The sequence below is a fragment of the Tepidamorphus sp. 3E244 genome, assembly GCF_046159835.1.
Lineage (GTDB): Bacteria > Pseudomonadota > Alphaproteobacteria > Rhizobiales > Tepidamorphaceae > JACKJK01.
Map to the genome: position 1 here is coordinate 507,663 of NZ_JBJXCY010000002.1, position 53,108 is coordinate 560,770.

General features: G+C 65.1%; 62 protein-coding genes (2 of these 62 cut by a window edge). 33 read left to right on the forward strand and 29 right to left on the reverse strand.

Annotated features, from left to right (window positions below; genetic code table 11):
- From ACKTEK_RS11205 to ACKTEK_RS11225, 5 genes are all read left to right on the forward strand, one after another.
- On the forward strand, positions 1-391 hold the 3' portion of the coding sequence (locus ACKTEK_RS11205) for an SDR family oxidoreductase (protein ID WP_409165380.1). It extends 368 nt beyond the left edge of the window; only the last 391 of its 759 coding nucleotides appear in the window; its start codon lies beyond the left edge, outside the window; its stop codon occupies positions 389-391.
- 74 nt (positions 392-465) lie between these two features.
- Positions 466-2,364 carry an excinuclease ABC subunit UvrC gene (gene uvrC / locus ACKTEK_RS11210; RefSeq protein ID WP_409165381.1) on the forward strand — a complete coding sequence of 633 codons (1,899 nt, stop codon included), beginning with the start codon at positions 466-468 and terminating at the stop codon, positions 2,362-2,364.
- Positions 2,365-2,440: 76 nt separating this feature from the next.
- Positions 2,441-3,076 carry a CDP-diacylglycerol--glycerol-3-phosphate 3-phosphatidyltransferase gene (gene pgsA, locus ACKTEK_RS11215; protein ID WP_409165382.1) on the forward strand — a complete coding sequence of 212 codons (636 nt, stop codon included), beginning with the start codon at positions 2,441-2,443 and terminating at the stop codon, positions 3,074-3,076.
- Positions 3,077-3,079: 3 nt separating this feature from the next.
- Positions 3,080-3,331 carry a molybdopterin converting factor subunit 1 gene (moaD, locus tag ACKTEK_RS11220; RefSeq protein WP_409165383.1) on the forward strand — a complete coding sequence of 84 codons (252 nt, stop codon included), beginning with the start codon at positions 3,080-3,082 and terminating at the stop codon, positions 3,329-3,331.
- 3 nt (positions 3,332-3,334) lie between these two features.
- Positions 3,335-3,790, forward strand: a complete 456-nt coding sequence (locus ACKTEK_RS11225; RefSeq protein ID WP_409165384.1) for a molybdenum cofactor biosynthesis protein MoaE — start codon at positions 3,335-3,337, stop codon at positions 3,788-3,790.
- Positions 3,791-3,877: 87 nt separating this feature from the next.
- Here the strand turns inward: ACKTEK_RS11225 and ACKTEK_RS11230 are convergent, their stop codons facing one another.
- Positions 3,878-4,786 carry a branched-chain amino acid aminotransferase gene (locus tag ACKTEK_RS11230; RefSeq protein ID WP_409165385.1) on the reverse strand — a complete coding sequence of 303 codons (909 nt, stop codon included), beginning with the start codon at positions 4,784-4,786 and terminating at the stop codon, positions 3,878-3,880.
- Between the two features lie 321 nt (positions 4,787-5,107).
- Between ACKTEK_RS11230 and ACKTEK_RS11235 the strand changes: the two genes are divergently transcribed.
- From ACKTEK_RS11235 to ACKTEK_RS11245, 3 genes are all read left to right on the forward strand, one after another.
- Positions 5,108-5,632, forward strand: coding sequence for a MarR family winged helix-turn-helix transcriptional regulator (locus ACKTEK_RS11235; RefSeq protein ID WP_409165386.1), 525 nt, complete (start codon positions 5,108-5,110; stop codon positions 5,630-5,632).
- A gap of 39 nt (positions 5,633-5,671) precedes the next feature.
- Positions 5,672-6,415, forward strand: a complete 744-nt coding sequence (locus ACKTEK_RS11240) for a response regulator (RefSeq protein ID WP_409165387.1) — start codon at positions 5,672-5,674, stop codon at positions 6,413-6,415.
- 172 nt (positions 6,416-6,587) lie between these two features.
- A complete protein-coding gene (locus ACKTEK_RS11245; RefSeq protein WP_409166149.1) occupies positions 6,588-7,895 on the forward strand; it encodes a sensor histidine kinase in 1,308 nt (435 codons plus the stop codon).
- Here ACKTEK_RS11245 and ACKTEK_RS11250 read toward each other — a convergent pair whose 3' ends face one another.
- The 6 genes from ACKTEK_RS11250 to ACKTEK_RS11275 form a co-directional block, all read right to left on the reverse strand.
- On the reverse strand, positions 7,896-8,255 hold the full coding sequence (locus ACKTEK_RS11250) for a tRNA-binding protein (protein WP_409165388.1): 360 nt from the start codon (positions 8,253-8,255) through the stop codon (positions 7,896-7,898).
- A gap of 63 nt (positions 8,256-8,318) precedes the next feature.
- A complete protein-coding gene (locus ACKTEK_RS11255) occupies positions 8,319-9,080 on the reverse strand; it encodes a TetR/AcrR family transcriptional regulator (RefSeq protein WP_409165389.1) in 762 nt (253 codons plus the stop codon).
- A 73-nt stretch (positions 9,081-9,153) separates the two neighbouring features.
- Positions 9,154-9,972: a pyrroline-5-carboxylate reductase gene (gene proC / locus ACKTEK_RS11260; RefSeq protein ID WP_409165390.1), complete on the reverse strand. Its 819-nt coding sequence runs from the start codon at positions 9,970-9,972 to the stop codon at positions 9,154-9,156.
- Positions 9,969-10,466, reverse strand: coding sequence for a YbjN domain-containing protein (locus ACKTEK_RS11265; RefSeq protein WP_409165391.1), 498 nt, complete (start codon positions 10,464-10,466; stop codon positions 9,969-9,971). The genes proC and ACKTEK_RS11265 overlap by 4 nt, the downstream gene beginning before the upstream one ends.
- Positions 10,467-10,782: 316 nt before the next feature.
- Complete coding sequence (locus ACKTEK_RS11270; RefSeq protein WP_409165392.1) at positions 10,783-11,064, reverse strand: accessory factor UbiK family protein; 282 nt, start codon at positions 11,062-11,064, stop codon at positions 10,783-10,785.
- A gap of 108 nt (positions 11,065-11,172) precedes the next feature.
- Positions 11,173-11,523, reverse strand: a complete 351-nt coding sequence (locus tag ACKTEK_RS11275) for a DUF3147 family protein (protein ID WP_409165393.1) — start codon at positions 11,521-11,523, stop codon at positions 11,173-11,175.
- A gap of 155 nt (positions 11,524-11,678) precedes the next feature.
- Here ACKTEK_RS11275 and lgt point away from each other — a divergent pair, with 155 nt between their 5' ends.
- The 7 genes from lgt (at position 11,679) to ACKTEK_RS11310 (ending at position 17,973) form a co-directional block, all read left to right on the forward strand.
- Positions 11,679-12,512 carry a prolipoprotein diacylglyceryl transferase gene (gene lgt / locus ACKTEK_RS11280; protein ID WP_409165394.1) on the forward strand — a complete coding sequence of 278 codons (834 nt, stop codon included), beginning with the start codon at positions 11,679-11,681 and terminating at the stop codon, positions 12,510-12,512.
- Positions 12,509-13,621 carry a class I SAM-dependent methyltransferase gene (locus ACKTEK_RS11285; RefSeq protein ID WP_409165395.1) on the forward strand — a complete coding sequence of 371 codons (1,113 nt, stop codon included), beginning with the start codon at positions 12,509-12,511 and terminating at the stop codon, positions 13,619-13,621. Before lgt ends, ACKTEK_RS11285 begins: the two co-directional genes overlap by 4 nt.
- A gap of 62 nt (positions 13,622-13,683) precedes the next feature.
- The gene (gene pgeF, locus ACKTEK_RS11290; RefSeq protein ID WP_409165396.1) at positions 13,684-14,463 is read left to right on the forward strand and encodes a peptidoglycan editing factor PgeF; all 780 of its coding nucleotides are present in this window, start codon (positions 13,684-13,686) and stop codon (positions 14,461-14,463) included.
- Between the two features lie 11 nt (positions 14,464-14,474).
- Positions 14,475-15,626, forward strand: a complete 1,152-nt coding sequence (locus ACKTEK_RS11295) for a M24 family metallopeptidase (RefSeq protein WP_409165397.1) — start codon at positions 14,475-14,477, stop codon at positions 15,624-15,626.
- Between the two features lie 50 nt (positions 15,627-15,676).
- Positions 15,677-16,174: a hypothetical protein gene (locus ACKTEK_RS11300; RefSeq protein ID WP_409165398.1), complete on the forward strand. Its 498-nt coding sequence runs from the start codon at positions 15,677-15,679 to the stop codon at positions 16,172-16,174.
- Between the two features lie 183 nt (positions 16,175-16,357).
- Positions 16,358-17,290 (forward strand): ribose-phosphate pyrophosphokinase, encoded by a 933-nt coding sequence (locus ACKTEK_RS11305; protein WP_409165399.1) that lies wholly within the window; start codon positions 16,358-16,360, stop codon positions 17,288-17,290.
- Between the two features lie 134 nt (positions 17,291-17,424).
- Entirely contained in the window at positions 17,425-17,973 is a 549-nt protein-coding gene (locus ACKTEK_RS11310; RefSeq protein ID WP_409165400.1) for an NADPH-dependent FMN reductase, read from the forward strand.
- A 100-nt stretch (positions 17,974-18,073) separates the two neighbouring features.
- Here ACKTEK_RS11310 and ACKTEK_RS11315 read toward each other — a convergent pair whose 3' ends face one another.
- A complete protein-coding gene (locus tag ACKTEK_RS11315) occupies positions 18,074-18,205 on the reverse strand; it encodes a hypothetical protein (RefSeq protein ID WP_409165401.1) in 132 nt (43 codons plus the stop codon).
- 411 nt (positions 18,206-18,616) lie between these two features.
- On the opposite strand from ACKTEK_RS11315, the gene ACKTEK_RS11320 reads away from it, so the two are divergent.
- From ACKTEK_RS11320 to ACKTEK_RS11340, 5 genes are all read left to right on the forward strand, one after another.
- Positions 18,617-19,315 carry a 50S ribosomal protein L25/general stress protein Ctc gene (locus ACKTEK_RS11320; RefSeq protein WP_409165402.1) on the forward strand — a complete coding sequence of 233 codons (699 nt, stop codon included), beginning with the start codon at positions 18,617-18,619 and terminating at the stop codon, positions 19,313-19,315.
- A gap of 74 nt (positions 19,316-19,389) precedes the next feature.
- Positions 19,390-19,980: an aminoacyl-tRNA hydrolase gene (pth, locus tag ACKTEK_RS11325; protein WP_409165403.1), complete on the forward strand. Its 591-nt coding sequence runs from the start codon at positions 19,390-19,392 to the stop codon at positions 19,978-19,980.
- A gap of 1 nt (position 19,981) precedes the next feature.
- Positions 19,982-21,079: a redox-regulated ATPase YchF gene (gene ychF / locus ACKTEK_RS11330; RefSeq protein WP_409165404.1), complete on the forward strand. Its 1,098-nt coding sequence runs from the start codon at positions 19,982-19,984 to the stop codon at positions 21,077-21,079.
- A 16-nt stretch (positions 21,080-21,095) separates the two neighbouring features.
- Entirely contained in the window at positions 21,096-21,536 is a 441-nt protein-coding gene (locus ACKTEK_RS11335) for a dehydratase (RefSeq protein WP_409165405.1), read from the forward strand.
- On the forward strand, positions 21,533-21,982 hold the full coding sequence (locus ACKTEK_RS11340) for a MaoC/PaaZ C-terminal domain-containing protein (protein WP_409165406.1): 450 nt from the start codon (positions 21,533-21,535) through the stop codon (positions 21,980-21,982). The genes ACKTEK_RS11335 and ACKTEK_RS11340 overlap by 4 nt, the downstream gene beginning before the upstream one ends.
- Here ACKTEK_RS11340 and ACKTEK_RS11345 read toward each other — a convergent pair.
- The 6 genes from ACKTEK_RS11345 to petA form a co-directional block, all read right to left on the reverse strand.
- Positions 21,943-22,950 carry a TIGR00341 family protein gene (locus tag ACKTEK_RS11345; RefSeq protein ID WP_409165407.1) on the reverse strand — a complete coding sequence of 336 codons (1,008 nt, stop codon included), beginning with the start codon at positions 22,948-22,950 and terminating at the stop codon, positions 21,943-21,945. The two genes, ACKTEK_RS11340 and ACKTEK_RS11345, sit on opposite strands and share 40 nt — an antisense overlap.
- Positions 22,951-22,975: 25 nt before the next feature.
- On the reverse strand, positions 22,976-23,503 hold the full coding sequence (locus tag ACKTEK_RS11350; protein WP_409165408.1) for an adenine phosphoribosyltransferase: 528 nt from the start codon (positions 23,501-23,503) through the stop codon (positions 22,976-22,978).
- Positions 23,504-23,612: 109 nt separating this feature from the next.
- A complete protein-coding gene (locus ACKTEK_RS11355) occupies positions 23,613-24,482 on the reverse strand; it encodes an S-methyl-5'-thioadenosine phosphorylase (RefSeq protein ID WP_409165409.1) in 870 nt (289 codons plus the stop codon).
- A gap of 91 nt (positions 24,483-24,573) precedes the next feature.
- Positions 24,574-25,377: a cytochrome c1 gene (locus tag ACKTEK_RS11360; RefSeq protein ID WP_409165410.1), complete on the reverse strand. Its 804-nt coding sequence runs from the start codon at positions 25,375-25,377 to the stop codon at positions 24,574-24,576.
- A 30-nt stretch (positions 25,378-25,407) separates the two neighbouring features.
- Positions 25,408-26,673, reverse strand: a complete 1,266-nt coding sequence (locus tag ACKTEK_RS11365; RefSeq protein WP_409165411.1) for a cytochrome b — start codon at positions 26,671-26,673, stop codon at positions 25,408-25,410.
- Between the two features lie 22 nt (positions 26,674-26,695).
- A complete protein-coding gene (petA, locus tag ACKTEK_RS11370; RefSeq protein WP_409165412.1) occupies positions 26,696-27,250 on the reverse strand; it encodes a ubiquinol-cytochrome c reductase iron-sulfur subunit in 555 nt (184 codons plus the stop codon).
- Between the two features lie 341 nt (positions 27,251-27,591).
- On the opposite strand from petA, the gene ACKTEK_RS11375 reads away from it, so the two are divergent.
- A complete protein-coding gene (locus tag ACKTEK_RS11375) occupies positions 27,592-28,053 on the forward strand; it encodes a tRNA (cytidine(34)-2'-O)-methyltransferase (protein WP_409165413.1) in 462 nt (153 codons plus the stop codon).
- A 3-nt stretch (positions 28,054-28,056) separates the two neighbouring features.
- Here ACKTEK_RS11375 and ACKTEK_RS11380 read toward each other — a convergent pair whose 3' ends face one another.
- Positions 28,057-28,557 carry a winged helix-turn-helix transcriptional regulator gene (locus ACKTEK_RS11380; RefSeq protein WP_409165414.1) on the reverse strand — a complete coding sequence of 167 codons (501 nt, stop codon included), beginning with the start codon at positions 28,555-28,557 and terminating at the stop codon, positions 28,057-28,059.
- A gap of 95 nt (positions 28,558-28,652) precedes the next feature.
- Between ACKTEK_RS11380 and ACKTEK_RS11385 the strand changes: the two genes are divergently transcribed.
- The 5 genes from ACKTEK_RS11385 (at position 28,653) to ACKTEK_RS11405 (ending at position 32,113) form a co-directional block, all read left to right on the forward strand.
- Positions 28,653-29,309: a glutathione S-transferase family protein gene (locus ACKTEK_RS11385; RefSeq protein WP_409165415.1), complete on the forward strand. Its 657-nt coding sequence runs from the start codon at positions 28,653-28,655 to the stop codon at positions 29,307-29,309.
- A gap of 52 nt (positions 29,310-29,361) precedes the next feature.
- Complete coding sequence (locus ACKTEK_RS11390; protein ID WP_409165416.1) at positions 29,362-30,009, forward strand: TetR/AcrR family transcriptional regulator; 648 nt, start codon at positions 29,362-29,364, stop codon at positions 30,007-30,009.
- 94 nt (positions 30,010-30,103) lie between these two features.
- Positions 30,104-30,469 (forward strand): DUF2852 domain-containing protein, encoded by a 366-nt coding sequence (locus ACKTEK_RS11395; protein WP_409165417.1) that lies wholly within the window; start codon positions 30,104-30,106, stop codon positions 30,467-30,469.
- 117 nt (positions 30,470-30,586) lie between these two features.
- Positions 30,587-31,468, forward strand: coding sequence for an oxygen-dependent coproporphyrinogen oxidase (gene hemF, locus ACKTEK_RS11400; protein ID WP_409166150.1), 882 nt, complete (start codon positions 30,587-30,589; stop codon positions 31,466-31,468).
- Positions 31,469-31,525: 57 nt separating this feature from the next.
- Positions 31,526-32,113 carry a hypothetical protein gene (locus tag ACKTEK_RS11405; protein WP_409165418.1) on the forward strand — a complete coding sequence of 196 codons (588 nt, stop codon included), beginning with the start codon at positions 31,526-31,528 and terminating at the stop codon, positions 32,111-32,113.
- Here ACKTEK_RS11405 and ACKTEK_RS11410 read toward each other — a convergent pair.
- Genes ACKTEK_RS11410 through ACKTEK_RS11425 form a run of 4 tightly spaced genes read right to left on the reverse strand, consistent with a single transcriptional unit; the run spans position 32,110 to position 34,896 of the window.
- Positions 32,110-33,360 carry a CCA tRNA nucleotidyltransferase gene (locus tag ACKTEK_RS11410; RefSeq protein WP_409165419.1) on the reverse strand — a complete coding sequence of 417 codons (1,251 nt, stop codon included), beginning with the start codon at positions 33,358-33,360 and terminating at the stop codon, positions 32,110-32,112. The genes ACKTEK_RS11405 and ACKTEK_RS11410 overlap by 4 nt on opposite strands.
- Positions 33,357-33,617 carry a DUF6111 family protein gene (locus tag ACKTEK_RS11415; protein ID WP_409165420.1) on the reverse strand — a complete coding sequence of 87 codons (261 nt, stop codon included), beginning with the start codon at positions 33,615-33,617 and terminating at the stop codon, positions 33,357-33,359. The genes ACKTEK_RS11410 and ACKTEK_RS11415 overlap by 4 nt, the downstream gene beginning before the upstream one ends.
- Positions 33,614-34,273, reverse strand: a complete 660-nt coding sequence (locus tag ACKTEK_RS11420; protein WP_409165421.1) for an NUDIX hydrolase — start codon at positions 34,271-34,273, stop codon at positions 33,614-33,616. Before ACKTEK_RS11420 ends, ACKTEK_RS11415 begins: the two co-directional genes overlap by 4 nt.
- Positions 34,274-34,284: 11 nt before the next feature.
- Entirely contained in the window at positions 34,285-34,896 is a 612-nt protein-coding gene (locus ACKTEK_RS11425; RefSeq protein ID WP_409165422.1) for a DUF1285 domain-containing protein, read from the reverse strand.
- A gap of 137 nt (positions 34,897-35,033) precedes the next feature.
- Between ACKTEK_RS11425 and ACKTEK_RS11430 the strand changes: the two genes are divergently transcribed.
- Genes ACKTEK_RS11430 through ACKTEK_RS11445 form a run of 4 tightly spaced genes read left to right on the forward strand, consistent with a single transcriptional unit; the run spans position 35,034 to position 41,887 of the window.
- Complete coding sequence (locus ACKTEK_RS11430; protein ID WP_409165423.1) at positions 35,034-36,041, forward strand: AAA family ATPase; 1,008 nt, start codon at positions 35,034-35,036, stop codon at positions 36,039-36,041.
- Positions 36,038-36,973, forward strand: a complete 936-nt coding sequence (locus ACKTEK_RS11435) for a DUF58 domain-containing protein (protein WP_409165424.1) — start codon at positions 36,038-36,040, stop codon at positions 36,971-36,973. Before ACKTEK_RS11430 ends, ACKTEK_RS11435 begins: the two co-directional genes overlap by 4 nt.
- A complete protein-coding gene (locus tag ACKTEK_RS11440; protein ID WP_409165425.1) occupies positions 36,970-39,801 on the forward strand; it encodes a DUF4159 domain-containing protein in 2,832 nt (943 codons plus the stop codon). The genes ACKTEK_RS11435 and ACKTEK_RS11440 overlap by 4 nt, the downstream gene beginning before the upstream one ends.
- 4 nt (positions 39,802-39,805) lie before the next feature.
- The gene (locus ACKTEK_RS11445) at positions 39,806-41,887 is read left to right on the forward strand and encodes a hypothetical protein (RefSeq protein WP_409165426.1); all 2,082 of its coding nucleotides are present in this window, start codon (positions 39,806-39,808) and stop codon (positions 41,885-41,887) included.
- An 8-nt stretch (positions 41,888-41,895) separates the two neighbouring features.
- On the opposite strand, the gene ACKTEK_RS11450 is transcribed toward ACKTEK_RS11445, so the two are convergent.
- The 3 genes from ACKTEK_RS11450 to ACKTEK_RS11460 all read right to left on the reverse strand — a co-directional run bounded on the left by ACKTEK_RS11450 (position 41,896) and on the right by ACKTEK_RS11460 (position 44,147).
- Entirely contained in the window at positions 41,896-42,447 is a 552-nt protein-coding gene (locus ACKTEK_RS11450; protein ID WP_409165427.1) for a GNAT family N-acetyltransferase, read from the reverse strand.
- A 239-nt stretch (positions 42,448-42,686) separates the two neighbouring features.
- A complete protein-coding gene (locus ACKTEK_RS11455) occupies positions 42,687-43,607 on the reverse strand; it encodes a LysR family transcriptional regulator (protein WP_409165428.1) in 921 nt (306 codons plus the stop codon).
- 78 nt (positions 43,608-43,685) lie between these two features.
- The gene (locus ACKTEK_RS11460; RefSeq protein ID WP_409165429.1) at positions 43,686-44,147 is read right to left on the reverse strand and encodes an NUDIX domain-containing protein; all 462 of its coding nucleotides are present in this window, start codon (positions 44,145-44,147) and stop codon (positions 43,686-43,688) included.
- 203 nt (positions 44,148-44,350) lie between these two features.
- On the opposite strand from ACKTEK_RS11460, the gene ACKTEK_RS11465 reads away from it, so the two are divergent.
- Both ACKTEK_RS11465 and ACKTEK_RS11470 read left to right on the forward strand, forming a co-directional pair.
- A complete protein-coding gene (locus tag ACKTEK_RS11465) occupies positions 44,351-44,527 on the forward strand; it encodes a hypothetical protein (RefSeq protein WP_409165430.1) in 177 nt (58 codons plus the stop codon).
- Positions 44,528-44,601: 74 nt separating this feature from the next.
- The gene (locus tag ACKTEK_RS11470; protein WP_409165431.1) at positions 44,602-45,600 is read left to right on the forward strand and encodes a metallophosphoesterase family protein; all 999 of its coding nucleotides are present in this window, start codon (positions 44,602-44,604) and stop codon (positions 45,598-45,600) included.
- On the opposite strand, the gene ACKTEK_RS11475 is transcribed toward ACKTEK_RS11470, so the two are convergent.
- Positions 45,585-46,409 carry a hypothetical protein gene (locus ACKTEK_RS11475; RefSeq protein ID WP_409165432.1) on the reverse strand — a complete coding sequence of 275 codons (825 nt, stop codon included), beginning with the start codon at positions 46,407-46,409 and terminating at the stop codon, positions 45,585-45,587. The genes ACKTEK_RS11470 and ACKTEK_RS11475 overlap by 16 nt on opposite strands.
- A gap of 88 nt (positions 46,410-46,497) precedes the next feature.
- Between ACKTEK_RS11475 and ACKTEK_RS11480 the strand changes: the two genes are divergently transcribed.
- On the forward strand, positions 46,498-46,995 hold the full coding sequence (locus ACKTEK_RS11480) for a YbaK/EbsC family protein (protein ID WP_409165433.1): 498 nt from the start codon (positions 46,498-46,500) through the stop codon (positions 46,993-46,995).
- Between the two features lie 12 nt (positions 46,996-47,007).
- Here ACKTEK_RS11480 and ACKTEK_RS11485 read toward each other — a convergent pair whose 3' ends face one another.
- The 6 genes in view from ACKTEK_RS11485 to ACKTEK_RS11510 are tightly spaced (at most 38 nt apart) and all read right to left on the reverse strand, a layout consistent with a single transcriptional unit that may run on beyond the window.
- Positions 47,008-47,403 (reverse strand): DUF202 domain-containing protein, encoded by a 396-nt coding sequence (locus ACKTEK_RS11485; protein WP_409165434.1) that lies wholly within the window; start codon positions 47,401-47,403, stop codon positions 47,008-47,010.
- Positions 47,403-48,602 carry an acyl-CoA dehydrogenase family protein gene (locus ACKTEK_RS11490; protein WP_409165435.1) on the reverse strand — a complete coding sequence of 400 codons (1,200 nt, stop codon included), beginning with the start codon at positions 48,600-48,602 and terminating at the stop codon, positions 47,403-47,405. Before ACKTEK_RS11490 ends, ACKTEK_RS11485 begins: the two co-directional genes overlap by 1 nt.
- 15 nt (positions 48,603-48,617) lie before the next feature.
- Positions 48,618-49,403, reverse strand: a complete 786-nt coding sequence (locus ACKTEK_RS11495; RefSeq protein ID WP_409165436.1) for an SDR family NAD(P)-dependent oxidoreductase — start codon at positions 49,401-49,403, stop codon at positions 48,618-48,620.
- A gap of 36 nt (positions 49,404-49,439) precedes the next feature.
- The gene (locus tag ACKTEK_RS11500; protein ID WP_409165437.1) at positions 49,440-51,008 is read right to left on the reverse strand and encodes a malonate--CoA ligase; all 1,569 of its coding nucleotides are present in this window, start codon (positions 51,006-51,008) and stop codon (positions 49,440-49,442) included.
- Between the two features lie 38 nt (positions 51,009-51,046).
- Positions 51,047-52,411, reverse strand: a complete 1,365-nt coding sequence (locus tag ACKTEK_RS11505) for a malonyl-CoA decarboxylase (RefSeq protein ID WP_409165438.1) — start codon at positions 52,409-52,411, stop codon at positions 51,047-51,049.
- Positions 52,408-53,108, reverse strand: partial view of a TRAP transporter large permease gene (locus ACKTEK_RS11510; RefSeq protein WP_409165439.1) — the 3' portion only. It continues 619 nt past the right edge of the window; the window shows 701 of its 1,320 coding nt (coding positions 620-1,320); its start codon lies beyond the right edge, outside the window — the gene reads right to left on this strand; the stop codon is at positions 52,408-52,410. Before ACKTEK_RS11510 ends, ACKTEK_RS11505 begins: the two co-directional genes overlap by 4 nt.

Consider the following 53,108-nt stretch of genomic DNA (forward strand, 5'->3'; position numbering starts at 1 on the left):
GGTCGCGGCCTTACCCGAGGGGCAGCACGGCAACGTCATCAACATGATCGACCAGCGCGTGTGGCGGCTGAACCCGAAGTTCTTCACCTACACGCTGTCGAAGTCGGCCCTGTGGACGGCGACGCGCACCATGGCGATGGCGTTTGCACCGAGCGTCCGCGTCAACGGCATCGGCCCCGGCCCGACCCTGCAGAACGAACGCCAGCAGGAAGCCGACTTCCGCGCGCAGGTGGAAGCCGTGCCGCTGGAGCATGGCCCGAGCCCGAGCGAGATTGCCGAGGCGGTGATGTTCATCGTCAACGCACCGTCCATGACGGGGCAGATGCTGGCGCTCGACGGCGGGCAGCATCTCGCCTGGCGCACGCCGGACGTGACCGACATTCCCGAATGACCTGACGTGCGCTTGCGCACGAAGTTGGTACGCGGACCGCGCCGCAGGGCGTGAATCGCGCTATCTGGTAGCCGATGACCGACAGTGAGAAGACAGCGACAAGGCCGCGAAAGTCCGGCCCGCAGGTGATCGCGGCGGCGCAGAAGCGCGCGCCAGCCGGTCCCGGCGTCTATCGCATGTTCGATTCTGATGGCGAGATTCTCTATGTCGGCAAGGCGCGCAGCATAAAGAAGCGCGTCGCCAGCTACACGCGCATCGGCGGCCAGTCCAACCGCATCGCCCGCATGATCGCGGAAACGGCGTCCATGGAATTCGTCTCGACCCAGACGGAGACCGAGGCGCTGCTGCTCGAAGCCAACATGATCAAGCGGCTGCGGCCGCGCTTCAACGTGTTGCTGCGCGACGACAAGTCGTTTCCCTACATCCTGATCTCGCGCGAGCACGAAGCCCCGCAGCTGACGAAGCATCGCGGCGCGCGCAACCGCAAGGGCGACTATTTCGGCCCCTTCGCCTCCGCCGGTGCGGTCAACCGCACGCTGAACGCGATGCAGCGCGCCTTCCTGCTGCGCACCTGCACCGATGCCGTCTACGAAAGCCGCACGCGGCCTTGCCTGCTCTACCAAATCAAGCGCTGCTCGGCGCCGTGCACCGGCGAAATCTCGCTTGAGGACTATGCAGGCCTGATGGACGAGGCCAAGCGCTTCCTCTCGGGCAAGAGCAGCGGCGTGCGCGCCGAGCTTGGCCGCGCCATGGAAGAAGCCTCCGAGGCGCTCGACTTCGAGCGTGCCGCCCTGCTGCGCGACCGCATTGCCGCCATGAGCCACGTCCAGTCGCACCAGGGCATCAACCCCGGCAACGTGGACGAGGCCGACGTCTTCGCCATCCACCAGGAAGGCGGACAGTTCTGCATCCAGGTGTTCTTCTTCCGCACCGGCCAGAACTGGGGCAACCGGGCCTACTTTCCCAAGGCCGACGGGTCGCTCGAAGTGGGCGACGTGCTGCAATCGTTCCTCGCCCAGTTCTATGACGACAAGCCCTGCCCGCGGCTGATCCTCGTCTCGCACGATCTGCCGGAAGAAGACCTGCTCGCCGAGGCCCTCGGCGCACGCGCCGAACGCAAGGTCGAGATTCTCAAGCCTCAGCGCGGCGAGAAGCGCGGACTCGTGGAGCATGCCACCACCAATGCGCGTGAGGCGCTGGGCCGCCGGCTTGCCGAAAGCGCCAGCCAGACGAAGCTGCTGAAGGGCATAGCGGAGGCCTTCGACCTGCCCGAGCCGCCCAAGCGCATCGAGACCTACGACAACAGCCACATCATGGGGTCGAACGCCGTCGGGGTGATGGTCGTCGCGGGGCCGGAAGGGTTCGAGAAGGGCCAGTACCGCAAGTTCAACATCAAGTCTGCCGACCTGACGCCGGGAGACGACTACGCAATGATGCGCGAAGTTCTGACGCGCCGCTTCGCCCGCCTGCTGAAGGACAATACCAACCCGGAGACCGGCGAGCGCGACGAGGCATGGCCGGACCTGGTGCTCGTTGACGGCGGCAAGGGACAGCTGAGCATCGCGGAATCCGTGCTGGAAGAACTCGGCATCGACGATGTCGCGCTGGTCGGCGTCGCCAAGGGCCCGGAGCGCGATGCGGGCCGCGAGCACTTCTTCATGCCCGGGCGCGAGCCGTTCCGGCTGGAAGCGCGCGACCCCGTCCTCTACTACCTACAGCGCCTGCGCGACGAGGCGCACCGGTTCGCCATCGGCACCCACCGCGCCAAGCGCAAGACGGCCCTGACGAAGAACCCGCTGGACGAGATCAGCGGCATCGGCCCGACGCGCAAGCGCGCGCTGCTGCTGCATTTCGGATCGGCCAAGGCGGTGTCGCGCGCAGGTCTCGCCGACCTCGAGGCGACACCCGGCATCAGCCGGCAGATGGCGCGGCTGGTCTACGATCATTTTCACGAGTCGGCGGGAAAGAGCTGATCTTTTCAGCTCTTGCATGACTGTCATCGTCGCATTGCACATTGACCTTTGCACGCCGGGCGAGCAGGTAATCCTCATGAGCACGAACAACGAAACCTTGACCAGCCAGCCGGTGCGCGGCCGCCGTCAGCTTTCGGCGCTGCCGAACCTGCTGACCTATGGCCGCATCGCTGCGGTGCCGCTGTTCGTGGCCTGCTTCTATATCGAGGGCCAGACAGCCCGCTGGCTGGCGTTGGCGATCTTCGTCGTCGCCTGCATCACCGACTATCTCGACGGTTACCTCGCCCGCGTCTTCGACCAGCAATCCTCGCTGGGGCGGATGCTGGACCCGATTGCCGACAAGCTGCTGGTCGCTGCCGCCCTTCTGGCACTGACCTATGTCGGCACCATCGGCGGCGTCACGATCTGGGCCGCGCTCGTCATCCTCAGCCGCGAGATCCTCGTCTCCGGCCTGCGCGAATTCCTGGCCGAGGTGCGCGTCTCGGTACCCGTCTCGCGGCTGGCCAAGTGGAAGACCGCCATCCAGATGGTCGCCATCGGCTTCCTCGTCGTCGGTCCCGCCGGCGACAAGCTGTTTCCCGAACCCATCGTCACATGGGTCGGCATGGCCGGCATCTGGGTTGCCGCGATTCTGACGCTCTACACCGGCTTCGACTACTTCAAGGCCAGCTATCGCTACCTGCTCGACGACCACCACCACGGGCAGGGCTGAGCCATGAAGCTTCGCTACTTCGCATGGGTTCGTGAACGCATCGGCGCGTCGGATGAGACCGTCGAGTTGCCCGGTGACGTCTCAACCGTCGCGCAGCTCCTCGACTGGCAGAAGACGCGCGGCGAGGAATACGCCCACGCTTTTGAACAGTCAGACGTCATCCGTGTCGCCATCGACCAGATGCATGTCACCCATGACACGCCCCTGACGGGAGCCAGCGAGATCGCCTTCTTCCCGCCCATGACCGGCGGCTGAGCCATGGCGACCGTCCGCATCCAGGCCGACCCCTTCGATGCTGCAGCCGAAGTGCAGGCGTTGTGCGCCGACCGCACGGATATCGGCGCGGTCGTCACCTTCACAGGCCTGTGCCGCGACGAAGGCGGCACGCTTGAGGCGCTCGAACTCGAACACTATCCCGGCATGGCGGAAGCCGAGATCGCCCGCGTTGCCGAACAGGCCGAGGCGCGCTGGCCGCTCAACGGTCTTGTCGCCATCCACCGCTACGGGAAGATCGCGCCCGGCGGCGATATCGTGCTGGTGATCGCAGCGTCCGCCCACCGCCGTGCGGCCTTCGAGGCGGCCGAGTTCATGATGGACTTCCTCAAGACCCGCGCGCCCTTCTGGAAGAAGGAGCACCGTGTCGACGGCACCGCCGGCGACTGGGTCGAGGCAAAGGACGCCGACGACGCCGCCACCGAGCGCTGGTCGAAGTAGACCTCCCACTCCTCCCAAAACAAAAGGCCGGGCAAGCGCCCGGCCTCTTCAATATCCTGGAAGCAATGCTCCCGATGAATGCGCCGCTTACAGCGACGCGGCCATCTGCACCTGTGCCGGCTGCGGATATACCGCTTCCATGTAGTCGGTCACCAACTGCTGGCTGATCTTGCCCGGCGTGAACGTGTAGGACCCGATCTCCGAAACCGGCGTCACTTCCGCCGCCGTGCCAGTGATGAAGCACTCGGAGAAATCCGCGAGCTCTTCCGGCATGATGTGGCGCTCGACAACCTCAAGCCCGCGCTTGCGCGCAAGGCCGATCACCGTGCGGCGCGTGATGCCGTCGAGGAAGCAGTCCGGATTGGGCGTATGCAGCACGCCATCCTTCACGAAGAAGACGTTGGCACCCGTCGCCTCGGCAACGTAGCCGCGCCAGTCGAGCATCAGTGCATCCGCGTAGCCCTTGGACTCGGCGGCATGCTTCGACAGCGTGCAGATCATGTAGAGGCCGGCGGCCTTGGACTTGCTCGGTGCCGTCTTCGGGTCCGGGCGACGATACTCGGCCATGTCGAGGCGAATGCCCTTCAGGCGCTGCTCGGGATCGAAGTAGCTCGGCCATTCCCAGATGGCGATGGCGAGGTTGATGCGATTCTTCTGGGCCGAAACACCCATCATCTCGCTGCCGCGCCACGCGATCGGGCGGACATAGGCGTCCGAATAGCCCTGCTTGGCCAGAAGCTCGCGGCAGGCATCGTCGATCTCGCTCACCGAATAGGGAATCTCGAAGCCAAGCAGGCGCGCGGAGTTATGCAGCCGCTCGGTGTGCTCGGTCAGCTTGAAGATCTCGCCGCCATAGGCGCGCTCGCCTTCGAACACCGCGCTGGCGTAATGAAGACCGTGGGTCAGCACGTGCACCTTGCAATCCGCCCAGGGGACGAATTTGCCGTTCATCCAGATCGAGCCGTCACGCTGATCGAAGGGGACATCACCTGCCATGGTACCAATCCTTGTCGTTCTGCATCATCGCGGCGCACGTTCGGGCTGCCGCAGAGTTCGTGAATCCTGATCTCGCGGGCCTTTAGCGGCAATTCCAGACGAATGCACGGCCAAATGACCGAAAGACCCGGCTTCTTGTCGATTTGCCGCAAGCAATGGTCTAATTCACGACCGTTGGCGGCAATTCAGCCCGCAATCTGCACTCGTGGAGCCGGACGACCCACGGCCCAACGCATCATTCAGAACGAAACCATAGCAGTTTTGTACAAATGTTGCGCCAAGCGTTATTGACAGGTAACGATCGAAAAGAAATAAGTCAATATGACTGACATAAATTTTTCCGGCGCGGACCAAAAATCCGGCGAAGACGGCATCGCGCGGCCCTCGCAGGCGAGCTACGAGTTCATCGAACTGCTGTTCTTCGCCTACCGCGATTTCATCTCCGAGCCGGACGAAATCCTCGCCGGATACGAGTTCGGCCGCGCGCACCACAGGGTGCTGCACTTCGTCGACCGCAATCCGGGCCTGAGCGTTGCCGACCTGCTAGAAATCCTGAAAATCACCAAGCAGAGCCTTGCCCGCGTGCTCAAGCAACTGGTGGATCGCGGCTTCGTGGAGCAGCGCGCCGGCGAGCGTGATCGCCGCCAGCGCTTGCTTCATGCAACGCCGGAAGGGCAGAATCTCGCGCGCACGCTGGCCGGCATCCAGGCCAAGCGGATGGAACACGCGCTCGTCCGCCTCGACCCGGCACAGCGGGCCGCTGCGGCGGAATTTCTGGCCCGCCTTATCAATGACACCGAGCGGGGCGATGTCATGAAGATCGTCAAGAAGGACGAAACCGCCTAGACTGACTGAAGTTGTGAGTACAGCCAGGATCTCAAGCCCATGTCCGTGACCGGCGCGGAGCGCGATGCGCGCACTGCAAGCGACAGCACCCGACGCGACACAGCAGCCATTGCCGACGAGGCGCCCCACCTGCTGGTGGTGGACGACGACCGGCGCATCCGCACGTTGCTGTCGCGCTACCTCAGCGAAAACGGCTACCGCATCACCACCGCCGACAATTCCGCCGCCGCGCGCGAACGCCTGCGCGGTCTCGCCTTCGATCTCATCATTCTCGACGTGATGATGCCCGGTGAGAGCGGCATGGACCTGGCGCGCAGCCTGCGCGAGACCAATGAAGTGCCGATCCTCATGCTCACAGCACGCGCGGAAACCGAAAGCCGCATCGAGGGACTGGAAGCCGGCGTCGACGATTACCTGCCCAAGCCGTTCGAGCCGCGCGAACTGCTGCTGCGCGTTGCCGCCATCCTGCGGCGCGGCATGCAGGAGCCGAGCCCGGCGGAAATGCTGCGCTTCGGCCCATTCTGCTTCGACATGGCCCGCAAGGAACTGCTGCTGGGCGAGGAAACCGTGAAGCTGACCGACCGCGAGAAGGAGTTCCTCGCGATCTTTGCCGCAGCCCCGAACGAGACGATCCCGCGCGTGGACCTCGCGGGCGAGGATGCCAGCGAGCGCGCCGTCGACGTGCAGATCAACCGTCTGCGCCGCAAGATCGAGAAGGACCCGACCAACCCGGTCATCCTCCAGACGGTGCGCGGCATAGGCTATCGGCTCAACGTGAGTTAGGCTGGCGCTTCACTCAAGGGCGCGGCGCAACACACTGATGGTATCCCTCAACGACACCGGCAGCAGCAAGGCCGGCAGGCCAAGAAGCCCGCTGCGCACGGGGCGGCACCTGTTCCGCCGCACGCTGCGCTACGTGCGCTCGCGCCCCGGCATAAGCCACGTGCTCGACTTCATGTCGCGCCAGATGCCCAAGGGCCTCTATGCGCGCGCCCTGCTCATCATCATCACGCCGGTTGTCGTGCTGCAGTCCGTGGTCGCCTATGTCTTCATGGAGCGCCACTGGCAAACCGTGACATGGCGGCTGTCGTCCATGGTGACGCAGGAAGTCGCCGCGATCATCGATGTCTACGAGAGCTATCCGCAGGACCCTGATCTCGTCGCCCTGACGCGTATCGCCAACGACCGGCTGGGTTTGACCGTCACCTTCCTGCCGCCGGGGCCCTTGCCGCCTGCCACCGAGAAGCCGTTCTTCTCGCTGCTGGACCAGACCCTGTCGCAGGAGATTTCGCGCCAAATCGGCCGCCCCTTCTGGATCGACACGGTCGGCAATTCCAAGCTCGTCGAAATCCGCATCCGGCTGGAAAATGCCGTGCTGCGCGTCTTTGCCCGCCGCAGCCAGACCTACGCGTCGAATTCGCACATCTTCATCGCGTGGATGGTGGGCACATCGCTGGTGCTGGTGGCCGTCGCGCTCATCTTCATGCGCAACCAGATCAAGCCGATCCAGAAACTCGCCGACGCGGCGGAATCCTTCGGCAAGGGCCGAGACGTCCCAAAGGACTTCAAGCCGTCCGGCGCGCGCGAGGTCCGGCGCGCGGCGGCAGCCTTCGTGCTGATGCGCGAGCGCATCGAGCGCCAGATCGAGCAGCGCACGACGATGCTCGCCGGCGTGAGCCACGACCTGCGCACCGTTCTCACCCGATTTAAGCTGCAACTGGCACTCAACGGCAACCGAGAGGATGTCGCCGACCTGACCCGCGACGTCGACGAGATGCAGCACATGCTGGAGGACTATCTGGCCTTTGCGCGCGGCGACACCGGCGAACAGTCGGCCCGCATCGACATTGCCGACCTGTTCGAGGAACTGAAGGACGATGCCGAGCGCCTCGGGCACCACACGGAAGTCTCCTTCCGCGGGCATCCGGCTGTCGTCGTCAAGCCGAACGCCTTCAAGCGCTGCCTGTCGAACCTTGTCGCCAACGCGGTGCGCTTCGGCGACAACATCCGCATTTCCGGCAAGCGCGATGCCGACTGGCTGACGGTGCACGTGGATGATGACGGGCCGGGCATCCCCGAGGACGAGCGTGAGGCCGTCTTCAAGCCGTTCTACCGGCTCGACGATGCCCGCAACCAGGATATCGGCGGAACCGGACTTGGCCTTGCTATCGCGCAGGACATCGCCCGCGCACACGGAGGCGAGGTCACGCTCGACGAGTCGCCGCTGGAAGGCCTGCGCGCGACGGTGCGCATTCCCGTCTGATCAGAACAGACGGCCGCCCTTGGGCACCTGCTTGTCCGGGCGCGCCAGCACCACTTCGCCGTTCTCGTCAGGAAAGCCCAGCACCAGGATCTCGGACATGAACTTGCCGATCTGGCGCGGCGGGAAGTTGGTCACCGCCATCACCTGCTTGCCGATCAGTTCTTCCGGCGCGTAGTGCACGGTGATCTGGGCGGACGACTTCTTGACGCCCAGCGGTTCGCCGAAATCCACCCACAGCTTGATTGCGGGCTTGCGCGCCTCCGGAAACGGCTGCGCATCGACGATCACGCCCGCGCGCACATCGACTTTCAGGAAATCGTCAAACCCGATCTCCGCTGAAGGCTCGCTGGAATGGCTCATGTCTCGTCTCCCGCATTCGGCTGTCTGTCGCGCGGGATTTGAAACGGAGCGGGAAGCAGATGTCTAGTGCGGGCCGCCGGTCCACGGCTCGTCGCGCTCGTCCGCCTCGCCATACGGGTCATCACCGTCGCGCGGCTCGCCGTAGGGGTCGTCGTAATTCGCGTCGTCGTATTCCGCGCGCGCCCGCTCCCGCAGACCGGCGATGACGGAGCCGACCATTCCGGCAAGCCGGAAGCCTGAACCCATCGAGCGCATCACCTGTTCACCGTCGCGAAGCGCACGGTCGAGCGCGGCCATGGTGCGGGCAAGACCTTCATCCCTGTCGCGCAGAAAGACCGGCAGCGTGCGCGCCATGACGAAGACCAGCCCCTGCGCGCGGATCGTGCCCATGCGGCCGGTCGTGCCGATCCCGGCAGATTCCAGCATCCATGTCATGGAGCGGCGGGCCTGTGCGTTGAACCCGGCAATCGCCAGCGGGTCGCGGCGATAGGCTTTGGCGATGGAGCGCAGTGCCGCGCGGTAGGGCTTCATGGCCTCGAAGCGGCGCATCAGCACGTCGAACAGCCGGTCGCGCGCAGGCTCATCCGCCATTTCGGGGTCGTTGCCGTCGAGAACGGCCTGGTCGATCCGCCGCACGAAGCCACCCAGCACCGCGCTCTTGGAGTCGAAGACGCCGCGCATCTGCGACAGCGTCACGCCTGCCTCAGCTGCGATGTCAGACAACCGCACGCTGGACCACGGCTGGCGCTCGGCAAGGCGCATCGCCCCATCGACGATGCTGTCGGCAAGGTCGGCCTTGTTCGGGGTCTCGTTCGGGCTGCTCATGTATCGCTCCACGTCGCTGGCTTCGCGAGGTTAGCCCCGCGCGAGCCTCAACGGAAGAAATACGCCTTGCCGGTCAGCCGGCAAGCTCGCAGGAACGTTTTGCCGCAGCCGCGACCGCGCGTTTCAGCAAGTCGCCCATGGCCGGTTCGTCCATCAGGACCGACAGCGCAGCAGCCGTCGTGCCGTTGGGAGAAGTGACGTTCTGGCGAAGAGTCGCAGGATCAAGGTCGGAGCGATGCAGCAGTTCCCCTGCCCCGGTCACGGTCTGGCGCGCAAGCTGGGCGGCGAGGTCTTCCGGCAAACCGGCAGCGACGCCGGCCTTCGCCAGCACCTCGGCCAGCAGGAAGACATATGCCGGGCCGGACCCGGAAACGGCGGTCACCGCATCCATCAGGCCCTCGTCGTCGATCTCGGCAACGTCGCCGATAGCCGACATCAGCGCCCGCGCCGCCTCGACCTGCCCGGCGGAGACATGCGCGTTGGGACATAGCACGGACATGCCGCGTCCGACGGATGCGGGCGTGTTCGGCATGACGCGGATGATCGGCTGGCCATCTGCGAAGTGACCGCCGAGCTTGTCCAGCGTCGGCCCTGCGATCACCGAGACAATCAGCGTGTCCGGGTCGACATGGGGCACCACCCCCGGCGCAACCTTGTCCAGCATCTGCGGTTTCACCGCGATGACGGCGATATCGGGTTTCGCCTCGCTCGGTTCCGGGTTGAGCGAAATGCCGTGCTTGTCGATCAGCGCGGCCATGCGCTCCGGCGGGCCTGGATCGCGCACGGTGACGGCGGACGGTGGCAACCCTCCGTCCAACCACCCCTGAAGCATGGCGCCGCCCATCTGGCCGGCACCAACGAGAAGAACCGTACCCGCGTCTTTCAGGCTCATGCTTCGCCGACGGTCTCGAACAGCGCGGCGTCGAGGGCTTCTTCCGGCGTCTTGCCGGCCCACACCACGAACTGGAACGCCTGGAAGTAGCGCTCGCAGGCTTCCACCGCAAATTCCAGCAGCGCCTCGCACTGGCGCTCTGAGGCATCCGCCCCGGCCAGCGGCAGGGCTTGCCGGAAGATGATGACGCCTTCCTTGGCCCACAGGTCGAAATGGCCGACCCAGAGTTGCTCGTTGATCCGAGCCACCAGTTCGCCGGCTTCGCGAACGCGGGTATCGGGCACCTTCAGGTCGAAGGCGCAGGCGATGTGCAGGGCTTCCAGGTCCGACATCCACGTGTAGGAGACGTGATAGTCGGTCCAGCGTCCGTCGACGCTGATGGTGATCTCGTGATCACCGGACCGATCGAAGGCCCAGTCGTTGCTGGACGCGATCGTCTCGACGGTATCGACAGGGTTGTTCAGGCGGTCGGCTTCGATATCAACGAAGGCCATGGGACTACCTCGCTCGGTCGGGTGGAAGGGTGGATTTGCGTGGGTGCCCGGTCCAACAAAAAACGCCGGCAGAGGGGCCGGCGCCGATCGCACGCCTTGCGCGCAGTCTGACAGCACGAAGCTGTGCCATATGTGAACCGAATCGCGTCATGGGGCCAATATATCGTGCCCTTTTTGCGTTGCACCACCGATTGTGGGGTCGCAAAGGTTAACGAGGCCTTAACGAATCGTGTCGCTGTGGAAAGATCGGCGGGTGCAAGGCAGCGCCCGCAAGGAAGGTGTGGATAGGTTCGATTTCTGTCGCCGCAGCCGGCGGTCAGACCTTGGCCTTGCCGCGACCGCTGGCGGGTTTCGAAGCGCCGTCTTCCAGCGCCGCGATACGCGCTGCAAGCCGCGCATTTTCCTCGCGCGCTTCCTGCGCCATCAGCTTCACCGCCTCGAATTCCTCGCGGCTCACCACCTCAAGCTCGTTCAGCACGCGCTCGGCCTGCGAGCGCATGAAGGTATCGACCTCGGTGCGCGCGCCGCGCGCCATGCCGGCGGCATCGGTCATCAGCTTGGCAAGATCGTCGAGAAGGCGGTTCGAAGTGTGCGTCATGTTACCTGGCTCTCCTGGCGCAAATCACGCGCGCCCCAGCGAGTTCGGAGAATGGGGCGTTGCCCCGTTCAATTCAAGTGCACCATCCGCATTGGGTGAACGGCTGGCTTACAGGCGGATGCCGATGCGCGGCCCGAGCCAGACCATCGTCATGTAGAGCGCGATGGTGAGGACGCAGCCGGCCGCCATCGCCACCCAGAAGTTGATCCCTGCGCGCAGCAGGACCGGGATGAGCAGAAACATCGGCAGCGAGGGAATGACGAACCAGAACGTCGCGCCCGCATGTTCAGCCAGCCGCTCCGTGTCGCCGGTGTCGCGCCAGAGCCAGATCATCCCCAGCAGCGAAACCAGCGGCAGCGAGGCGACCAGCGCGCCGAGGCCGGGGCTGCGGCGGGCGATTTCCGAAACCGCCGCCACGATGATCCCGGACAGGGCCGCCTTGATGAACAGGTAGAGCATCGGCGCTCCTCTCGCAGCCGCCTCACGCGGCGCTGCCGGACGATGCTACCGGCACTCCGGCACATCGTGAAGCACCCGCGCGCCCGGATCGGCCTTGACTTCGCCGCGCCTGCCGCGCACGAACCGGGCGTGTCCCACCCATACCGGTGCGCCCAATGAGCCTTTTTGCGATCCCGTTTCCGGCCATCGATCCGATTGCCATTGAGATCGGCCCGTTCGCCGTCCGCTGGTACGCGCTCGCCTATATCGGCGGCATCCTGGCCGGCTGGTGGTACGCGCTGCGGCTCGTCAGCAACCAGCGCCTATGGGGTCCGGCGGGTTCGCCGCTGACGCCCAAACACGTCGACGATTTCCTGCTGTTCGCGACCGTCGGCCTGATCCTTGGCGGTCGGCTCGGCTTCGTCTTCTTCTACCAGCCTGATCATTACCTCGCGAACCCCGGCGACATCCTCAAGGTGTGGGAAGGCGGCATGGCCTTCCACGGCGGCTTCATCGGCTTCCTGCTCGCCGTTGGCCTGTTCTCGTGGTGGCGCAACATCTCGCCGTTCTCACTGGGCGATATCTGCGGCGCTGTGGTGCCCATCGGGTTGTTCTTCGGGCGGCTCGCCAACTTCGCCAACGGCGAATTGTGGGGCCGCGTCAGCGACGTCCCCTGGGCGATGGTGTTTCCCGGTGCAGGCGACGAACCGCGCCACCCAAGCCAGCTCTACCAGGCCTGTCTCGAAGGCGTGCTGCTGTTCATCGCGCTGCGCATCGTGACGCATCACCTCCTCGGCCTGCGCAGGCCCGGCGTTGCATCCGGCGTCTTCATCGCGGGCTACGGCCTGGCGCGCATCATCGGCGAGCAGTTCCGCCAGCCCGACGCCTATATCGGGTTCCTCTGGGGCGGCCTGACGATGGGCATTCTCCTGTCGGTGCCGATGGTCATGCTCGGTGTCGGCATTGCCGTCTGGGCTTGGAACCGTCCCCCGCGCACCGTTGCCGAATGACAGCATCGAACGGCATGACGGGCGACACGACTCCGCTGGAAGCGATCCTCAAACAAGAGATCGCCGAACGCGGCCCGATCCCCGTCAGCAGGTTCATGGCCCGCGCGCTCGGCGACCCGGTCCACGGCTACTACACGACCGCCAACCCCTTCGGCACCGAAGGCGACTTCACCACCGCACCAGAGATCAGCCAGCTGTTCGGAGAGATCCTCGGCGCGTGGCTGGTGCAGATGGCGACCGCAATCGGCGCGTCTGCACCCGGTGAGCGCATCGCGATGGTGGAGCTTGGACCAGGACGCGGCACGCTCATGGCCGATATCGTCCGCGTCGCCCAGCTTCGCCCCGAGATCGACGCGCGCCTCGACGTGCATCTCGTCGAAATGAGCCCGCGCCTGCGCGAGATACAGGCGAAGACGATCGCCGCGAGCCGCCCGGACCGCCCCGCGCCCACTTTCCACGACACGATAGACACGGTCCCCGCGCTGCCGCTGGTGCTGGTCGCCAACGAGTTCTTCGATGCCCTGCCAATCGAACAGGTGGTGATGGGCGAGGATGGCTGGAATCGCCGCATGGTCGCGCTGGAAGATGGCGCGCTGGTCTTCGCGAATGGTGAAAAGGTTGCCATCACCGCGGACATTCCCGGTGCCGAACCCGGCGTGATCCTCGAAACCTGCCCGGCCGCCCATGCCATCACCACGAAGATCGCGACACGCATGACGAAGCATCCCGGCGCCGGCGTCATCATCGACTACGGCTACGAACGCATGGCCGTAGGCGACACCTTGCAGGCCCTGCGGCACCACGCTCCTTGCGGCGTGCTGGAGCATGTCGGCCAGGCCGACATCACGGCCCATGTCTGTTTTGCCAATCTCGGCCACGCGGCGATGTCGGTCGGCGCGCAGGCGTTCGGCCCGATGACGCAGACGCAGTTCCTAGGCGAGCTTGGCATCGCCCAGCGCGCCGAGGCCATCATCCGGCGCAACCCGCAAAAGCGCGGCGAGGTGGAAACCGCCCTCGCCCGCCTGACCTCGCCGGATGCCATGGGATCGCTGTTCAAGGTGATGGCGCTCATCAGCCCCGGGCCGGACGCGCCGCCGCCATTCGTCTGAGACAGCCCGCGCGCCCGCCTTTGCCGGTTGACGGAACAAGGCGATGCAAGCAACGTCCGGCCATGACCAGTTCCGCACCAAAGCCCATCCACGACGACGCGCTCAGCGCGACCGGCGCGCGCCACGGCTTCTTCACCCGTGAAGGCGGCGTGTCGGAGGGGATCTATCGCGGCCTCAACTGCGGCAACGGATCGGAAGACGCGCGAGGCAACGTCTCCGAGAACCGCGCACGGGTGGCATCCGCGCTGGGTGTCGATCCGGCCAACCTGCTGACCCTCTTCCAGGTTCACAGCGCCGACGTGGTTCGCGTCACCGAACCTTGGACTGACGGCCCGCCCCGCGCCGATGCCATCGTGACCGCCACGCCGGGCATGGCGCTCGGCGTGCTGACGGCCGATTGCGGCCCGCTGCTGTTTGCCGATGGAACCGGCGCAATCGTCGGCTGCGCTCATGCCGGGTGGAAAGGCGCGTTCTCAGGCATTCCCGAGGCGACGGTTTCGCAGATGGAGAAGCTTGGCGCGCGGCGTGATTCCATCGTTGCGGTGCTGGGCCCGACGATATCGCGCAATGCCTACGAGGTCGGCCCGGAATTCGTCGAGCGCTTCATCGAGGCCGACGGCGCCAACCGCGACTTCTTCGCGCCAAGCCAGCGCGACGGCCACGCCATGTTCGACCTGCCGGCCTACATCGCACGGCGGATGGAGAGTGCGAACATCGCCGCCTTCCATGATCTGGGTCAGTGCACCTACGAGGATGAAGAGCGATTCTTCTCCTACCGCCGCACCACCCATCGCGGCGAAGCAGATTACGGGCGGCTCATTGCCGCGATCACCCCGGCCTGAGGTCATTAACCATGGCGCTTCATTTCGACCAGCAGGAGTTTGCCGACAGGCGCAAGAAGCTGTCCGCCGCGCTGGAGCGCGAGGGCCTCGACGGCATCCTGATCTTCGCGCAGGAGAGCATGTACTGGCTGACGGGCTATGACACGTTCGGCTTCTGCTTCTTCCAGTGCCTGCACTTTTCCATCGACGGCCGCATGACGCTGCTGACCCGCTCCGCCGACCTGCGGCAGGCGCAGCACACATCCAACATCACCAATATCCGCGTGTGGACCGACAAGGCTGGTGCGACGCCCGCCGACCAGCTGCGTGACATGCTCGAAGGCCTCGGGGAACGCAACAAGCGGCTCGGCATCGAGACCGATACCCACGGCCTGACCTACCGGAACGGCAAGGCCGTGGAGATGGCGCTCGACGGGTTCGTGCATCTGCAAGACGCGTCCCACGTCATTTCCCGGCTGCGCGCGGTGAAGTCGCCCGCCGAGATCGTCTACGTGCGCCGCGCCGCCAACCTCGCCGACCGCGCCCGCATCGCCGCAGAGGAGATCGCGGGCGCCGGCGTGGATGAAGGCGCGATCCTCGCAGCCCAGCATGCAGCGATCTTTGAAGGCGGCGGCGACTACCCCGGCAACGAGTTCATCATCGGCTCTGGCCGCGATGCGCTCCTGTGCCGCTACAAGTCCGGCCGGCGCACCCTGTCAGACAGCGACCAGCTGACGCTGGAATTCGCCGGCGTCTATCGCCACTACCACGCCGCCCAGATGCACACCTTCGTGATCGGCGAGCCGAGTGCCCGCCACGTCGAACTGCACAAGGCCGCCCGCGAGGCGCTGCTGGCGGTGGAAGCGACCATGCGCCCCGGCAAGACCGCCGGCGACGTCTTCGAGGCCCATCGCCACGTTATGGACACACACGGGCTGGAGAAGCATCGCCTCAACGCGTGCGGCTACTCGCTCGGCACGCGCTTCACGCCGTCATGGATGGATTGGCCCATGTTCTACGAGGGCAATCCATGGGAACTGGAACCCGGCATGGTGATGTTCGCGCACATGATCATCATGGATTCCGACACCGGAACCGCGATGTGCCTGGGCCGCACGTCTCTCGTAACGGAAACCGGCAGCGAACCCCTCTATACGGGCTCGCTGGACCTCGTGGTAAAATAAGAGTAACCAATCACCGCGCCCGACAATGGTGTAGCGAAATCGGAGTCCCAATGCCGCCGCGTCCCGTATCGCGTATCGTACTGCTGCTTGTGCTGCTGACCGCCGGTTTGGCACCTGCCCTTATTGCCTGTTCCACACCCGTTCGCCTTGGCAATGTCTTCGGCGACGAGGACAAGGCCCAGAAGGTAACCGCCGGCTCGGTCGCGTTCGAGCCCGTCGTCGGTCTTCCCGAACAACTCGCAACCCAGCTTGCCACCGAACTCGGCACCGCGGCCGTCGGCCGCCGTCTCACCGTGGTTGGCCGCGACGACCCCAAGGCCGCCCTGCGCGCCAAGGGCTATTTCACCGCGACCACGGAACTGAGCCAGACCCGCATCACCTATGTCTGGGACCTGTTCGACGCGACGGGCCAGCGCAAGAAGCGTTTCGAAGACCAGCAGGTCGTCGGCCGCGTCGCCAATGACCCATGGTCGGTCGTCGATGCCGAACTGCTGTCGGCTATCGCAGAGGCGACGATTGCAGAAATCGCGGTTGCATCCGGCACCTGAAGCACCGCGCTGAACGCAGGCCAAAACGGGTTTGACCGCACTGCGGCGATAAAGCTCGAAAAGCGGTTTGCGACTCCGTCACGGTGTTGTTACAACGCATCGCGCTAGGGCTGGCGTGCCGGAAATCCGAAGTTTCGCGGTCACCCGGCGGCAACTTATCTCGCATACCCCGGGGGCACGGGAATGAAACTCGTCGCAGGCAATTCCAACCGGCCTCTGAGCGAAGCCATCGCGGCTTATCTCAAGACACCGCTGACGAAAGCCCAGGTCCGGCGCTTCGCCGACATGGAAGTCTTCGTCGAGATCCAGGAAAACGTCCGCGGCGAGGACACCTTCGTCCTACAGTCGACGTCCTACCCCGCCAACGACAACCTCATGGAACTGCTCATCGTGATCGATGCGCTGCGCCGCTCCTCGGCGCGCCGGATCACCGCAGTGCTCCCCTATTTCGGGTATGCCCGCCAGGACCGCAAACCCGGTCCGCGCACGCCGATCTCCGCAAAGCTCGTCGCCAACCTTATCACCCGCGCCGGCGCCGACCGCGTGCTGACTGTCGACCTGCATGCCGGCCAGATCCAAGGCTTCTTCGACATCCCGACCGACAACCTCTACGCCGCGCCCGTCATGGTGCGTGACATCACCGATCGCTTCGACACCTCGGACGTCACCATCGTCTCGCCGGACGTCGGCGGCGTGGTGCGCGCCCGCGGGCTTGCCAAGCGCATCGACGCGCCGCTCGCCATCGTCGACAAGCGCCGCGAGCGCCCCGGTGAATCGGAAGTGATGAACGTCATCGGCGGCGTCGAGGGTCGCACCTGCATCCTCGTCGACGATATCGTGGATTCCGGCGGCACGCTCTGCAACGCAGCCGACGCGCTGCTGTCGCGCGGTGCCGCGTCCGTCCACGCCTACATCACCCACGGCGTCCTGTCGGGTGGTGCGGTCGCCCGCGTGACGGCGTCCAACTTGAGCGAACTGGTCATCACCGATTCCATTCAGCCGACCGAGGCCGTCCGCGTTGCCCGCAACATGCGCACGCTTTCCATCGCGCCGCTGCTGGGTGAAGCCATCGGCCGCACAGCGCTCGAAGAATCCGTCTCCAGCCTGTTCGACTGACCCGCTCCCGTTTTCAGCCGATTGCATCGCGGCGTTCGCGCTTCGCGAACAATCCTTTGCGTCTGCCTCCCCTGTCATCGCGCGGCAGGTGAGCCATATGACCGGGGTACGTTCAAACCCGCGAGGCAGACACAATGAAGAAGATCGCCGTTATCGTCGGCAGCAACCGCAAGGAATCCATCAACCGCAAGCTGGCCGAGGCGCTTGGAAAGCTCGCGGAGGGCCGGCTGGAATTTGTCTATCCCGACATCGAGGCGCTCCCGATGTTCAACGACGACCTCGTCGAGAACTATCCGGCAAGCGCGCGTGCGGTGAAGGACATGGTCGAGAGCGCCGATGGCGTCATTCTCGTCACGCCGGAATACAACCGCTCGATTCCCGCTCTCCTGAAAAACGCCATCGACTGGCTGACGCGCCCGGTCGGTGAAAATTCCTGGAACGGCAAGCCGGGCGCCTTCATGGGCACCAGCCCGGGCAAGATTTCCACCATGGCGGCGCAGATGCACCTGCGCGACATCATGGTCGGCCTTGGTCTCATCATCATGGGCCGCCCGGAAATGCTAATCCAAATGACCCCGGACCTCATCGACGACGACATGAAATTTGCCGACGAGGACACCCGCAAGTTCTTCAACTCGTTCATCGACAAGTTCGACAAGTGGATCGACCAGGTCAAAGCCTGATCCCGTCAAACACGGCCTGAAAAGAGAGAAGCCCGCCTCCGGTCCGGATGCGGGCTTCGTTTCTTCGGGGGCGAAGTTGGCTGCCTTGCAGCTTCCCGCCCTAGCACAATGCGTATGTGACCGCGGCCAGCACGATGGCAAACACCATCCAGCCGATACCGGCACCACCATCAAGGGGGCCATTCACACTGCGCAATCGTTCGTAGCTGTATATTTCGTCCATATCGCTCATCTTTTGCAAAACGCCGGCGGCAATGTCTGTCCCCGCCGCCGATGCGTCCCTGTTCCAAAGCCGGCCCGCCTCTGTTTGCCCGGGCCGGACACCAGACTGTCCCTTGGCGGGCTACCAGTTGTTAATGGTCGGGGCCGGATTCAAGACCTGTCCCGATTTCGTGATTGCAAGCGTGATCGCGAGGCCTTGCACCACAGGCGAGTTGCCAGCGCCTGACGCGGCGGCTATAACGCCGCCGGCCGGACTTGCACCCCTGGAGGAACCCGGCCACAGGGCAACATCGCGTTTCGCACCACGTGGCGATGCGCTGGCGCCCGAACAGAACCGGTCACATTTGTGATCTCGACTGCCGGTCCCGGCTCGGTGACCGGCGTTTTGCATTGGCGCGAAGCGCGCCATCTGGAGAGAAACATGTCTGATATCGTTGAGCTCAACGCAGAGCTGCGCGAAAAGGTCGGCAAGGGGGCCGCCCGTGCAGCTCGTCGCGACGGCCTCGTCCCGGCTGTCATCTATGGCGACAAGAAAGACCCCCAGCCCATCTCGCTGCCCAAGCGCGTGATCGAAAAGCAGCTTGAGACGGGTCACTTCATGAACACCGTCTACATGATCAAGGTCGGTTCCGACACGACGCGCGTCATCCCGCGCGACTACCAGGTCCACCCGGTCAAGGACACGCCGCTGCACATCGACTTCCTGCGCATCGCCAAGAACGCGCGCGTCGAAGTTGCCATTCCGGTGGTCTTCGTCAACGAAGACGCAGCCCCCGGCATCGAGGAAGGCGGCGTCCTCAACATCGTTCGCCACGAGCTCGAACTGTCTGCCCCGGCCGACGCGATCCCGACGCAGATCGAGGTCGACCTCACCGGCCTGAACCTCGGCGACAGCCTGCACATCTCCGCAGTGAAGCTGCCCGAAGGCGTCACGCCGACCATCACCGATCGTGACTTCACCATCGCGACCATTGCTTCCCCCGCCGGCCTCAAGTCGGACGAGGAGGAAGAAGAGGAAGAAGTCACCGATCCCGGCGAAGTCCCTGCCATGCATGGCGGCGACGACGAGGGCGAAGCCGCCGAGGGTGGCGACGACTCCTCCGACGAGTCCAACGACTAAGCCAGACATCTTGCATCGCGGCGCACCTTGCGCCGCGATGCGGCATTCCCCTGCAACAAGGCCGGTGAACGCTGATGGCCGATGGCGGCAAACTTCTGGTCGGTCTGGGAAATCCCGGATCGCGCTACGCGCGCAACCGCCACAACGTGGGCTTCATGGCCGCCGAGGCGATTGCCGCGCGGCACAACCTCCCGCCGTGGCGCAAGCGCTTCCTCGGTGCCTTTACCGATGGCCGGGTCGGGTCCGAGCGTGCCTACGTGCTCATGCCCGGCACCTACATGAACGAATCCGGCAATGCCATCGCGCAGGCGATGAACTATTTCCGGCTGACTCCCGCCGACGTCTACGTCTTCCACGACGAGCTTGATCTGGCCCCCGGTAAGATCCGCGTGAAGCTGGGCGGCGGGGCCGCCGGCAACAACGGCATCCGCTCGACGATTGCGCACATTGGTGCCGACTTCTACCGCGTGCGCATCGGCATCGGGCATCCCGGCCACAAGGCCGCGGTCCAGCCGTGGGTGCTGGGGGACTTCTCAAAGGTAGAGCAGGAATGGCTCGTGCCCCTGCTCGACGCGATCGCCGACAACGCCGACTGTCTGGCGAAGGGCGACAACGCGAATTTCATGAACCGCGTGGCGCTGGCCACCGCAGACCAGGACGACTGACATGGGTTTCAAATGCGGCATCGTTGGCCTGCCGAACGTCGGCAAGTCGACCCTCTTCAATGCCTTGACCCAGACCGCGGCCGCACAGGCCGCGAACTACCCCTTCTGCACCATCGAGCCGAATGTCGGCGAAGTGGCGGTGCCGGACCCGCGCCTGACGAAGCTGGCGGAAGTCGCCAAGTCTGCGGAAACCATTCCCACCCGCCTGACCTTCGTCGACATCGCCGGCCTCGTGCGCGGTGCAGCGCAGGGAGAAGGCCTCGGCAACCAGTTCCTTGCCCATATCCGCGAAGTGGACGCCATCGCCTACGTGCTGCGCTGCTTCGATGACGACGACATCACCCATGTCGATGGCCGCATCGATCCGCTGGCGGACGCCGAGACCATCGAGACCGAGCTGATGCTCGCGGACCTCGAAAGCCTCGAGAAGCGCGTCACGAACCTCGAAAAGCGCATTCGCGGTGGCGACAAGGAAGCCAAGCTGACGCTGGCTCTCGTCGAACGCACCCTACCCATCCTGCAGGACGGCAAGCCCGCGCGCCTTGTGAGCCGCAGCGACGACGAGGAAGCAGCCTTCCGCGCGCTCAACCTGCTGACCTCCAAGCCCGTCGTCTATGTCTGCAACGTGGACGAGGACAGCGCCGCCACCGGCAACGACTATTCCCGCAAGGTCGAGGAACGCGCCGCCTCCGAAGAGGCGGTCTGCGTCATCATCTCCGCCAATATCGAGGCCGAGATCGCGCTTCTCGCGCCCGCTGAACGCGCCGAATACCTAGAGGCCATCGGGCTGGAAAAGCCCGGTCTCGACCGACTGATTCTTGCCGGCTACGACCTGCTCGACCTCATCACCTATTTCACCGCCGGTCCGAAGGAAGCCCGCGCCTGGACCATCGCCAAGGGGACCCGTGCCCCGCAGGCGGCCGGCGTCATCCACACGGATTTCGAGAAGGGCTTCATCCGCGCTGAAACCATCGACTTCGATGCCTTCGTCACCTGTGGCGGAGAAAGCGGCGCGAAGGATGCCGGCAAGATGCGGCTGGAAGGCAAGGAATACGTCGTGCGCGATGGCGACGTGATGCACTTCCGTTTCGCCAACTGAGCCCGGAGGGACCGCCTTGCTCTTCTTCGAGGACTTTCCGAAGGGCGAAGTGACGACCTTCGGCGCACTCAAGGTCACGGCGGACGATATCCGCGCCTATGCGGAGCGCTACGACCCGTCGGTTCTTGACCCGGGCCTTCCATCATTCGACGGCGAACCGGCGGCGTCACCCTGGCATGTCTGCGCCATGATGATGAAGATCATCTGCGACAACTTCATCCTCGATACCGCGAGTGTCGGCGCGCCGGGCATCGAGCGGCTGGAGTGGGACGAGCCGGTCCGCGCAGGCGACGTGCTGCACATCCGCCGCACCACGCTGGAGACACGAAAGTCCGCATCCCGCCCCGGCCTCGGCCTCGTGCAGTTTCGTTTCGAGGTCTTTGCCGGCGAAACGCGCAAGATGGTCGAGGACAACTGGGTGATGTTCACCACCCGCGACGCGGGGGCGGGGGCATGAGCAAAACAGGCCCCTTCCCGGTCGATCAGACCTTTGATCTCGGCACCGTTCGTTTCACAGCCGAGGACATCATCGGCTTTGCGAGCCAGTTCGACTTCCAACCCTTCCACTTGGACGAAGCAGCCGCCGCGCGAACCCATTTCGGGGCGCTGGCTGCCAGCGGTTGGCACACGGCGGCGGAGTTCTCGGCCATGCTGAACGCGGCGTTTGCCGCCCGGCCGGAGCTGCGCGCGTTTCAAATCGGACCGTGGAAGAAGATCGACAGCCTGCGCTGGAAGCGCCCGGTGCGAAAGGGCGACACGATCGCCTTCTCCGCGACCTTTCGCGAGACGGATTCCTCCGGGCTTGTTCACCTGTCAGGCCGTGGCACGACACTCGACGGGGAACCCGTCTACGAGCTGGAAGCTCAGTTGTCGGTGCCGAGCTTGGGTTCGCCGAGGAAATAGATCGCTGCGGTCAGCGCCACGAGCGAGGCCACCAGAATGCCCATCGTGATCAGCAGGGACTGCGTGGCCTGCTTCTGCTCGTACCAGGTGCGCGGGCGAATGCCCTTCCACAGGAAGACCAGCTGACCGGCTAGGTTGATGCCGACGATATTCGTCAGGCCCAGCAGCATGGCGCGGCCCGACAGGCCGAAATGCCCGCCGCCGAACAGGATCCCGGATGTGACGATGGGCGGCAGCAGGGCCGCCGCGACCATGACGCCCACCATGATCGTCACCTGCCGTGACGTGACCGAGAGCGCCGCTGCGACCCCTGACGCGATGGCCAGCACGATATCCTCGAACCCGACCTGCACCGCACTGGCGATCTGCACACCCGACGGCTTGGCCTCGAACAGGAAGCCGGTGATCGCACCGACGCCGAAGGCAATGGCGATGCCGGAAACGCTGGCGATCAGCGAATTGAAGATGAGCCAGCGCTCGCCGAGCGCATTGCCCAGCACCAGTGACAGGATCGGCCCGAGCATGGGCGCGATCAGCATTGCCCCGATCGTGACGGCAATGGTGTCGGTGAGGATGCCGCCGCTCGCCACAATGGCCGACGCCGCGAGCAGCAACATGATATCCGTTGAAAGCCCGGCACCGCTGCGAACCTGGTTGAAGATCTCCTCGCGGCTCAGCCGCTGGTCCTCGGCCTCCTCGTCGGCCTTGGTGTCTTCCTCGTCCGGCAGCGGCAGGACGCCGTCGACGGGCAGCACCAGCACGCGCCAGTCATCGGTGTGCTGCAGCTTCTCCTCGATGGAGTCGAGCAGGGTCTGGCGGCCGCCACCACGCACGAGCATGATGATTTCCTTGCGGCCCTCCTGAATGTGGTCTTCGTGCCAGTGGACGATTGCATCCGCGCCATCCAGCTTCTCGACATCGTTGATGTCGTCCTTGCCGCAGCTGATTTCGATACGTCGAAAGTCCATGGGTCAGCCCAATGTAAGGGGCACCTCAGTGCCCTTCAAAATCCACGAGCGTGCGCACCGGCACGCCCATTGCTTCCAGCTTCCTTCGTCCGCCCAGTTCCGGCAAATCGACAATGAAGCAGGCCGCGAGCAACTCCGCGCCCATCTCGGAAATGAGCTTGACCGCGCCTTCCGCCGTGCCGCCCGTTGCGATCAGGTCATCGACGAGGATGACCTTCTCACCCGGCACCAGCGCGTCGCGGTGCATCTCCATTTCGTCCACGCCGTATTCCAGGCTGTAGGCGATGGAGACCGTTTCGTAGGGCAGCTTGCCTTTCTTGCGGATCGGGACAAAGCCGGCCGACAGCTGGTGCGCCACCGCACCGCCGAGAATGAAGCCACGCGCCTCGATCCCAGCGACCTTGTCGATCTTTGCACCCGCCCACGGCTGCACGAGCTCGTCCACCGCGCGGCGAAATGCCTGGGCGTTGCCCAGCAGTGTCGTGATGTCGCGAAACATGATCCCCGGCTTGGGATAGTCGGGAATGGTCCGAATGACGTCCTTGATGTTCAAGCCTGCTGCCCTGCCCCGTTGCGGCCGCGCGGCATGTCAGCCGGGCCGCACGTCACATCAGTAGACCGAACCACCGACTTAGCCAACCGGCTACACGTTGAAGGCGACGTTACAGGACGCGCCCGGCAACCGCATCGAGCTTGGCCAGAAGCTGCGGGTCGCGCTTGTCCGGCGCGGTGATGATCGCAACGTCCAGCGCCCGGTCGGATCCCATGGGGCAGGCTTCGTGCTCGGCGGGGAAGTCCTCGGCCAGCGCCTTCACCAGCATCTGCGCGTTGGTCGAGTTCTGCGCCAGGATCCGCAGGATCTCCGGCACGTCGACCTCGCCGTGGTCCGGGTGCCAGCAATCGTAGTCGGTGACCATGGCGACGCTCGCGTAGCAAAGCTCGGCTTCGCGCGCCAGCTTGGCCTCCGGCATGTTGGTCATGCCGATGACGTCGCAACCCCACGAACGGTAGAGCTGCGATTCCGCGTATGTCGAGAATTGCGGGCCTTCCATCGCGAGGTAGGTGCCGCCGCGCGTGTAGGTGATGCCGGTTGCCTTCGCAGCGTGCTCCACACGGTCGGTCAGGAGCGGGCTGACCGGATGGGCGAGCGAGACATGCGCCACGCAGCCAGTTGCGAAGAAGCTCGAAACGCGGCCCTTGGTGCGGTCGATGAACTGGTCCACCAGCACGAAGCTGCCCGGCGCCAGCTCTTCCCTGAACGAACCGCAGGCGGAGATGGATACGAGGTCGGTCACCCCGACCCGCTTCAGCGCATCGATATTGGCGCGGTAGTTGATCTCAGATGGCGGGATGCGATGGCCGACACCGTGGCGCGGCAGAAAGACCACGTCGGTGCCGCCGATGGTGCCGAACACAAGCGCATCGGACGGCTCGCCCCAAGGCGTGGTCACGGTTTCGCTTCGGCGGTCTTCCAGCGCGGCCATGTCGTAGAGACCGGACCCACCGATGATGCCGAGAATCGCTTTCGTCATGCCTGCTCATACCCTGGATGCAAAAACGGCCGGTGCGGGAGGCACCGGCCGTTGGAAATGCTTGGCATCAAGCCACGGTGCCGAATTGGCCTCAGTGCTCGACGTTGCGCCAGATCTTCTGCTTCGTGAAGTAGAGCAGACCGGCGAAGACCAGCAGGAAGATCATGACCTGCAGGCCCAGCGTCTTGCGCTGCTCCAGCTTCGGCTCGGCGGTCCACATCAGGAAGCTCGCCACGTCACGGGCGTACTGGTCGACCGTCATCGGGGAACCGTCGGTGTAATCGACGAGCTCTTCCGACAGCGGCGGCGCCATGGCGATCTGATGGCCGGGGAAATAGTGGTTGTAATGCATGCCTTCACGCAGCTCGACATGCTCCGGCGGCTCTTCCTCGTAGCCGGTCAGGACGGCGTAGATGTAGTCCGGGCCATTGGCACGCGCCTTGGCGAACACGGAGAAGTCCGGCGGGTACGAACCGCCGTTGGACGCGCGTGCCGCCTTCTCGTTCGGGAACGGGCTGGGGAACGAGTCGAACGGCTTGCCCGGACGATCGAACATGTCGCCCGCATCGTCGGGACCGTCGGTGATGTCGTATTCCGCGGCGATGACCTTCACCTGTTCCTCGTTGAAGCCGGGGCCACCGGGTTCGGCGAGGTTGCGGAACTTGACCAGCTCCATGGAGTGGCAGCTCGAGCAGACCTCGCGGTAGACCTTGTAGCCGCGCTGCAGCTGCCCGCGGTCGAAGGTGCCGAAGGGACCCGAGAACGACCACGACTGGTGCGGAATCTCGACCTCTTCGCCAGCCGCCATGGCCGGCAGCGCCAGCCCTGCGGTCAGCCCCGTCACGAGGGCGCCGAACGCCAGCGAACGGACCTTGTTGAAAGCGATTGTTTTCATCTCATTTCGCTCCGGTATTCGTCCTCAACGCTAGCGTTTTTCGGCCTGCGCCGCAGCGCCTGCCGGCTTGCCCGATCCACCCTTGAGGACGGATTCGGAAATGCTGGCCGGCAGCGGCTTGGGCGTCTCGATGAAGCCCAGCAGCGGCAGGATCACCAGGAAGTGCACGAAGTAGTAGATCGTCAGGATCCGCGACAGCACGACATAGATGCCTTCCGCCGGCTTGCCACCGAGGTAGCCCAGACCGATGCAGACGATCAGCAGGATCCAGAAGAACTGGCGGTAGAGCGGACGGAACGTCGCCGAGCGCACGCGCGAGGTGTCGAGCCACGGCAGGATGAACAGCACCGCGATGGCCGCGAACATGGCCAGCACGCCGCCGAGCTTGTCGGGAACGGCACGCAGGATCGCGTAGAACGGCAGGAAGTACCATTCCGGAACGATGTGGGCCGGCGTCACCAGCGGGTTGGCCGGGATGTAGTTGTCCGGGTGGCCCAGCATGTTCGGCGCGTAGAACACGAAGCCCATGAAGAAGATCATGAACACGATGATCGCGAACAGGTCCTTCACCGTGTAGTACGGGTGGAAGGGCACCGTGTCGCGCGCGCTCTTCACGTCGACGCCGGTCGGGTTGTTGTTGCCGGGAATGTGCAGCGCCCACACGTGCAGGATGACGAGGCCGAAGATCACGAACGGCAGCAGATAGTGCAGCGAGAAGAAGCGGTTGAGCGTCGGGTTGCCGACGGCGAAGCCGCCCCACAGCCATTCCACGATGGCCCCGCCGACGATCGGGATCGCCGAGAACAGGTTGGTGATGACGGTGGCGCCCCAGAAGCTCATCTGGCCCCACGGCAGCACGTAGCCCATGAAGGCGGTTGCCATCATGGCCAGAAGGATCAGCACGCCCAGCATCCAGAGCACTTCGCGCGGTGCCTTGTACGAACCGTAGTACAGGCCGCGGAAGATGTGGATGTAGACGGCGATGAAGAAGAACGACGCGCCGTTGGCATGCAGGTAGCGGATGAACCAGCCGTAGTTCACGTCGCGCATGATGTGCTCGACGCTCTCGAAGGCCATGTCGACATGCGGCGTGTAGTGCATGGCGAGCACGATGCCCGAGATCAGCTGGATCACTAGGCAGATCGCCGCGATGCCGCCGAAGGTCCAGAAATAGTTCAGGTTCTTCGGGGTCGGAAAATCGGTGAGTTGTCCCTGCACGAGCGAGACGATCGGAAGGCGGCTGTCAAACCAGCGCACCACCGGGTTCTTGAAATGATAGGTCGAATGACCGGCCATGGTCGTCAGGCTCCCTGGAAGATCAGCCGATGCGGATCGTAGTGTCCGACACGAAAGTGTATTCGGGAATGTCGAGGTTACGCGGTGCAGGTCCTTTGCGGATACGGCCCGCGGTGTCGTAGTGCGAGCCGTGGCACGGGCAGAACCAGCCGCCGAAGTCGCCCTGCTGGCCAAGCGGCACGCAGCCAAGGTGCGTGCACACGCCGACCATCACCAGCCATTCCGGCTTCTCGGCGCGGTTCTCGTCCGTCGCCGGCTCGCCGGCCGGGAGATTGGCGTTTTCTGCGCTCTGGTCCGGCAGATCGTTGATGTCCACCGAACGGGCCTCCTCGATCTCCTGCGCCGTGCGGTGCCGGATGAAGACCGGCTTGCCGCGCCACAGCACAGTGATGGCGGAGCCCTCGTCGATGGCGTCGAGATTAACCTCGATGGAGGCGAGCGCCTGAACGCTGGCATCCGGGTTCATCTGGTTGATGAACGGCCAGACCGCTGCGGCGGCGCCCACGGCACCCACCGCGCCGGTGGCGATGAAAAGAAAGTCTCTGCGAGTCGGTTCGCTCGTATCGCTTGCTGTCACGGCACCTGGTTCCCTTTTGCGCGGCTTACGCCGCTGCAACCCTGACACTTACTGGGGGCAAACAGGCTGAAACGCCATTGGACAATTCGCCGCTGCGCTTCGCTCGATCCTGCGGCAGATGGCGCGCAGAAGGCGGATTGTGCAGCCGAATGCCCCGGTAAACCCCGGCGCTTTCTTGCATCCCGCACAACGCTTGTCCAGTGTGACCGTCTGCCACCGGCCGGTTTGCCCCGCCGATGGGGTTCCACTGTCACATTTCCGCGCGCAGGTGAAGCCGTTTTCGGTCCATCAAGGCACCTGTTCCGTGCGCGCGGCAAATGGCGCGCCAAGCCGGACCGCTCATGCGAATCGCCCTCTACCAGCCCGACATTCCCCAGAACGCAGGCACCATCCTGCGCCTCGGCGCCTGCCTCGGGATCGCGGTGGATATCATCGAACCCTGCGGGTTCCCGCTGTCCCACGCCAGCCTGCGGCGCGCCGGGATGGACTATCTCGACCATGTGGACATGACGCGCCACGCCGATTTCGACGCGTTCCAGGCGGCACAGTCCGAGGCCGGATGCCGCATCGTCCTGCTGACGACGCGCGCCGATGTGCCGCACACCCGGTTTGCATTTTCACCGGACGATACGCTGCTCCTGGGCCGCGAAAGTGCCGGCGTCCCCGATGACGTGCACGCCCGCGCTGATTCCGCAGTGACGATTCCCATGCGTCCCGGCCTGCGCAGCATCAACGTCGCCATGGCGGCGGCAATCGTCGCCGGCGAAGCCGCCCGCCAGACGGGGTTGTTTCCAGCCGCTTGACGATCAGGCCGCGCCGCCGCGCCTGGCCACTTCAGCAAGATACGCGGCCTGAAGCTCGGCAAAGACGGAACGTTCGGGCGCAGGTGCGCCCAGATGGATGGCGCGCAGCTCATCCATGAACCTAGCCCACAGGTCCGGCCCGCCCTTCTCCATCACCTGCGCGCGGATCGCCAGTTCCGGCGAGGCCGGCATGTGCCTGCGTCCCCAGATGCCCATCTGCACGATGATCGGCAGAAGCTGGATGCCCTTCTCCGTCAGCGAATAGACGGCCTTCTGCTTGTGGTCGGGATGGTCCTCGCGCGTCAGCAGGCCTGAGGCGACGAGCTTCTTCAGGCGGTCCGCCAAGATGTTCGACGCAATCCGCTCCTCTGAGTTGGTCAGTATTTCGCGAAACTGGCGGCGATTGCCGAACATCAGGTCGCGAATGACGATCAGGCTCCACCGATCGCCCAGCGCTTCGAGCGTCAAGTTAATCGGGCAAGTGGACCGGTAGGTTTGTGTCATCAGAGATAAGCTGGATATTCTGATTGCGAAATGCAACCGGTTATGCTTCCTTTGCGATCTGATTGCACTCTGCAATCAGTCTAAAAGGAAACGACATGACGATCGAGTTCTACGGACATCCCTTCTCGTCATACACCCAGAAAGCCAAGATCGCGCTTTACGAGCATGACGTCGTATTTGAGCTGCACAGCGTCGACCCGGAGCTTCCGGAAAACAGGGCGGAGTACCAGCGCATCTGGCCGATGAAGCGGTTTCCCGTACTGGTCGATGACGGCGTGCCGGTCTTTGAGGCGACGATCATCGTCGAGTATATTGATCTGAAATATTCCAAGGGGCAGCGGCTGCTGCCGGCTAATGCGTCCGAAGCCCTGCACACGCGGATGATGGACCGCATCTTCGACAACTACGTCATGACGCCGACGATGAGCATCGTGTTCACTCGCATTCACGAAAATCCGGACGGTTTCAAGGGTTTCGAGACGCCGGAGGAACTGCTGGACCGGTCCTATGACTGGCTCGACAAGGTCATGGCCGAGCGCACCTGGGCGGCGGGCGAAACCTTCTCGCTCGCCGACTGTGCCGCCGCGCCGTCGCTGTTCTACGCTGACTGGGTTCGCCCCATTCCGAAGACGTGTGCGAACGTGCGCGCATATCGCGAGCAGCTCCTTGCGCATCCGACCGTTGCGCGGTGCGTCGAGGAGGCCCGACCATACCGGCACTACTTCCCCGGCGGCGCACCCGACCAGGACTGACACGGCCCTTTCCGTTTCCCTCGCGCGGGGGATTGATGTAAGCCCTCGTCACATGAGCTGGTCGAGGAAGAGCCCCCGCGGAAAACGCGGCTACCATCATGGCAACCTGCGCGAGGCGCTGGTGCAGGCCGCGCTCTCCCTCATCGGCGAGCGCGGCTCCGAAGGCGTGACGCTGGCCGAGGCAGCACGCATGGCCGGCGTCAGCGCCGCGGCTCCCTACCGCCATTTCAAGGACCGCGAGGACCTGATGGCAGCCGTCGCCTCGGAGGGCTACTCCAAGTTCGCCGACGCGCTGGAGCGCGCCTGGGAGGACGGCAACCCCGATCCTGTCACCGCGTTGGAGCGCGTGGGACATGCCTATCTCGCCTTCGCGCGCGAGGAACCCGCGCTCTACTCCGCAATGTTCGAATCGAGCCTGTCGCCTGGCGCGGACAGTTCGATGAGCGTCCAGGCTGACCGCGCCTATGCGGTGCTGCAGACGGCCAGCGAGGACATCCACGCGACCCTGCCGCCGGCAAAGCGTGCCCCGGCGCGCATGATGGCGCTGCACATCTGGTCCATGGCCCATGGCATTGCATCGCTCTTTGCGCGTGGCGACGCCGGACGCAGGCCCCTGCCTGTTCCGCCGGAAGACCTGCTGGAAGCCGGGCTGCTGATCTACCTGTCGGGCCTCGGCCACGACCCGTCCGCCACCCGCTGAAAATTTCCGCCGTCCCGTATGCCGGCGTCTTGACAAGCCGCGAGCTGTCGCCCACCTATGTGAATGTTAATAACATTAACACACCGAGGTCACAATGAACGACATCGTCGCAAAACTGGACTCGTACGGCAGGGGCGCCTGGATCGCGGCTGTGATCATCGGCTTCATCCTGTTCTGGCCGCTTGGTCTGGCCGTGATCGGCTACATGATATGGAGTGGACGCATGAAGTGCGGAAAATGGAAGCGTGAGAACCTCAAGACCATGGGGGCCACGATGCGCTCCAGCGGCAACGCGGCCTTCGACGAGTACAAGGCGGAAACCATTCGCCGTCTCGAAGAAGAGCAGGACGCCTTCAAGGAGTTCCTCGCCAAGCTGCGCATGGCACGGGACAAGGCCGAGTTCGAGGACTTCATGTCCGCCCGCAAGAACAATGGCGGCCCGGAACCCGAAGCCGCCTGACGCGAAGCCCGATCCGACAAGAGTTCAGCCGCCCGGTCCCCCCGCCGGGCGGTTTTCTTTTGCCTGCGACGAAGGCGCCCATTGAAACGGCACCGCGCTTGGCCCTACGTCACGCGCATGGAAAATCTGGAAAAGCAAAAAGAGCGCGCGGCGAGCTGGTTTGCCCGGTTGCGCGACGACATCTGCCGAGAGTTCGAACAGATCGAGGATGACTGCCCTCCCCGGCTCCCGCAATCAGGCGAACCGGCCGGCCGCTTCGAGCGCACACCCTGGAAGCGCACCAACCATGACAGCGAGCCGGGCGGCGGCGGCGTCATGTCAATGATGAAGGGCCGCGTGTTCGAAAAAGTCGGTGTGCACGTGTCCACTGTCCACGGCACCTTTGCACCGGAATTCGCCAAGCAGATCCCCGGCGCCGACGCGGACCCCCGCTTCTGGGCTGCCGGCATCTCGCTCATCGCCCACCTGCACAATCCCAACGTGCCCGCCGTGCACATGAACACGCGCATGGTGGTCACCAGCAAGCAGTGGTTCGGCGGCGGCGCGGACCTGACGCCGGTGCTCGATGCGCGCCGCACGCAGGAAGACCCCGACACGATCGCCTTCCACAAGGCGATGGAGGTACCTTGCCTCGCCAACAAGCGCGACTATGCCGCTTACAAGAAGTGGTGCGACGAGTATTTCCACCTCGCCCACCGCAACGAGTCGCGCGGCATCGGCGGCATCTTCTTCGACTACGTGAACACCGACGACTGGGAGGCGGATTTTGCGTTCGTGCAGGATGTCGGGCGCGCCTTCCACGACTGCTATCCCGATCTCGTGCGCGCCAATTTCGCGACGCCCTGGACACCGGCCCAGCGCGAGGAACAGCTCGTGCGGCGCGGTCGCTATGTCGAGTTCAACCTGCTCTACGACCGCGGCACGATTTTCGGCCTGAAGACCGGCGGCAACGTCGCGTCGATCCTCTCTTCCATGCCGCCTGTGGTAAAGTGGCCCTGACATTGATCACCTGAGACAAGTGGGCCGCTTGAGACAGGTGGAACGGGGGGCCTGGAGATGGCTGTTCGGGGCCTGATTGCCATTTGCGCTGTATCGCTGGCGCTTGTGGTTCACGCGACGCAGGCAGGCGCCTGCGAGACGCAGTTTGCAGCCCGAAAGGTCATGGCGCCCGACCGGATCGGCTCGGCTGCCAATGCCGCGAGCTGGTTCGTCGAGTTTCGCGCACGCAATGCGGTCCCCGCCGGCCACGCCTATGCCGTGCTCGGCGTTACCACCCGCACCGGCCGCGACCGCATTCTCCGCATCGCAAGCTTCTATCCTCGCGACGGGTTCATCGGCACCATCGGGTCCATTACCGGCTACCCCGGCGAGCTCGGCTACAAGCTGACCGACCAGGCGACACGCGCCGTCGTCAGCTTTCGCCGCAATGTCAGCGCGAACCTGTTCCGCAAGCTGGAACGTGTCATCGAACAGCGCGCGGCAAACCCCGGTCGCTTCACCGCTTTCCAGCGCAATTGCAACGAATTCGTCGGCCAGTTGGCGCGCATGGTCGGTCTGAAGACCCCTGCCAGCACGGCCATGCATTCCCCCGACTACATGCGCGCGCTCGTTGCGCTCAACCGGCGTCGCAAGCAGGCCGACTAGAGCTGCGCGAGAAGCGCATCCCGATCCAGCGAGAAGCCGCTGGCGATCCACGTCTCTTCCAGTTCGGCAAGCCGCTGGCCAATCTGCGGACCGGCTGCGACACCGGCGGCCATGAGGTCCTTCCCGCTCAGGGGGAATTTCGGCGGCACCCACTCTTGCGCCAGTTGGATCGCCTTGATCCACTTGGCAGATGGTTCGGCCTCTCGGGCTTGAAGCCATGCAACGGCGAGCCTGTCGCGCGCGGCATCCGGACCACTACGATAGATGGCAACCTTGCGGTTTGCCTCGTCCATGCCGGCATCAACCTGCCACCAGCCATCGAATACCGCGCGCAGCCGCTCGGTCTGGGCGTTGGACAGGCGCAATCTTTCCTGCAGGCGGCCCGCATCTCCGGCGTGGTGCATGGCAAGTGCGCCAAGCCGCAACACCGGGTCAGGCTCCCAACCCATTGCCTGCTCCAGCGCCAAGAAGCGCGCCACGCGCCCCGGCGAGGGTGCGCAATCGAGAATTTCCGTCAGAACGCCATGGGATTGCATGAGGTCCAGCGCCGGAACCGAATCAGAGGCGGCAAGAAGGGTGAGAAGCTCCTTGCCGACACGCTCCGCCGAAAGCCGCGCCAACCCCGGCAGCGCGCGCACCACCGCTGCGAGATCTTGCGCCTGCGGCGTCCCGCCAAAGGTCGCGGCAAAGCGAAACAGCCGCAGCACGCGCAGGTAGTCTTCCGCAATCCGCTCTGCCGGGTCGCCAATGAAGCGCAGCCGCCGCGCAGCGATGTCGTCCATCCCGCCAAGCGGGTCGTGAACGGTTCCTTCGGCGTCGAGATACAGTGCATTGACCGTGAAATCGCGGCGCTGCGCATCGGCTGTCCAGTCGGTGCCGAAGGCGACCTTGGCGTGGCGGCCATCGGTCTCCACGTCGGCGCGCAGCGTGGTGATCTCCACTGGCTTGCCGTCGACGAGAACCGTCACCGTTCCGTGGTCGATTCCGGTGCCGACCGCCTTCAATCCGGCAGCCTCTGCCATGTCCGTGATGCGGTAAGGCGTCGCGTCCGTTGCGCAGTCGATGTCGGACTTGCCGGACCCGCTCAGCGCATTGCGAACCGCACCGCCAACGATCCGCGTCGACACATTGCCTGCATTGAAGACGTCCATGATCGTGCGGGCGGGATCGGTTTCAAGCAGCGCCGCAAGCCGCTCGTTCGCCGTCTCGCCGAAAAGCTCCGCGATGCGCTGCGCGCTGACGCTCACTTGACCTCGCCCGGGATCACCACGCCGTCCTCGACGCGCGGCGGCACGTAGACACCGTCCGGCGGCGCGCCGGTGAAGGCGGCCATGAGCACGAAGGCTGCGATGGTGATGACCATGCCACTGGCGATCAACGTGTAGAGTTGTGGACGCCAGTTCTCGGATTTGTCGACGCTGCGATTGTTGAAATAGAGGTAGAACCCGTAGAGAGCGAAAGGCATCAGGAAGAACAGGAGCTGTATCGCGATAATTCTGATCATCGGCCAAACGTCCTGTCGTAGAGATTGCGGATGATGCCCGCGGTCGCGCCCCAGATATAATGCTCTTTGAAGGGCATCACGTAAAACTGCCTTTCGCGGCCCTTCCACTCGCGCGCCCCGCGCTGGTGGTTCGCCGCATCCATCAGGAACGCCAGCGGCACCTCGAACACGTTGGCAACTTCGCCAGGCTCGGGGACCGGCACGAAGCTGCGGTCGATGAAAGCGACGAGCGGCACGATGCGAAAGCCGGTCGAGGTCTCGTAAAGGTCGAGATAGCCCTGCGGCTCGGCCATCTGCGCAGGCAGGCCGATTTCCTCGCGCGCCTCGCGCAGCGCGGCTGCCTTCGGCCCGTCGTCGCCCTTGTCGATCTTGCCGCCGGGAAACGAGATCTGTCCCGCATGGTTTGGCAGGTGATCGGTCCGCGTCGTCAAAATGACGTGCATGCCCGCGCTGCGCTCGATCAGCGGCACGAGCACGGCTGCGCGCCGCTTGCTGGTGGCAAGAAAGCCCGGCGTCATTCCGGGATTGAGGTCGTGGTCGCCCCGGTCGGGATGCACGGTTTCGTCGGCGTCGGCAGCGGGAACGTCCGGCAGCAACCCGCCGCGAAGCCGCTCCAGCACACCCTCGCGCGAGAAGGCGGAGGTGTCGATGGTCATGTCCTGCCGCATCAGCGATAGGCCGCGATGTCGCTGGCGCGCGCCATGGGGAAGAAGGTCCCCGCGCTCCACACGCCGAAATGGGTTTCGCCGTCGGCAAGGTCGTGTTCTTCGCCCAGCGCCACGAGGTCGTAGAAGACGGCCCGCGTCACCAGCGCCTCGAGCCCGCCGCGAACCAGCACGTAGGGTTTCAGGCCATCGGTCCCTTGCTCGATTTCGAATCGCAGCGGGTGATCCGCATCGACGCTCACCACATCATCGACATTGGTGCGGAACGCGATCACCTGATCGTGTTCTTCGCCTTCGACCTCCATGCCGACTGCGACAAATGGCGCATCATCCACTTCTATGCCGATCCGCTCGACCGGCGTCACGAGAACGAAGCGTTCCGGGTCGCGCCGCAACACGCTTGCAAACAGCTTCACAAGCGGTTTCCGGCCGATTGGCGTGCCGAGATAGAACCAAGTGCCGTCGGCAGCGATCCGCATGTCAATTTCGCCGCAATAGTCCGGGTTCCACAAATGAACTGGCGCAGGTCCGCGCGCGGATTCGTTGCCGATCTGCGCGATCAGCCGCTGAAATGCCCCGCTATCGCTCGCCTCTTTTGCTGAATCCGCTGTCATCGCCTCGTCTGGTCTTGGTTTCGGCTGTTGATCGAGCCGTCGGCCCGGTCAGTCAACCACAGATTGGCCATCATTTTCGAACGAAAGTGCGCGACCCCCACTTTCTGTCGGACCACAGCGCTGCATATAGTTGGCTCATGAACACGATCAAAAATCCTGCCGACCAGAACCAGTCCGATATCGTCGCCGAGGCCGACAAGCTTGCCGAACGGCTCGCTGCCGCGCGCGAGGCGATGGGTAACGTCATCTTTGGCCAGGACGATGTCATCGAGAAAGCTCTCGTGACCATCCTGTCGGGCGGCCACGCGCTGCTCGTCGGCGTCCCCGGCCTTGCCAAGACCAAGCTGGTGGAAACACTCGGCACGGTGCTTGGCCTCGATGCCAGCCGGATCCAGTTCACGCCGGACCTGATGCCCTCCGACATTCTCGGCTCGGAAGTCCTGGAAGAAGACAGCATGGGCAAGCGGTCGTTCCGCTTCATCCCCGGGCCGGTCTTCTGCCAGCTGCTGATGGCAGACGAGATCAACCGCGCCAGCCCGCGCACCCAGTCCGCGCTGCTCCAGTCGATGCAGGAGCACCACATCACGATTGCCGGCCAGCGCCACGACCTGCCGCGCCCGTTCCACGTTCTGGCAACCCAGAACCCGCTGGAGCAGGAAGGCACCTACCCGCTGCCCGAAGCCCAGCTCGACCGCTTCCTGATGCAGATCGACGTCGGCTATCCCGACCTCGCTGCCGAGCGGCGTATGCTGGCCGAGACGACCAGCGGAACGGAGTCCGTTGCGCGCGCCGTCCTCAACACCGACGAACTGATGGCGGCGCAGCGGCTGATCCGGCGGATCCCCGTCGGAGATTCGGTTGTCGATGCCATCCTCAAGCTCGTACGCACCGCCCGTCCCGGCAGCGGCGACGAGCGGATCGACCGGGACATCGCTTGGGGCCCCGGCCCCCGCGCCAGCCAGGCGCTGATGCTCACCGCGCGTGCCCGCGCGCTGGTCGACGGTCGACTTGCGCCTTCTCTGGAGGATGTCGCCGCCCTCGCCGAACCGATCCTGAAGCACCGCATGGCCATGACCTTCTCCGCCCGCGCCGAAGGCAAGACCGTTTCGGAGGCCATTGCCGGGTTCGTTGGGTCGTCGATGTGATTGCAACGCGCGCACGCGAACGTCAGCGGGACCGTGCGCTCGACCGCGGGGCATTGGAACGCCTGTCGGAAGCCTCCGACCTAGCCGGCCGCATGCCCGACCTCCTGCTCGAAAGCCGGATCGTGGCTAATACGGTCGCCCACGGCCTCCACGGCAGGCGGCGCTCGGGCCCCGGTGAATCCTTCTGGCAGTTCCGCCATTTCCAGCAGGGCGAACCGGCCAAGCGCATAGACTGGCGACGCTCCGCGCGCGACGAGAACCTCTATGTCCGCGAGCGCGAGTGGGAAGCCGCCCACACGCTGTGGCTCTCCATCGACCAGTCGCCGTCCATGTATTTTGCCTCCAACCTCGCTCAGCGCGCCAAGATAGACCGCGCCGTCGTCCTCGCGCTGGCGCTGGGTGACCTCGCGGTGCGCGGTGCCGAGCGCGTCGGCCTTGTCGGTCGCTTCAACCCGACCGCACAACGGCAGGTGGCCGAGCGCGCCGCCGAAGCCATTTCGCGCGACGCAGACGCCCGCGCCGGATCGTCGCTCCCCGCGCCGACGGGCATGGGCCGTTTTTCCGATCTCGTGGTGTTCTCAGACCTCCTCGACACCGTCGTCGATATCGAAACCTCGGCAACCGCCATCGCCAGCGCCGGTGTGCGCGGCCACGTCGTGATGATCGTTGATCCCGTCGAGGAGACCTTCCCCTTCGACGGCCGCATCGAGTTCGCCGATCCCGAAACCTCGATGAAGCTGGTGCTCGGAAAGTCCGAGGCGATCCGCGATGCCTATGTCGCGCGGATGCAGGAGCGCCGCGCGCGCATCGCCGCCATCTGCCAGCGTCTCGACTGGAGCTTCACCGTCCACCACACCGACAGGCCGGCGGCGGAATGCCTGCTTGGCCTGCATGAGCGCCTGACCCACGGTCACGCCGGGGTGGCGGCATGAATTTCCTGCCCGCAATCGGGTTCGCGCAGCCGCTGGCACTGGCCGGGTTGATCGCGCTGCCGGTCATCTGGTGGCTGCTGCGGTTCACCCCGCCGCGTCCGCACCGTCAGGCATTTCCGCCGACGCGGATCCTCGCCGAGCTTATGAAGCGCGACGAGACCCGCGCAAAGAGCCCGCTCTGGCTGACGCTGCTGCGTATGGCGATTGCTGCCCTCGTGGTCTTTGCCATGGCGGGGCCGATCCTCAACCCGCCGAGCGCGCCGGTTTCCACCGAAGGCGCGCTGGTCCTCGTGGTCGACAACGGCTGGGCCTCCGGTCCCCATCGCGACGAGATGCGCGAAGCCGCCGAGGCTGCAATCGACGCCGCCGATTCCGCCGGGCAACCGGTCGTCCTCGCCTCCACCGCGCCGCTTGATTTCAACACGCCGGCTGGCCCGTTCGATGCCGCCGAAGCGCGCGAACGGCTGGCCGCCATCGAGCCGCAGCCGGTCACGGCCAACCGCATCGCGACAATCAACCGCCTGCGCATCGCGCTGAGCGACACGCAGGCCGGTGCCGTGACGTGGTTCTCGGACGGTGTTGCGGGCAACGACGGCGAACGCTTCGGCGAGGCGCTGGCCCAAATGGCCCCAGACGCAGAACTGCGCGTCGTCACGCCGCCTGCGACCGACTTGCCGCTGGTGCTGGATGCGCCGGTTAATGGCGCAGCCTCCCTCGACGTGACGATCCGTGCAGCGCAGTCCTCTGGCGGGCGCACCGGCACGATTCGTGCGCTCGACCTCAAGGGCGCGACGATGGCGGAGACACCCTTTGCCTTCGCGCCCGGCACAAATGTCGCCGAAGCCAAGATCGAGATGCCGGTCGAACTGCGCAACGACATCGCCCGGCTGGAAATCGCGGAAAATCCGACGGCTGCCTCCGTTCACCTACTGGATGATCGCTGGCGCCGCCGCACGGTTGGCATCATTTCCGGTGCCGCACAGGAGCGCGCGCAGCCGCTGCTCTCGCCGCTTTACTACATCACCCGCGCCGTCGGCCCCTTCGCCGACCTGCGCGAACCGCGCGCCGGCACGCTGGCGCAGACGGTGGATGAACTCGTCGCCCAGCGCGTCTCGATGATGGTGCTGGCCGATATCGGCGCGCTCACCGGCGCGGAAGACGATCTCGCAAGATGGGTCGAGAATGGCGGCGTGCTGCTACGCTTTGCAGGCCCGCGCATGGCCGCCTCCACCGACAGCCTCGTGCCGGTCGACCTGCGGCGTGGCGAACGCAGCCTCGGCGGCACGCTGTCGTGGAGCGAGCCGCAACCGCTTGCAGCCTTCGCGCCCGGCAGCCCCTTCGCGGGTCTGGAGGTTCCCGGCGACGTTCTCGTCAACCGGCAGGTGCTGGCCGAACCCTCCGCCGAACTGCCCGAACGCGTCTGGGCGCAGCTTCAGGACGGAACGCCGCTGGTCACCGCCGCCCCGCGAGGGCGCGGCTGGATCGTGCTGTTCCACGTTACCGCTGATACCGCATGGTCGAACCTGCCGATCTCCGGCGTCTTCGTTGAAATGCTCCGTCGCGTGACCGCGCTCGGGGGCACCTCCGGCGCCACGGCCGACGATGGCGACGCCACGGAGCAGACTGCGGCCCAGCAGGCCGGCCCGGTGCTGCGGCCCCATCGCCAGCTCGACGGTGAAGGCCGCCTCGTGCAGCCCGGCGTGCGCGCCGAGCCGATCAATGCAGGGCTGATCGCCGACACGATCCCTTCGCTCGCCCATCCGCCGGGCCTCTATGGCACCGATGACGGGTTCCGTGCGCTGAACCTCACCATCGGCGAAGCATACGAACCACTCGGCGTGCTGCCCGAAGGCACCGTCCGCGACAGCTACGTCATCGCTGATCCGTTCGATCTAACCGCGTGGATGCTCGTGGCAGCGCTGATCCTCGCGATCGTCGATACGGTCGCCATGCTGCTGCTCACCGGACGTCGCCCGCAACTGATGCCCGAACGCGGCGCGCTGGTCTTTGCGCTGGCGCTGCTGCCCGTGCTGGCAGCCGACCCCGCCCGCGCACAGGAGCCGACGGACCCGGTCGACGAGCAGTTCGCACTGGAAGCGAGCCTCGTCACCCGGCTGGCTTTCGTGGAAACCGGCAACTCGCAGATCGACCGCGTCACCCGCGCCGGCCTCCACGGCCTGACCGAAATGCTCGCCCGCCGCACGGCGCTGGAACCGGGCAGCCCGCTGGCCGTCAATATCGAGACGGACGAACTCGCGTTCTTCCCGCTGATCTACTGGGCCATCGACCCGGACATGCCGGCACCGTCGCCGGAAGTCATCGACCGGCTCAATTCCTATCTGCAGAACGGCGGCACGATCCTCTTCGACACCCGCGATGCCGCAACCGGCGCGACCGAGATCAGCGGCGCGTCTGCCGGCCAGGCCTGGATGCGCCGGGTGCTGGGCGGCCTGAACATTCCGGTGCTTGCGCCCGTTCCCGCCGACCACGTCATCACCAAGGCGTTCTATCTCCTGCAGGAGTTCCCCGGCCGCTATGTCGGCATGCCGCTATGGGTGGAGCAGACCGAGCGCGACCCGAACGCGCCGCCGCGCCCCGCCAGCAATGCAGACGGCGTGTCCGCCGTGCTCATCACCTCCAGCGATTTTGCCGGTGCATGGGCGGTCAACGACAACGGTCAGCCGATGTTTCCGGTCTCGTCCGGCAATGAGTGGCAGCGCGAACTGTCCTACCGGGTCGGCATCAACATCGTGATGTACACCCTGACCGGCAACTACAAGGCCGACCAGGTCCATATTCCAGCCCTCCTCGAACGGCTGGGGCAGTGACACCATGAATTTGTCCATCGCCTTCAATCCGCATCTGGACCTCGTCTGGCTCGCCATCCTCGGCGCAATCGCAGCGGTTGCGGCCATCGCGGCGCTGCTGTCGCGCGGCAAGGGTTCGGTGCTGCGCGCTGGCCTGCTGTGCCTGCTCGTTATCGCACTGATGAACCCGTCGATGCGCAGCGAGGACCGTGAACCGCTTCCCGGCGTCGTCGCCGTGGTGCTCGACCGCAGCCAAAGCCAGACGCTGGACCAGCGCGAGGCGCAGACTGACGAGGTGCGCGCGCAGATCGACGCGCGGCTGGCACGCATGCCGGACATGGACGTGCGCTGGATCACCGCGACCAGCGGAACGGGCAGCGACGGCACGGAGCTTTTCGAAGCGTTGTCACGCGGAATGGCCGATGTGCCTTCCGACCGGATCGGCGGCGTCATCCTCGTGACGGACGGTCGCGTCCACGACATTCCCGCCAACATGGCGAACCTCGGCTTCGACGCGCCGGTTCACGTGCTGCTGACAGGGCGCGAAGACGAGCGCGACCGCCGCGTGGTGCTGCACAACCCGCCGCGCTTCGGCATCGTCGGCGAGGAAAAGACCGTCAACTTCCGCATCGTTGAGACCTTCTCCGACGATGGCGCGGGCACCCCGTCGGGCCGCGTGCGCGTCACCATCCGCCGCGACGGACAGGACCTTGCAACGCGCATGGTCACCCCCGGCGAGACGGTGAGCGAGAACATCGAAGTCGCCCACGGCGGCCAGAACATCTTCGAGGTCGAGGTCGAGGAAGCCGAGAACGAGATCACCGGCGCCAACAACCGCGCGGTCTTCGTCACCGAGGGCATCCGCCAGAACCTGCGCGTGCTGCTGGTCTCGGGCGAACCGCACGCGGGCGAGCGTGCCTGGCGCAACATCCTGAAGTCCGATGCCACCGTCGACCTCGTGCACTTCACCATCCTGCGGCCACCGGAGAAGCAGGACGGCACACCGATCTCGCAGCTTTCGCTGATCGCATTCCCGACGCGCGAGCTGTTCCAGGAGAAGATCGACGAGTTCGACCTCATCATCTTCGACCGATACCAGCGGCGCGGCGTGTTGCCAGTGCTCTACTTCGACAACATCGCCGAGTACGTGCGAAACGGCGGCGCGCTGCTGGTGGCCGCCGGGCCGGACTATGCCAGTTCCGGCAGCCTCTACCGCACGCCACTGGCGCAGGTCCTGCCCGCCGAGCCGACCGGTTCGGTGACCGAAGAGCCGTACCATCCGCGCCTGTCCGACCAGGGCGACCGCCACCCGATCACCGCCGAGCTTGAAGGCGCGCAGCAGGAGCCGCCGGCATGGAGCCGCTGGTTCCGGCAGGTGCAGGCGCAGGTCGATCGCGGCAACGTGCTGATGAACGGGCCGGACGACCAGCCGCTGCTGGTCGTGTCGCGCGAGGACGAAGGCCGCGTGGCGCTGTTCCTGTCCGACCACACATGGCTGTGGGCACGCGGCTTTGAGGGCGGCGGTCCCTATGTCGGCCTGCTGCGCCGGCTCTCCCATTGGCTGATGAAGGAGCCGGTGCTGGAAGAAGAGGCGCTGACGGCGCGCACGCGCGGCAATTCCATCGTCGTTTCCCGCCGAACCATGGGCGACAATCCAGGCCCCGTGCGCGTCACTGCACCCGATGATTTCGAGCAGGATGTGCAGTTGACCGAAAGCCAGCCGGGCCTGTTCGAAGGATCGATGCAGACAAGCCTGCTCGGCCTCTACCGGATCACGCAGGGCGAACTGACGACGCTCGCCAGTGTTGGCCCGCTCGACCCGCGCGAACTGACCGAAGTGACGCGCTCGTCCCTGCCGCTCAGCCCGGCGGTTGAGGCAACCGGCGGCGCGATCTTCGAAACCGGCCCGGCAGGCGATGTTTCCGTGCCGCGCATCCTGCCGGTGCGCCCCGGCGGCACCTATGCCGGAAACGGCTGGATCGGCATCAAGCCGAGCACGGCATCCGTCCTCCACGGCGTCGATGCGCTGGCACTGCTCGGTGGCCTGCTCGGAATGCTTCTGCTGCTAGCAGCCCTCGCCGGAACCTGGTACCGCGAAGGCCGCTGACGCGTTGCCTAGCCGGCCACCCGGCGCGGGTCCGCCCGCACCGCACCGCACGCGGCCTCCAGCGCCCCGTCTTTCAGTTCGCACGCGAGCAACCGCCCGTAGTCGACCGGCCCCGGCATCGCCATCTGGCCGCGCGGAACGGGAACGAAGCCGGCGCGCGCATAGTAGGGCGGATCGCCGACGAGGATGACCAGTGCCTCGCCGGCCTCTTGTGCAGCCCGCATGCCCGCCAGCATCAGCGACAGCCCGATCCTCTTGTTCTTGAAATCCGGATGTACCGCGAGCGGCCCGAGCAGCACGGCTGGCGCGCTGCCGACCCGCAGCGGCGAGAAACAAACCGCCCCCACCAGCCGACAGTCGTGGATGCAGACACGGTTGCACGCAATCAGCGGCGGATTGTTCCGGCGCAGGCGATAGGCCGTCTTGGCAAAGCGTCCCGGCCCGAAGCTGAGCGCGTTGAGCGCCTCCACGGCAGCTTCGTCATCGGGCTGTTCGGGGCGGATGATCGCGCCTGAAGGCAGGACGCTGGAAGGATTGGCGGCAAGGTTTGAAAGCGACATGGCGGAACCGGAATGATCGGGAAGACATCTCCGCCGGGATGGTCCCCGGTCGCGTTCAGCTGTCGATCAGCCGAAAACCGGGAACGCACACGCGCGGCGGCGCGGCAATGCGCGGCAGGCTGGCTGCCGTGCCTCGCGTCGTCGTCGTTCGATTCCGCCGGTGTGCATGTCGCGTGTCATGATGGCGCTGGGTAGCAAGTCGCGCCCGCCATGTCGACGGAAATCCAGCGCACGGCCTTTTACTGCTTGTCGATGCAGGTGTCCCAGTACGGCATCTCCCCGAAGCGCCCGACGAGAAAATCGATGAAGGCGCGCACCTTGGTGGAGAGGTTCCGCCCCGGCGGGTAGATCGCGTAGGCCGTCACCTCGCCAAGCTGGTGGTCGGGCAGCAGCACGTCCAGCCGCCCGGCATCGATGGCCGCCGCCGCGATGAAGGTCGGCGTGAACATGAAGCCAAGCCCGGCTTCCGCCATGCGCACGAGGATCTCGCCATTGTTTGCCTGCATCCGGATGTCCGGGCGCAGTTGCACGCTCTCCCCGTCCGGCCGGCGGATCTGGAAGGCATCGCGCTCGGAAATTCCGGTGTAGCGCAGCGCCGGCAGGTCATTGAAATCTTCCGCGATCTTCAGCGGGCCGTGTTGCGCGATAAATTCGGGACTGGCGACGAGCGCGTTGCGAACGGGTGCGAGCTTGCGCGCGATCAGGCTGGAATCGGCCAGTTGCCCGATGCGGATTGCCATGTCGAACCCCTCTTCCACGAGGTCGACGCGCCTGTCGTTCAAATCGAGATGGATGTGCAGCCCGGCATGCTGCTTCAGGAATTCGGCGATTGCCGGAGCCAGATGCACGTTGCCGAAGGTCATCGGAGCCGCGACGCGCAAGGTGCCGATCAGCGTCTGCGCATCGCAATGCGCCGCATGGTCGGCATCCTCTAAGTCTTCCAGCAGCTGCGAAACGCGCTCGTAGTAGGCGCGGCCCGTCTCCGTCAGGGAGAACTGCCGGGTGGTGCGGTTGATGAGCCGCCCGCCGAGGCGGTCTTCAAGCTCGCGCAGCCGGCGGCTGATGACCGACTTCGCAACGCCCATGCGGCGGGCCGCGGCGCCGATGCCGCCGGTATCCACGATGCGCACGAAGGCTTCGACTTCGGCAAACCGGTCCATGAGGATCATTCCCTGTCAGGCAACAATCCGTCTCTTTAGGCCGCTTTTCGTTGCCAAAACAAGCTGGAAGTCAGCAGCCTAGCTGTCGCTCCAAAAATCCGACGCAGCCTGCCCCTCGTGGATTTCCGCAAGCCGCAGCCGTGTGCCCTTCGTCGTGTCGTCCGGCAGGCTGTCGAGTGGAAAGAAGTCACATCCCGTTATCTCGTGGCCATGGCTGGAAGGCACAGCCTCCCAGGCATCGACGATGAACAGCCCGACGTGATCGCCGGAAAAGTTCTGGGTGGTGTAGATGCCGTGCAGGCGCGGCGGCGCGGTCGGCTGCACGCCGCCCTCCTCCTGCAATTCTCGGGCAAGTGCGATCCGCATCGTCTCGCCGCGCTCCACGCCACCGCCGGGGAAGTGCCAGCCGGGCGTATAACTGTGGCGCACCAGCAGGACGTGGCCGTCCCCATTGGTCACCACGCCGCGCACGCCAAGTGTCATGGCGCGGGTCAGCCGCCAGTAGGGCCGAAAGACAAAACGGCTCAGCAAGGTGTTCATCGGCGGTTCTTTTCTTGGGTGTTCATGTAAAACTTTGATTAAGCCGTCATGCGGGAAAGACAGGGCTGATGTGCAACGCCGCGTGTGGCTTTTGCAGTGCGGAAGGAGCATATGCCGGGAACAACGACGGGCGAAATGCTGCACAGTTCAGCCGATTTCGAACCCGGCGAGTTTTTACTTCAAAGCCCCAAGGCAGGTTCAAGATGTTCACCGCACTTCAGGATTCGTTCCGCTGGACGAATGACGTCGTGTCCGAGGTCGTTTCCGGCGCAGCTCCGGCCCCCGCAACCGCACCGCGCCCGACGCGCTACGTGTGGCGTCCGGCCGTCGACATGCGTACCGGCAGCACGATTTGCTCGCTGACGACGTTCGCTTACTAAGCACAGGTTCTGAGCCGCAAAACCGCGGCTCAAACTTCACAAAATGGTCCGCGACGGTGCTATCGTCGCGGACCATGTTTGTTTTAGCCCACCTTTCCGACACCCACATCCCGCTTGAAGGCCGCATCAAGACCTTCGAACTGCTGTCCAAGCGCGCCATTGGCTACGTCAACTGGCTGCGAGGCCGCAACCGCGTGCATCGCGGCGACATCGCCCGCGCCCTGCTGGAAGACCTGCAGGAACAATCGCCCGACCACATCGCCATGACCGGCGACCTTGTGAATGTCGGCGCACACCGCGAGTGGCAGCCAGCGCGCGATTACATGCAGTTGCTGGGCGATCCCGAGCATGTCTCGGCTGTTCCGGGCAATCACGACGCCTATGTCGGCGGTGCGTTGTCGGGCATGCGCGACACCTATCGCCCCTATACCAGCCTCGATGACATGCGCATCGGCGCGGAAAGCGCGCATCTCCCGTCCGCCGGCGAAATCCGCAAGCTGCAGGACGAGGACGGCTTTCCCTACCTGCGCAAGCGCGGCGAGCTCGCCATCATCGGCGTTTCGACCGCCGTACCGACCGCGCCCTTCATGTCCACCGGCAAGATCGGCAAGAAGCAGCTTGCCGGCCTTGAAAAGCTCATGGAAATCCTGTGCCACGAGCGTCTTTACCGCGTGGTGCTGATCCATCACCCGCCCCTGCGCGAACTGGCGGAGGGCCGTCGCGGGCTGACCGATGCCAAGGCATTCGGCAAGATCATCGCCGCTTATGGTGCGGACCTCATCCTGCATGGCCACAACCACACGTCGACGCTGGAAGTCATGCGCGGCAGGAACGGTCCCGTGCCGGTGGTCGGGGTCCCGTCGGCGTCCGCGCGGCGCACCTCGCGCAAGCCGCCTGCGGGCTACGCGCTCTACAAGATCGAGGGTCAGCCGGGTGGTCGCAGGGTCACCTTCGTGCGGCGCGGGTTGTCACCCGACTATCAGGAAGGCGACGAGCCGAAGTTCATCGAGCTAACGCGCCAGCCGCTGCACCCGACAACCGCACAACTGGCGACCGGTCAGTTCGCGACGTAGTTCGCACCGTAGACGAACAGCGCGGCCGCACCGCAAAGTGCACCCAGCACGAAGGACACCAGCAGCCGCAATCCGACCGCGTTGCCGCTGTCGCGCGCGGGTGCAGGCGGCTCTTCTGCCCTTGCAGGTTCATCACTGACGGGGACCACCTGCACGTCGCCGGTGGCCGTGTCGACCACGACGGCTTCATCAGGCTCGGTCGTGCTCGCGCTGTCGACCAGGGTGGCGGGGTCCATCTCGCCGCTGTCGAGGGCTGCATCCTTGCGGCGCTGCTCGATCAACTCCTGCTCGGCGCTGACGATGGCGCGCTCGCGCTCCAGCACGCGGCTTGCCACGTAGTCGGTGATCCGCTTGCCCATGTCTTCAAGGCTGGTCGTCTCGAAGATGGTGCGCCGGCCATATCGTGCTTCCTGAACGAACTGGTAGGTGCGCCGGTCGCGGGCCATGGAGACATAAGCCAGCACGTCAATCCACAGGCGCGGCGGGTTGCCCGGCAGGATCGACCCGTCGAACAGGTCGCTTTCCTCCGGCGTGCTTTCGAACACGTCCGACAGCTGGTCCTGCAGCATTTCCAGCCGCGCGACTTCGCCTTCGCGCAGCGAGACGATGACGTCGCGGCGTTCCGCCTCGTTCAGGCGGGCACGGCGCATCGCGTCGCGCAACCGGCTGTGCTGGGCGGCAAGCCCCTCGCGCATCGGCGTGACATTGCCAGCCGCCGGCTTGGCTTCCGCTTTTGCGGCATCATCGCCGGATTTGCTCGTTTCGACCACGCGAACGCGATCGTCACCCGTCTTCGGATCGTCGGTCATGTCCGCTTATCGCCCCGGTTGCAGTGGAAAAATCATGGTTAAAAGTTAGTTAATATCGATCTGATTAACAAGCAGCGAAGAAGCCTGCATGAAAGGGCCTGCCATGACCGAGAACCTGCCAGAAGCCGCACAGAGGGTCGCCCACGCTGCCGAAGAACTCGGCCTGTCGATTCGCGTGCTGGAGATGGACGAGTCGACCCGGACCGCCGACGACGCAGCGATGGCATGCGGCTGCCAGGTGGCCCAGATCGTCAAGTCGCTGGTCTTCAAGGGCGCACGCACCGACACGCCCTACCTTCTGCTTGTGGCGGGCGACAACCGCGTCAACGAAACGGCGATGGAATCGGTTCTCGGCGAACCGCTGACGCGCCCTGATGCCAAATTCGTGCGCGACGTGACCGGGTTTGCCATAGGCGGCGTCGCCCCCATTGCCCACGCCACGCAGATGGTCACCGTGTTCGATCAGGACCTGCTGCGCCACAATGTCGTGTGGGCGGCGGCCGGCACGCCGAAATGCGTGTTCGAGGTCAGCCCCCATGCGCTGGCGGGCGCCACCGGAGCACAGATCGCATCCGTCACCGAATGAAGGCCGGCGTCGTCACAGATAGACGATGATCACGCCGAGAACGGCCGAGCCGACGGACAGCGCCAGCGCAACGACACCCAAATGCGAGCGCGGCAGCGGCTGAGCGGCATGGGAATCCAGCCGCTGATGCAGCCGGCAGGACGAGCGCCACGCGAGGAAGAAGATCGCGATGCCGATGGCGATGAAGCCGATGGATGCAGCCTTCGCCAGCATGATCTGGTCGGTCGCCCGGAACACCGCCCGAAAACCCAGCCCTACGCCGACGGCGGCCAACCCGGTGCGCATCCAGCCGGCAAATGTCCGCTCGTTGGCGAGCACCGTTCGGTCCTCGGCCCAGTTGGTGCGATCCTCGGCCAGCTCCTGACTGATGGGCTTCTCGTCGTCCTCATCGTCGGCGTTATCGGCCATCAGGCACCCCAGCCCCAGAAGTCCTGCCCGTCCTTCTTGTAGGCCTGCGCCAGCACCATCTTGTGCACTTCCGACGCGCCATCGACGAGGCGGGCCTGCCGTGCGTATCGGTAGATCCATTCCAGGATCGTGTCCTTGGAATAGCCGCGCGCACCGTTGATCTGGATCGCCGTGTCAGCCGCCTTGTGCAGCGTGTCGGCGACGTGGATCTTTGCCATCGACACGGCCGTCTTGGCTCGGTCGCCCTGGTCCAGCAGCCACGCAGCCTTCATGGTCAGAAGCCGTCCGATCTCGATATCGGCGGCAACGTCACCGAGCGCCACCTGCACCGTCTCGCGGTTGGCAAGCCGCACCCCGAACCCTTCGCGCTCGTTGGCATAGGTCTGGGCGATTTCCATGCAGCGCTTGGCAAGTCCGAGCCAGCGCATGCAATGGGTGAGACGTGCGGGCCCGAGGCGGATCTGCGTCAGCTTCAGCCCGTCGCCTTCTTCCATCAGCCGGTTCTCGATCGGGATTTCCAGCCCGTCGAAGATCAGCTCGCAGTGCCCGCCATGTTCCTCCGGCCCCATGATCGGGATGCGGCGTTCGATGTTCCAGCCCGGCTGGTCACGGTCGAAAAGGAAGGCGGACATGCCCCGGCGCGGATCGTCTGACGTTCGTGCGATCAGGATGAAGTGTTTGGCCTCGCCCGCCCCGGTGATGAACCACTTGCGCCCGCGCACGATGTATCGATCGTTCTTGCGCTCCGCCGTCGTGAGCATCATCGTCGGGTCGGACCCGGAACCGGGATGCGGCTCCGTCATCACGAAGGCGGAGCGCACCTCGCCGCGAATGATCGGCATCAGCCAGCGTTCCTGCTGCGCCGGCGTCGCGACCTTGCTGAGGATGTTCATGTTGCCGTCGTCGGGCGCGGCGCAGTTCATCGACACCGGCCCGAAGATCGAGCGGTTGGCTTCCTCGTAGACCGCCGCCCAGCCCACATGCGGCAAACCCATGCCGCCGAGGTCCTTGGGCATCTGCGGTGCCCACAGCCCTTCGGCGCGCGCCTTGGCGCGGGCGGTTTCGAGAACGTCGAGCTTGATATTTTCATGCTCGTCATAATTCGCCGGATCGTCTTCCAGCGGCATGATCTCGCGCTCGATGAAGGCGCGCACCCGCTGGCGAACCTCGTCGACATGTGGGGGAAGCGTGAAATCCATGTGCTCTCTTTCGTGTCAAAGACCGGAGACGAGGTGCCCGCCGTCCACGGCAAGGACGCTGCCGGTCATGTAGCTCGACGCATCGCTCGCAAGCAGCAGCATCACCCCGTCAAGCTCCGCGAGGTTGCCGATGCGCCGCTGCGGAATGCGCTTGATCATCGCCTGCCCGGCCTCGGTTTCGAAATAGCCGGAATTGATCTCGGTCTCGAAATAGCCCGGCGCAACGGCGTTGACCCGGATCGCGTGCCGCGCCCATTCGAGCGCCAGCGCCTTGGTCATCTGCACGACGCCCGCCTTGGACACCGAGTAGGGCACCAGCCCCTGCGAGACGCGCAGGCCCAGGATGGACGCGATGTTGACGATCGAGCCACCCTGCCCGCGCTCGGCCATGGCCTTCGCTGCCGCCTGGGCAACGCGGAACACGCCCGTCAGGTTGGTGTCGAGCGTTGAATTCCAGTCCTTGTCCGTCACGTCCAGAGCCGATGCGGCACTCGCCACGCCCGCATTGTTGATGACGACATCGGGGCAATGCCCGGAGGAGACAAGGTCCGAAAAGAGCGCCGCGATGCTGTCGGGTGAAAGCACGTCCAGTGCGTGGGCGCTCGCCGTGCCGCCGCTGCCGGAAATCTCGTCCTGCAAGGCATCGAGACGGTCCGTGCGCCGCGCGGTCAGCACCACGTGGGCCCCGTAGCCGGCGTAGAGCCTGGCGAAATGCGCGCCCAGCCCCGACGATGCCCCGGTGACGAGGACCGTCTTGCCGGACAATCCGCGCGCCAGTGCTTCGCCAATGCTGTCGGTCATGAACTTCTCCCGGTGAATCGAGCCCAACGATAACGGTCAGGCGGCGCTACCGGAATAGGTTTCCTTGTAGGTGTCCCGCAGAACGTTCTTCTGGATCTTGCCCATCGTGTTGCGTGGCAGCGAGTCCACGATGAAGACGCGCTTGGGCACCTTGTACTTGGCAAGCGCGCCTTCCAGCGCACCGCGGATGGACTCTTCGGTGATATCCGCACCGGCACGCGCTGCGACCACCGCGGTGACGCCTTCGCCGAAATCGGCATGCGGCAGACCGATCACCGCACTTTCGGCAACACCGGGCAGCGCGTCGATCTCGGCTTCCACCTCGGCCGGGTAGACGTTGAACCCGCCTGAAATGACGAGGTCCTTCGCACGACCGACGATATGCACGTAGCCGTCGTCGTCGATGCGCGCGAGGTCGCCGGTGATGAAGAATCCGTCTTCGCGGAATTCCTCCGCGGTCTTCTCCGGGTTGCGCCAGTAGCCCTTGAAGACGTTCGGCCCCTTTACTTCGATCACGCCGACATCGCCCTGCGGAAGTGCCTTGCCGGTCTCCGGGTCGGCGATGCGCAGCGACACCCCCGGCAGCGGCATGCCGACCGTGCCGGGCCGCCGCTCCCCGTCATAGGGGTTGGAAGTGTTCATGTTGGTCTCGGTCATGCCGTAGCGTTCGAGGATGGCGTGGCCGGTTCGCTCGCTCCACTCCTTGTGCGTCTCGGCGGAAAGCGGCGCGGACCCGGAGATGAAGAGCCGCATGCCCTTCGTCAGGTCCTTGTCGAGTTCCGGGCGCTGGAGCAGGCGGGAATAGAAGGTCGGCACGCCCATCATGGAGGTCGCCTGCGGCATCAGCTCGATCATCTTCCCGGCATCGAAGCCCGGCAGGAAGATCATCGAGGCGCCAGCCAGCAGGATCGTGTTGGTGGCGACGAACAGGCCGTGCGTATGAAAGATCGGCAGCGCGTGCAGCAGCTTGTCTTGCGATGTGAACTGCCAGTAATCGACCAGCGCCTCTGCATTCGACGCAAGACATTCGTGCGTCAGCATCGCGCCCTTCGAACGCCCCGTCGTGCCGGAGGTGTAGAGGATCGCAGCGAGATCGTCCTTGTCGCGCGCGACATCGTCGAAGATCGTCACGGCCTCCAGGGCTTTCGCCGCCAGCGTGCCGCCGGTATCCGCGTCGGTCTCGCCCGCCTTGGGCGGCTGCCATACGCCCAGCGTCTCGAAGGCGGGCACGTGGTTCTGCTCGGCCACCGCGCGCATGGCATCGCCGCGCTTGGGGTCGGCCACGAACAGCGCAGGCTCGGCATCTGACAGGAAATAGCCGATCTCGTTCTCGGTATAGGCGGTGTTGAGCGGCAGGAAGACGGCGCCGGCGCGCACCGCGCCGAGATAGAGCATCAGCGCCTCGATGCTTTTCGGCACCTGGGCTGCGACCCGGTCGCCCGGCTTAACGCCAAGGGCCACCAGCGTGTTGGCGAAGCGCCCGGAGACGTCGAGCATGTCCTGGTAGGAGTAGGTCCGACCGTCGGTCAGGTCGCAGAAAAGGGTGTTGGCCGGGTTGGCCGGCATGTGCGACCGGATCAGGTCGAAGAGATGGTTGCCGCTCATAGACGTTCCCTGTTGTGTGGCACGCGCTCGCGTGCCGGCTAGCCCGCCACGAGGTCGCGGCTGGCCCCGCTGCGCCCGCGCTGCAGGCGGTGAACGCGCGGTGCCGCGACGATCCGGCCTTCCTTGACGAAGGCTTCGTGATTGACCTCGATCTCGTCGGGCTCGTAGCGGTAGTTGACCATGATGCCGAGGCTCTGCTGCACACCGCGTGCGCTCGGGTCGGCGGCCCAGTTGACGCGCTCGAGGATCGCGCCGTTGCCCAGGTGGAAGCGCGCCACCGGGTCGTAGGGCCTGCCCTTGCGGTCGCGCGCATTGAGGAAGTAGGAGGCCGCCAGCTGGGTCAGCACCTGCTCGTCCTCGCCCGCCGGCAACTCGGCCGCTTCCGCGTGGGCGAAGGCGCGCGTCACTGCCTCGCGTTCCACATCGTTCAGCGCGGACGCCTCGCCCTCTGGCAGTTCGCCCATCTGCTGGTTGAGCCACTTCACGAACCCCGGAACCGGCGACAGCGTCACATAGGTCTTCAGGTTCGGCAGTTCGCGGCTCAGTTCCTCCACCACCTGCTTGATGAGGAAGCTACCGAAGGAAACCCCGGCAAGCCCGCTCTGGCAGTTGGAGATGGAATAGAACGTCGCCGTCGTCGCCTTGCGCGGATCGATCGGCTCGCGCCCATCGGCGAGGATCGGCGGGATGGCGGTCGGTATGTCCGTCGTCAGCGCCACTTCCACGAAGATCAGCGGATCGTCGGAAAGACGCGGATGGAAGAAGGCGTAGAGCCTGCGGTCCGGCGGATCGATCCGGCGACGCAGGTCTTCCCAACCGTGAATCTCGTGAACCGCCTCGTAGCGGATGATCTTTTCAAGGATCGCCGCCGGTGTCTGCCAGTCGATGCGTCGCAGCACGAGAAACCCCCTGTTGAACCACGATCCGAACAGATGGATGAAATCGGAATTGGTCGCCGCCCAGTCCGGGTTCTCGCGCAGGCCCTTGAGAAGGTCCTTGCGCATCGAGACCAGCAGCGCGGTGCCGTTGGGGGCTAGGTTGAGCCGGCGGAAAAGCTCCTGACGGCGCGGCTCGCTGGCTTCGCTCATCTTGCGGCCAGCCCCGTCATCGGGAACTTCGAGAAAGCGTTCCGCCGCGACGCGCGCCGCCTCCAGGTCGACGCCGAAGCGGTCGGCGATGACATCGATCACCTCGGCGCGCCCGCGCGCGTCAAGTTCGGCATAGCGCTCGAAGATTTCGCGCGCGATAGCGACACCGGACGCCTCGCCGCGTTCAGAGAGCAACTGTTCGAACAGGTCGGCAAAGCTGCCCGTTTCGCCTTTCCGGTCACGGCCGGAAAAGTCGATCATCGAGCGGCCGCGCTCGGCGATGGTCGAGAGGATGTCGTTGAACAGCGTACTCAAATCGCGGGTCCCATCAGCATGGTGGGCAGCCAGGTCGCCAGTTGCGGCATCAGGCAGAGCAGCACGATGGCGAGTACCATGCAGGCTACATAGGGCAGCGATCCCAGAAGGATCGTCTTGAGTTTTATATCCGGCGCAATGCCGTTGATGACATAGAGGTTCAGCCCGACCGGCGGCGTGATGAGGCCGATCTCCATGTTGATCGTCAGCACGACGGCGAACCAGTACGGGTCGAAACCGGCCTGCGTGACAATGGGCAGCAGGATGGGTGCCGCCATCAGGATCACCGCCACCGGCGGCAGGAAGAACCCGGCCACCAGCAGGAACAGGTTGATCCACAGCATCAGCACCCAGCGGCTCACCTCCAGCGTGCCGATCCACTGCGCGATGGACTGGGTGATGAACAGGCTCGACAGCATGTAGGAGAAGACACCTGCTGCCGCGATGATGAAGAGGATCATCACGGATTCGCGCGTTGAATCCCGCAGGACGACCCACAACGCGTCGGGTGCCCAGAGCCGGTAGATTATGACCGCCACGAACACGCAGAGCAGCGCACCAACAGCGGCCGTCTCCGAAGGTGTCGCGACGCCTCCATAAAGCGCGTAGAGCACGCCCGCGATGATTGCCAGGAATGGCAGGACGCGCGGCAGGATCTCGAAGCGTTCCGACCAGGTGTAGCTTACGCGGCCAAGCG

What these genes read in the sequence shown, in the direction of transcription:
- ACKTEK_RS11490 (WP_409165435.1), bottom strand. Translation starts at nt 48,602, where the DNA reads ATGGATTTCACGCTTCCCCCACATGTCGACGAGGTTCGCCAGCGGGTG.
- ACKTEK_RS11500 (WP_409165437.1), bottom strand. Translation starts at nt 51,008, where the DNA reads ATGAGCGGCAACCATCTCTTCGACCTGATCCGGTCGCACATGCCGGCC.
- ACKTEK_RS11375 (WP_409165413.1), top strand. Translation starts at nt 27,592, where the DNA reads ATGCGAATCGCCCTCTACCAGCCCGACATTCCCCAGAACGCAGGCACC.
- ACKTEK_RS11430 (WP_409165423.1), top strand. Translation starts at nt 35,034, where the DNA reads ATGAACACGATCAAAAATCCTGCCGACCAGAACCAGTCCGATATCGTC.
- ACKTEK_RS11480 (WP_409165433.1), top strand. Translation starts at nt 46,498, where the DNA reads ATGAAAGGGCCTGCCATGACCGAGAACCTGCCAGAAGCCGCACAGAGG.
- ACKTEK_RS11360 (WP_409165410.1), bottom strand. Translation starts at nt 25,377, where the DNA reads ATGAAAACAATCGCTTTCAACAAGGTCCGTTCGCTGGCGTTCGGCGCC.
- ACKTEK_RS11345 (WP_409165407.1), bottom strand. Translation starts at nt 22,950, where the DNA reads ATGGACTTTCGACGTATCGAAATCAGCTGCGGCAAGGACGACATCAAC.
- ACKTEK_RS11310 (WP_409165400.1), top strand. Translation starts at nt 17,425, where the DNA reads ATGAAGAAGATCGCCGTTATCGTCGGCAGCAACCGCAAGGAATCCATC.
- ACKTEK_RS11450 (WP_409165427.1), bottom strand. Translation starts at nt 42,447, where the DNA reads ATGTCGCTTTCAAACCTTGCCGCCAATCCTTCCAGCGTCCTGCCTTCA.
- ACKTEK_RS11470 (WP_409165431.1), top strand. Translation starts at nt 44,602, where the DNA reads ATGTTTGTTTTAGCCCACCTTTCCGACACCCACATCCCGCTTGAAGGC.
- ACKTEK_RS11475 (WP_409165432.1), bottom strand. Translation starts at nt 46,409, where the DNA reads ATGACCGACGATCCGAAGACGGGTGACGATCGCGTTCGCGTGGTCGAA.
- ACKTEK_RS11425 (WP_409165422.1), bottom strand. Translation starts at nt 34,896, where the DNA reads ATGACAGCGGATTCAGCAAAAGAGGCGAGCGATAGCGGGGCATTTCAG.
- uvrC (WP_409165381.1), top strand. Translation starts at nt 466, where the DNA reads ATGACCGACAGTGAGAAGACAGCGACAAGGCCGCGAAAGTCCGGCCCG.
- ACKTEK_RS11420 (WP_409165421.1), bottom strand. Translation starts at nt 34,273, where the DNA reads ATGACCATCGACACCTCCGCCTTCTCGCGCGAGGGTGTGCTGGAGCGG.
- ACKTEK_RS11405 (WP_409165418.1), top strand. Translation starts at nt 31,526, where the DNA reads ATGGCTGTTCGGGGCCTGATTGCCATTTGCGCTGTATCGCTGGCGCTT.
- ychF (WP_409165404.1), top strand. Translation starts at nt 19,982, where the DNA reads ATGGGTTTCAAATGCGGCATCGTTGGCCTGCCGAACGTCGGCAAGTCG.
- ACKTEK_RS11320 (WP_409165402.1), top strand. Translation starts at nt 18,617, where the DNA reads ATGTCTGATATCGTTGAGCTCAACGCAGAGCTGCGCGAAAAGGTCGGC.
- ACKTEK_RS11445 (WP_409165426.1), top strand. Translation starts at nt 39,806, where the DNA reads ATGAATTTGTCCATCGCCTTCAATCCGCATCTGGACCTCGTCTGGCTC.
- ACKTEK_RS11415 (WP_409165420.1), bottom strand. Translation starts at nt 33,617, where the DNA reads ATGATCAGAATTATCGCGATACAGCTCCTGTTCTTCCTGATGCCTTTC.
- ACKTEK_RS11265 (WP_409165391.1), bottom strand. Translation starts at nt 10,466, where the DNA reads ATGGCCTTCGTTGATATCGAAGCCGACCGCCTGAACAACCCTGTCGAT.
- ACKTEK_RS11465 (WP_409165430.1), top strand. Translation starts at nt 44,351, where the DNA reads ATGTTCACCGCACTTCAGGATTCGTTCCGCTGGACGAATGACGTCGTG.
- ACKTEK_RS11460 (WP_409165429.1), bottom strand. Translation starts at nt 44,147, where the DNA reads ATGAACACCTTGCTGAGCCGTTTTGTCTTTCGGCCCTACTGGCGGCTG.
- ACKTEK_RS11440 (WP_409165425.1), top strand. Translation starts at nt 36,970, where the DNA reads ATGAATTTCCTGCCCGCAATCGGGTTCGCGCAGCCGCTGGCACTGGCC.
- ACKTEK_RS11225 (WP_409165384.1), top strand. Translation starts at nt 3,335, where the DNA reads ATGGCGACCGTCCGCATCCAGGCCGACCCCTTCGATGCTGCAGCCGAA.
- ACKTEK_RS11300 (WP_409165398.1), top strand. Translation starts at nt 15,677, where the DNA reads ATGCCGCCGCGTCCCGTATCGCGTATCGTACTGCTGCTTGTGCTGCTG.
- ACKTEK_RS11485 (WP_409165434.1), bottom strand. Translation starts at nt 47,403, where the DNA reads ATGGCCGATAACGCCGACGATGAGGACGACGAGAAGCCCATCAGTCAG.
- ACKTEK_RS11240 (WP_409165387.1), top strand. Translation starts at nt 5,672, where the DNA reads ATGTCCGTGACCGGCGCGGAGCGCGATGCGCGCACTGCAAGCGACAGC.
- ACKTEK_RS11355 (WP_409165409.1), bottom strand. Translation starts at nt 24,482, where the DNA reads ATGACGAAAGCGATTCTCGGCATCATCGGTGGGTCCGGTCTCTACGAC.
- ACKTEK_RS11495 (WP_409165436.1), bottom strand. Translation starts at nt 49,403, where the DNA reads ATGACCGACAGCATTGGCGAAGCACTGGCGCGCGGATTGTCCGGCAAG.
- pth (WP_409165403.1), top strand. Translation starts at nt 19,390, where the DNA reads ATGGCCGATGGCGGCAAACTTCTGGTCGGTCTGGGAAATCCCGGATCG.
- ACKTEK_RS11235 (WP_409165386.1), top strand. Translation starts at nt 5,108, where the DNA reads ATGACTGACATAAATTTTTCCGGCGCGGACCAAAAATCCGGCGAAGAC.
- ACKTEK_RS11285 (WP_409165395.1), top strand. Translation starts at nt 12,509, where the DNA reads ATGACAGCATCGAACGGCATGACGGGCGACACGACTCCGCTGGAAGCG.
- ACKTEK_RS11250 (WP_409165388.1), bottom strand. Translation starts at nt 8,255, where the DNA reads ATGAGCCATTCCAGCGAGCCTTCAGCGGAGATCGGGTTTGACGATTTC.
- ACKTEK_RS11270 (WP_409165392.1), bottom strand. Translation starts at nt 11,064, where the DNA reads ATGACGCACACTTCGAACCGCCTTCTCGACGATCTTGCCAAGCTGATG.
- ACKTEK_RS11455 (WP_409165428.1), bottom strand. Translation starts at nt 43,607, where the DNA reads ATGGACCGGTTTGCCGAAGTCGAAGCCTTCGTGCGCATCGTGGATACC.
- ACKTEK_RS11395 (WP_409165417.1), top strand. Translation starts at nt 30,104, where the DNA reads ATGAACGACATCGTCGCAAAACTGGACTCGTACGGCAGGGGCGCCTGG.
- pgsA (WP_409165382.1), top strand. Translation starts at nt 2,441, where the DNA reads ATGAGCACGAACAACGAAACCTTGACCAGCCAGCCGGTGCGCGGCCGC.
- ACKTEK_RS11245 (WP_409166149.1), top strand. Translation starts at nt 6,588, where the DNA reads ATGTCGCGCCAGATGCCCAAGGGCCTCTATGCGCGCGCCCTGCTCATC.
- ACKTEK_RS11230 (WP_409165385.1), bottom strand. Translation starts at nt 4,786, where the DNA reads ATGGCAGGTGATGTCCCCTTCGATCAGCGTGACGGCTCGATCTGGATG.
- hemF (WP_409166150.1), top strand. Translation starts at nt 30,587, where the DNA reads ATGGAAAATCTGGAAAAGCAAAAAGAGCGCGCGGCGAGCTGGTTTGCC.
- ACKTEK_RS11385 (WP_409165415.1), top strand. Translation starts at nt 28,653, where the DNA reads ATGACGATCGAGTTCTACGGACATCCCTTCTCGTCATACACCCAGAAA.
- ACKTEK_RS11255 (WP_409165389.1), bottom strand. Translation starts at nt 9,080, where the DNA reads ATGAGCAGCCCGAACGAGACCCCGAACAAGGCCGACCTTGCCGACAGC.
- ACKTEK_RS11340 (WP_409165406.1), top strand. Translation starts at nt 21,533, where the DNA reads ATGAGCAAAACAGGCCCCTTCCCGGTCGATCAGACCTTTGATCTCGGC.
- ACKTEK_RS11380 (WP_409165414.1), bottom strand. Translation starts at nt 28,557, where the DNA reads ATGACACAAACCTACCGGTCCACTTGCCCGATTAACTTGACGCTCGAA.
- ACKTEK_RS11315 (WP_409165401.1), bottom strand. Translation starts at nt 18,205, where the DNA reads ATGAGCGATATGGACGAAATATACAGCTACGAACGATTGCGCAGTGTG.
- lgt (WP_409165394.1), top strand. Translation starts at nt 11,679, where the DNA reads ATGAGCCTTTTTGCGATCCCGTTTCCGGCCATCGATCCGATTGCCATT.
- ACKTEK_RS11390 (WP_409165416.1), top strand. Translation starts at nt 29,362, where the DNA reads ATGAGCTGGTCGAGGAAGAGCCCCCGCGGAAAACGCGGCTACCATCAT.
- ACKTEK_RS11295 (WP_409165397.1), top strand. Translation starts at nt 14,475, where the DNA reads ATGGCGCTTCATTTCGACCAGCAGGAGTTTGCCGACAGGCGCAAGAAG.
- pgeF (WP_409165396.1), top strand. Translation starts at nt 13,684, where the DNA reads ATGACCAGTTCCGCACCAAAGCCCATCCACGACGACGCGCTCAGCGCG.
- moaD (WP_409165383.1), top strand. Translation starts at nt 3,080, where the DNA reads ATGAAGCTTCGCTACTTCGCATGGGTTCGTGAACGCATCGGCGCGTCG.
- ACKTEK_RS11275 (WP_409165393.1), bottom strand. Translation starts at nt 11,523, where the DNA reads ATGCTCTACCTGTTCATCAAGGCGGCCCTGTCCGGGATCATCGTGGCG.
- proC (WP_409165390.1), bottom strand. Translation starts at nt 9,972, where the DNA reads ATGAGCCTGAAAGACGCGGGTACGGTTCTTCTCGTTGGTGCCGGCCAG.
- ACKTEK_RS11365 (WP_409165411.1), bottom strand. Translation starts at nt 26,673, where the DNA reads ATGGCCGGTCATTCGACCTATCATTTCAAGAACCCGGTGGTGCGCTGG.
- ACKTEK_RS11305 (WP_409165399.1), top strand. Translation starts at nt 16,358, where the DNA reads ATGAAACTCGTCGCAGGCAATTCCAACCGGCCTCTGAGCGAAGCCATC.